The organism is Streptomyces sp. NPDC104096 (assembly GCF_055584385.1).
This window is the reverse complement of record NZ_JBVJMD010000016.1, coordinates 1-56,401: the sequence shown is the minus strand read 5'-3', so window position 1 is coordinate 56,401 and position 56,401 is coordinate 1. Positions and strand designations below refer to the sequence as shown.

At 71.7% G+C, this 56,401-nt stretch carries 48 protein-coding genes and 1 pseudogene (1 of these 49 cut by a window edge); 24 read left to right on the top strand and 25 right to left on the bottom strand.

What is annotated here, in order from left to right:
• The 3 genes in view from ACZ60B_RS18670 to ACZ60B_RS18660 are tightly spaced (at most 15 nt apart) and all read right to left on the bottom strand, a layout consistent with a single transcriptional unit that may run on beyond the window.
• Positions 1-92, bottom strand: partial view of a helix-turn-helix domain-containing protein gene (locus ACZ60B_RS18670; RefSeq protein WP_469388231.1) — the 5' portion only. The gene continues 703 nt to the left of window position 1, outside the view; only the first 92 of its 795 coding nucleotides appear in the window; it begins with the start codon at positions 90-92; its stop codon lies off the left edge, out of view.
• 15 nt (positions 93-107) lie between these two features.
• The gene (locus tag ACZ60B_RS18665) at positions 108-869 is read right to left on the bottom strand and encodes an ABC transporter permease (RefSeq protein ID WP_469388229.1); all 762 of its coding nucleotides are present in this window, start codon (positions 867-869) and stop codon (positions 108-110) included.
• Positions 866-1,675, bottom strand: a complete 810-nt coding sequence (locus ACZ60B_RS18660) for an ABC transporter ATP-binding protein (protein WP_469388228.1) — start codon at positions 1,673-1,675, stop codon at positions 866-868. The genes ACZ60B_RS18665 and ACZ60B_RS18660 overlap by 4 nt, the downstream gene beginning before the upstream one ends.
• Before the next feature lie 344 nt (positions 1,676-2,019).
• Between ACZ60B_RS18660 and ACZ60B_RS18655 the strand changes: the two genes are divergently transcribed.
• A complete protein-coding gene (locus ACZ60B_RS18655; protein WP_469388226.1) occupies positions 2,020-2,967 on the top strand; it encodes a 5'-nucleotidase in 948 nt (315 codons plus the stop codon).
• A gap of 140 nt (positions 2,968-3,107) precedes the next feature.
• Here ACZ60B_RS18655 and ACZ60B_RS18650 read toward each other — a convergent pair whose 3' ends face one another.
• The 3 genes from ACZ60B_RS18650 to ACZ60B_RS18640 form a co-directional block, all read right to left on the bottom strand.
• Entirely contained in the window at positions 3,108-4,388 is a 1,281-nt protein-coding gene (locus ACZ60B_RS18650; RefSeq protein ID WP_469388224.1) for a C-glycoside deglycosidase beta subunit domain-containing protein, read from the bottom strand.
• Between the two features lie 104 nt (positions 4,389-4,492).
• Complete coding sequence (locus tag ACZ60B_RS18645) at positions 4,493-5,854, bottom strand: MFS transporter (protein WP_469388222.1); 1,362 nt, start codon at positions 5,852-5,854, stop codon at positions 4,493-4,495.
• A 200-nt stretch (positions 5,855-6,054) separates the two neighbouring features.
• The gene (locus ACZ60B_RS18640) at positions 6,055-7,323 is read right to left on the bottom strand and encodes an ROK family protein (RefSeq protein ID WP_469388220.1); all 1,269 of its coding nucleotides are present in this window, start codon (positions 7,321-7,323) and stop codon (positions 6,055-6,057) included.
• A gap of 191 nt (positions 7,324-7,514) precedes the next feature.
• Here ACZ60B_RS18640 and ACZ60B_RS18635 point away from each other — a divergent pair, with 191 nt between their 5' ends.
• The 4 genes from ACZ60B_RS18635 (at position 7,515) to ACZ60B_RS18620 (ending at position 12,064) form a co-directional block, all read left to right on the top strand.
• The gene (locus ACZ60B_RS18635) at positions 7,515-8,582 is read left to right on the top strand and encodes a Gfo/Idh/MocA family protein (protein ID WP_469388218.1); all 1,068 of its coding nucleotides are present in this window, start codon (positions 7,515-7,517) and stop codon (positions 8,580-8,582) included.
• The gene (locus ACZ60B_RS18630; protein ID WP_469388216.1) at positions 8,579-9,517 is read left to right on the top strand and encodes a sugar phosphate isomerase/epimerase family protein; all 939 of its coding nucleotides are present in this window, start codon (positions 8,579-8,581) and stop codon (positions 9,515-9,517) included. Before ACZ60B_RS18635 ends, ACZ60B_RS18630 begins: the two co-directional genes overlap by 4 nt.
• Before the next feature lie 91 nt (positions 9,518-9,608).
• Positions 9,609-11,117, top strand: coding sequence for a GMC oxidoreductase (locus ACZ60B_RS18625; protein ID WP_469388214.1), 1,509 nt, complete (start codon positions 9,609-9,611; stop codon positions 11,115-11,117).
• 5 nt (positions 11,118-11,122) lie between these two features.
• Positions 11,123-12,064 (top strand): LysR family transcriptional regulator, encoded by a 942-nt coding sequence (locus ACZ60B_RS18620; protein WP_469388212.1) that lies wholly within the window; start codon positions 11,123-11,125, stop codon positions 12,062-12,064.
• Between the two features lie 54 nt (positions 12,065-12,118).
• On the opposite strand, the gene ACZ60B_RS18615 is transcribed toward ACZ60B_RS18620, so the two are convergent.
• Positions 12,119-13,354 (bottom strand): ROK family transcriptional regulator, encoded by a 1,236-nt coding sequence (locus ACZ60B_RS18615; RefSeq protein WP_469388211.1) that lies wholly within the window; start codon positions 13,352-13,354, stop codon positions 12,119-12,121.
• A gap of 365 nt (positions 13,355-13,719) precedes the next feature.
• On the opposite strand from ACZ60B_RS18615, the gene ACZ60B_RS18610 reads away from it, so the two are divergent.
• The 6 genes from ACZ60B_RS18610 (at position 13,720) to ACZ60B_RS18585 (ending at position 21,431) form a co-directional block, all read left to right on the top strand.
• Positions 13,720-14,913 carry an ABC transporter substrate-binding protein gene (locus tag ACZ60B_RS18610; protein WP_469388209.1) on the top strand — a complete coding sequence of 398 codons (1,194 nt, stop codon included), beginning with the start codon at positions 13,720-13,722 and terminating at the stop codon, positions 14,911-14,913.
• A 55-nt stretch (positions 14,914-14,968) separates the two neighbouring features.
• A complete protein-coding gene (locus tag ACZ60B_RS18605; RefSeq protein ID WP_469388207.1) occupies positions 14,969-17,746 on the top strand; it encodes an ABC transporter permease subunit in 2,778 nt (925 codons plus the stop codon).
• Positions 17,743-18,450 carry an ABC transporter ATP-binding protein gene (locus tag ACZ60B_RS18600; protein ID WP_469388205.1) on the top strand — a complete coding sequence of 236 codons (708 nt, stop codon included), beginning with the start codon at positions 17,743-17,745 and terminating at the stop codon, positions 18,448-18,450. Before ACZ60B_RS18605 ends, ACZ60B_RS18600 begins: the two co-directional genes overlap by 4 nt.
• An 85-nt stretch (positions 18,451-18,535) precedes the next feature.
• Positions 18,536-18,931: a C-glycoside deglycosidase beta subunit domain-containing protein gene (locus ACZ60B_RS18595; RefSeq protein WP_469388203.1), complete on the top strand. Its 396-nt coding sequence runs from the start codon at positions 18,536-18,538 to the stop codon at positions 18,929-18,931.
• Positions 18,928-19,929: a sugar phosphate isomerase/epimerase family protein gene (locus ACZ60B_RS18590; RefSeq protein WP_469388202.1), complete on the top strand. Its 1,002-nt coding sequence runs from the start codon at positions 18,928-18,930 to the stop codon at positions 19,927-19,929. The genes ACZ60B_RS18595 and ACZ60B_RS18590 overlap by 4 nt, the downstream gene beginning before the upstream one ends.
• The gene (locus ACZ60B_RS18585; protein ID WP_469388200.1) at positions 19,926-21,431 is read left to right on the top strand and encodes a GMC oxidoreductase; all 1,506 of its coding nucleotides are present in this window, start codon (positions 19,926-19,928) and stop codon (positions 21,429-21,431) included. The genes ACZ60B_RS18590 and ACZ60B_RS18585 overlap by 4 nt, the downstream gene beginning before the upstream one ends.
• 110 nt (positions 21,432-21,541) lie before the next feature.
• Here the strand turns inward: ACZ60B_RS18585 and ACZ60B_RS18580 are convergent, their stop codons facing one another.
• The 10 genes from ACZ60B_RS18580 to ACZ60B_RS18535 all read right to left on the bottom strand — a co-directional run bounded on the left by ACZ60B_RS18580 (position 21,542) and on the right by ACZ60B_RS18535 (position 30,619).
• Positions 21,542-22,189 (bottom strand): CoA transferase subunit B, encoded by a 648-nt coding sequence (locus ACZ60B_RS18580; protein ID WP_469388198.1) that lies wholly within the window; start codon positions 22,187-22,189, stop codon positions 21,542-21,544.
• Positions 22,189-22,944, bottom strand: a complete 756-nt coding sequence (locus ACZ60B_RS18575; RefSeq protein WP_469388196.1) for a CoA transferase subunit A — start codon at positions 22,942-22,944, stop codon at positions 22,189-22,191. The genes ACZ60B_RS18580 and ACZ60B_RS18575 overlap by 1 nt, the downstream gene beginning before the upstream one ends.
• 15 nt (positions 22,945-22,959) lie before the next feature.
• The gene (locus tag ACZ60B_RS18570; RefSeq protein WP_469388194.1) at positions 22,960-23,739 is read right to left on the bottom strand and encodes an SDR family NAD(P)-dependent oxidoreductase; all 780 of its coding nucleotides are present in this window, start codon (positions 23,737-23,739) and stop codon (positions 22,960-22,962) included.
• Positions 23,736-24,491 (bottom strand): SDR family NAD(P)-dependent oxidoreductase, encoded by a 756-nt coding sequence (locus ACZ60B_RS18565; protein WP_469388192.1) that lies wholly within the window; start codon positions 24,489-24,491, stop codon positions 23,736-23,738. The genes ACZ60B_RS18570 and ACZ60B_RS18565 overlap by 4 nt, the downstream gene beginning before the upstream one ends.
• A complete protein-coding gene (locus tag ACZ60B_RS18560; protein WP_469388191.1) occupies positions 24,488-25,459 on the bottom strand; it encodes a fumarylacetoacetate hydrolase family protein in 972 nt (323 codons plus the stop codon). Before ACZ60B_RS18560 ends, ACZ60B_RS18565 begins: the two co-directional genes overlap by 4 nt.
• Positions 25,460-25,550: 91 nt before the next feature.
• On the bottom strand, positions 25,551-26,489 hold the full coding sequence (locus ACZ60B_RS18555) for a VOC family protein (RefSeq protein ID WP_469388189.1): 939 nt from the start codon (positions 26,487-26,489) through the stop codon (positions 25,551-25,553).
• Between the two features lie 11 nt (positions 26,490-26,500).
• Positions 26,501-27,505, bottom strand: a complete 1,005-nt coding sequence (locus ACZ60B_RS18550) for an amidohydrolase family protein (protein ID WP_469388187.1) — start codon at positions 27,503-27,505, stop codon at positions 26,501-26,503.
• A complete protein-coding gene (locus ACZ60B_RS18545; RefSeq protein WP_469388186.1) occupies positions 27,502-28,632 on the bottom strand; it encodes an FAD-dependent oxidoreductase in 1,131 nt (376 codons plus the stop codon). The genes ACZ60B_RS18550 and ACZ60B_RS18545 overlap by 4 nt, the downstream gene beginning before the upstream one ends.
• Before the next feature lie 23 nt (positions 28,633-28,655).
• Positions 28,656-29,621, bottom strand: a complete 966-nt coding sequence (locus tag ACZ60B_RS18540; RefSeq protein WP_469388184.1) for a cyclase family protein — start codon at positions 29,619-29,621, stop codon at positions 28,656-28,658.
• Positions 29,618-30,619, bottom strand: a complete 1,002-nt coding sequence (locus ACZ60B_RS18535; RefSeq protein ID WP_469388182.1) for a fumarylacetoacetate hydrolase family protein — start codon at positions 30,617-30,619, stop codon at positions 29,618-29,620. The genes ACZ60B_RS18540 and ACZ60B_RS18535 overlap by 4 nt, the downstream gene beginning before the upstream one ends.
• 167 nt (positions 30,620-30,786) lie before the next feature.
• On the opposite strand from ACZ60B_RS18535, the gene ACZ60B_RS18530 reads away from it, so the two are divergent.
• Positions 30,787-31,698 (top strand): LysR family transcriptional regulator, encoded by a 912-nt coding sequence (locus tag ACZ60B_RS18530; protein ID WP_469388181.1) that lies wholly within the window; start codon positions 30,787-30,789, stop codon positions 31,696-31,698.
• A 292-nt stretch (positions 31,699-31,990) separates the two neighbouring features.
• On the top strand, positions 31,991-33,217 hold the full coding sequence (locus tag ACZ60B_RS18525; RefSeq protein WP_469388179.1) for an MFS transporter: 1,227 nt from the start codon (positions 31,991-31,993) through the stop codon (positions 33,215-33,217).
• Positions 33,218-33,300: 83 nt separating this feature from the next.
• On the opposite strand, the gene ACZ60B_RS18520 is transcribed toward ACZ60B_RS18525, so the two are convergent.
• Positions 33,301-34,263 carry a hypothetical protein gene (locus ACZ60B_RS18520; protein ID WP_469388177.1) on the bottom strand — a complete coding sequence of 321 codons (963 nt, stop codon included), beginning with the start codon at positions 34,261-34,263 and terminating at the stop codon, positions 33,301-33,303.
• 385 nt (positions 34,264-34,648) lie between these two features.
• Between ACZ60B_RS18520 and ACZ60B_RS18515 the strand changes: the two are divergent.
• The 3 genes and pseudogenes from ACZ60B_RS18515 to ACZ60B_RS18505 form a co-directional block, all read left to right on the top strand.
• Positions 34,649-35,002, top strand: a pseudogene (locus tag ACZ60B_RS18515) (dihydrofolate reductase family protein); the annotation flags it as partial.
• A 602-nt stretch (positions 35,003-35,604) separates the two neighbouring features.
• On the top strand, positions 35,605-36,849 hold the full coding sequence (locus tag ACZ60B_RS18510; RefSeq protein WP_469388176.1) for a DUF3500 domain-containing protein: 1,245 nt from the start codon (positions 35,605-35,607) through the stop codon (positions 36,847-36,849).
• Positions 36,846-38,303, top strand: a complete 1,458-nt coding sequence (locus tag ACZ60B_RS18505) for a HupE/UreJ family protein (RefSeq protein WP_469388174.1) — start codon at positions 36,846-36,848, stop codon at positions 38,301-38,303. Before ACZ60B_RS18510 ends, ACZ60B_RS18505 begins: the two co-directional genes overlap by 4 nt.
• A gap of 97 nt (positions 38,304-38,400) precedes the next feature.
• On the opposite strand, the gene ACZ60B_RS18500 is transcribed toward ACZ60B_RS18505, so the two are convergent.
• Entirely contained in the window at positions 38,401-39,558 is a 1,158-nt protein-coding gene (locus ACZ60B_RS18500; protein WP_469388172.1) for a nuclear transport factor 2 family protein, read from the bottom strand.
• A gap of 95 nt (positions 39,559-39,653) precedes the next feature.
• Between ACZ60B_RS18500 and ACZ60B_RS18495 the strand changes: the two genes are divergently transcribed.
• The 3 genes from ACZ60B_RS18495 to ACZ60B_RS18485 all read left to right on the top strand — a co-directional run bounded on the left by ACZ60B_RS18495 (position 39,654) and on the right by ACZ60B_RS18485 (position 43,312).
• The gene (locus ACZ60B_RS18495; protein WP_469388170.1) at positions 39,654-40,655 is read left to right on the top strand and encodes a LysR family transcriptional regulator; all 1,002 of its coding nucleotides are present in this window, start codon (positions 39,654-39,656) and stop codon (positions 40,653-40,655) included.
• Positions 40,656-40,962: 307 nt separating this feature from the next.
• On the top strand, positions 40,963-41,706 hold the full coding sequence (locus ACZ60B_RS18490) for an SOS response-associated peptidase (protein ID WP_469388168.1): 744 nt from the start codon (positions 40,963-40,965) through the stop codon (positions 41,704-41,706).
• Positions 41,707-42,466: 760 nt separating this feature from the next.
• Positions 42,467-43,312 (top strand): methyltransferase domain-containing protein, encoded by an 846-nt coding sequence (locus tag ACZ60B_RS18485; protein ID WP_469388166.1) that lies wholly within the window; start codon positions 42,467-42,469, stop codon positions 43,310-43,312.
• 54 nt (positions 43,313-43,366) lie between these two features.
• Here ACZ60B_RS18485 and ACZ60B_RS18480 read toward each other — a convergent pair whose 3' ends face one another.
• Together ACZ60B_RS18480 and ACZ60B_RS18475 are read right to left on the bottom strand one after the other, a co-directional pair.
• Complete coding sequence (locus ACZ60B_RS18480) at positions 43,367-44,566, bottom strand: sensor histidine kinase (protein ID WP_469388165.1); 1,200 nt, start codon at positions 44,564-44,566, stop codon at positions 43,367-43,369.
• Positions 44,563-45,225 carry a response regulator transcription factor gene (locus tag ACZ60B_RS18475; protein ID WP_469388164.1) on the bottom strand — a complete coding sequence of 221 codons (663 nt, stop codon included), beginning with the start codon at positions 45,223-45,225 and terminating at the stop codon, positions 44,563-44,565. Before ACZ60B_RS18475 ends, ACZ60B_RS18480 begins: the two co-directional genes overlap by 4 nt.
• 88 nt (positions 45,226-45,313) lie before the next feature.
• Here ACZ60B_RS18475 and ACZ60B_RS18470 point away from each other — a divergent pair, with 88 nt between their 5' ends.
• Together ACZ60B_RS18470 and ACZ60B_RS18465 are read left to right on the top strand one after the other, a co-directional pair.
• A complete protein-coding gene (locus ACZ60B_RS18470) occupies positions 45,314-46,204 on the top strand; it encodes an ABC transporter ATP-binding protein (protein ID WP_469388162.1) in 891 nt (296 codons plus the stop codon).
• On the top strand, positions 46,201-47,286 hold the full coding sequence (locus ACZ60B_RS18465; protein ID WP_469388160.1) for an ABC transporter permease: 1,086 nt from the start codon (positions 46,201-46,203) through the stop codon (positions 47,284-47,286). The genes ACZ60B_RS18470 and ACZ60B_RS18465 overlap by 4 nt, the downstream gene beginning before the upstream one ends.
• A 50-nt stretch (positions 47,287-47,336) precedes the next feature.
• Here the strand turns inward: ACZ60B_RS18465 and ACZ60B_RS18460 are convergent, their stop codons facing one another.
• The 4 genes from ACZ60B_RS18460 to ACZ60B_RS18445 are packed head-to-tail and all read right to left on the bottom strand — an operon-like array spanning position 47,337 to position 52,262.
• Complete coding sequence (locus ACZ60B_RS18460; RefSeq protein WP_469388158.1) at positions 47,337-48,356, bottom strand: DUF5914 domain-containing protein; 1,020 nt, start codon at positions 48,354-48,356, stop codon at positions 47,337-47,339.
• Positions 48,353-49,381 (bottom strand): phytoene/squalene synthase family protein, encoded by a 1,029-nt coding sequence (locus ACZ60B_RS18455; RefSeq protein WP_469388156.1) that lies wholly within the window; start codon positions 49,379-49,381, stop codon positions 48,353-48,355. The genes ACZ60B_RS18460 and ACZ60B_RS18455 overlap by 4 nt, the downstream gene beginning before the upstream one ends.
• Positions 49,378-50,916 carry a phytoene desaturase gene (locus ACZ60B_RS18450; RefSeq protein WP_469388154.1) on the bottom strand — a complete coding sequence of 513 codons (1,539 nt, stop codon included), beginning with the start codon at positions 50,914-50,916 and terminating at the stop codon, positions 49,378-49,380. Before ACZ60B_RS18450 ends, ACZ60B_RS18455 begins: the two co-directional genes overlap by 4 nt.
• A complete protein-coding gene (locus ACZ60B_RS18445; protein ID WP_469388152.1) occupies positions 50,913-52,262 on the bottom strand; it encodes a polyprenyl synthetase family protein in 1,350 nt (449 codons plus the stop codon). Before ACZ60B_RS18445 ends, ACZ60B_RS18450 begins: the two co-directional genes overlap by 4 nt.
• Positions 52,263-52,629: 367 nt before the next feature.
• On the opposite strand from ACZ60B_RS18445, the gene ACZ60B_RS18440 reads away from it, so the two are divergent.
• From ACZ60B_RS18440 to ACZ60B_RS18430, 3 genes are read left to right on the top strand one after another with little or no spacing between them, the layout of a single operon-like run.
• Positions 52,630-53,853, top strand: coding sequence for a lycopene cyclase family protein (locus ACZ60B_RS18440; RefSeq protein WP_469388150.1), 1,224 nt, complete (start codon positions 52,630-52,632; stop codon positions 53,851-53,853).
• Entirely contained in the window at positions 53,850-54,581 is a 732-nt protein-coding gene (locus ACZ60B_RS18435; RefSeq protein WP_469388149.1) for a methyltransferase domain-containing protein, read from the top strand. Before ACZ60B_RS18440 ends, ACZ60B_RS18435 begins: the two co-directional genes overlap by 4 nt.
• A gap of 53 nt (positions 54,582-54,634) precedes the next feature.
• Positions 54,635-56,137 (top strand): FAD-dependent oxidoreductase, encoded by a 1,503-nt coding sequence (locus ACZ60B_RS18430; protein ID WP_469388147.1) that lies wholly within the window; start codon positions 54,635-54,637, stop codon positions 56,135-56,137.
• Positions 56,138-56,401 lie beyond the last annotated feature (264 nt).

The following is a 56,401-nucleotide window of genomic DNA, read 5'->3' as shown; positions in this document are numbered from 1 at the left end:
CCGGGCTCCGGCAGCAGCCCGATCTTGTGGTAGTGGCGTACCGCCCGTACCGTCACCCCGGCGTACGCCGCCAGCCGGCTGATGGTGAGCATGGGGCCCAGCCTGCCTCAGGCGACCTTCCGGCGGTAGGCGGTCATCGCGAAGACGTACGCCACGACGAGGATGCCCACACACCACGCGAGCGCGGTCCAGATGTCGTCGCCGACCGGCTGCCCCATGAACAGCGCACGGATCGTATTGACGATCGACGTCACCGGCTGATGCTCGGCGAACCAGCGCACCGGGCCGGGCATCGTCTTCGTGGGCACGAACGCCGAACTGACGAACGGCAGGAAGATGAGCGGGTAGGCGAACGCGCCCGCTCCCTCGACCGACGACGCGGAGAGCCCGGGGATCACGGCGAGCCAGGTCAGCGCCAGGGTGAACAAGAGCAGGATGCCGGCGACCGCGAGCCACGCCGACACTCCCGCCCCCGAGCGGAAGCCCATGAGCACGGCGACGCCCACGACGAGCACGAGCGCGATCAGGTTGGCGACCAGGGAGGTCACGACATGGGCCCACAGCACACCCGACCGTGCGATCGGCATGGACTGGAACCGCTCGAAGATCCCGCTCTTCACATCGGTGAACAGCCGGTACGCGGTGTAGGAGATGCCTGATGCGATCGTCATGAGCAGGATGCCGGGCAGCATGTAGACCACGTAGGGAACCGGCCCGGTGTCAATGGCGCCGCCGAACACGTAGACGAACATCAGCATCATGGCGACCGGCGTGATGGCGGTCGTGATGATGGTGTCCATGCTGCGTGTGACATGGCGCAGGGTCCGCGCCGTGAGCGCGGCGGTGTCGCTGAAGAAGTACGCGGTCATCCCTGTCCCCCGGTCGTCGTGCCGATGACGTCGCTCTTGTCGCCGCCGTTGACGACCGCGAGGAAGATCTCCTCCAGAGTCGGCTGCTTCTCGACGTACTCGACCTTGGCGGGCGGGAAGAGTCGCTTGAGCTCGGCGAGGGTGCCGTTCACGATGATCCGACCCTGGTGGAGGATCGCGATCCGGTCGGCCAGTTGCTCGGCCTCGTCCAGATACTGCGTGGTGAGCAGCACCGTCGTACCGTGGCCGGCGAGCTCCTTGACCGCATCCCACACCTCGATGCGCGCCTCGGGGTCGAGTCCGGCAGTCGGCTCGTCCAGGAAGATCACCGGCGAGTTCCCCAAGAGACTCATCGCGATGTCCAGCCGGCGGCGCATCCCACCTGAATACGTCGACACTCGCCGCGCGCCCGCCTCGTTCAGCGAAAAACGCCTCAGCAGGTCGTCCGCGATCGCGCCCGGGTCCTTGAGGTGGCGCAGCCTGGCGACGAGGACGAGGTTCTCCCGACCGCTGAGGATCTCGTCGACGGCCGCGAACTGCCCGGTGAGACTGATGGACTCCCGTACGTCCGCCGCTTGCGTGGCGACGTCGAAGCCATTGACGGCCGCCGTCCCCGCGTCGGCCTTGAGGAGCGTGGCGAGGATCCTCACGGTCGTGGTCTTCCCCGCCCCGTTGGAGCCGAGCAGGGCGAAGATGCTGCCCGGCGCCACGTCGAAGTCCACGCCGCGCAGCACTTCGAGCTTGCCGTACGACTTCTCCAGACCCTGTACGCGGATCGCCGGGCCGGCGATCGATTGGGCTGTCATGGTCATCTGCCTCCTTCGCGGAGCCGTTCCAGGCGACTGCGAGGAAGCTCCCGCCGGAAGAATGGAGGGTTGACCCTGCGTCAAGGTCAAGCCCGCTCCGACCACGGCTTCCGGATCGCCTGCCAGTGCCGGCCGGTCGGCGGCGGCCCGCAGTCGGAGCAGTTGCCCCTCGACCGCCGCGGACGTCATGCCGTCCAGCCGGGCGTCCGACTCCGCGTCGGACAGCTCCGGTTCGTCGTACGTCAGCAGGACATATATCCACCCAAAGAGGAATCTGGCACCGACGACCTGGCCCGATGGGACAGGTCGGGGCGTGAGTGCGCGTTAGTGGCAGGAGGGACGCCATGGCCGTCTACGAGCTGAAGAACCGTCTGGTCGTCGGTATCGCTTCCAGCGCACTGTTCGACCTGGCGGAGGCGGACGCCATCTTTCGTGATCAGGGAGAGGACGCCTACCGCGCCTACCAGGAGGCGCACTTGGACGACACCCTGGACAAGGGGGTCGCCTTCCCCTTCATCCGCAGACTGCTGTCCCTGAACGACCTCTCACCCGACGACCCTCTGGTCGAGGGCATCATCCTGTCCCGCAATGATCCCGACACCGGGCTGCGGGTCATGCGGTCCATACAGTCCTACGGCCTGCCGATCAGCCGGGCCGTCTTCATGCAGGGCCGCTCGCCCTATCGCTTCATGCCCGCGCTGAACATGTCCCTGTTCCTGTCCGCGAACGAGGACGACGTCCGCGAGGCCGTCGCGCTCGGACTGCCCGCCGGTCGAGTGCTCGGCCCGGCAGTGGCCGACGAGGGTGACGATCAGGATCTGCGGATCGCTTTCGACTTCGACGGAGTCCTTGCCGACGACGCCTCGGAACAGGTCTACCAGTCCGGCGGCATCGAGGACTTTCGTTTCCATGAGACGACGAACGCCGCCACCCCGCACGACCCGGGCCCCCTGCGGGACTTCCTCGCAGGCGTCAACCGGCTCCAGCGGCGCGAAGAGGAACAAAGGGCGGCGGACGCCGACTACAGGATTCGCGTCCATGTCTCGCTCGTCACCGCCCGTGACGCACCCGCCCACGAACGCCCGGTGCGCAGCCTGAAGAACTGGGGTGTGACCGTCAACGACGCCTTCTTCCTCGGTGGCATAGACAAGAGCACGATCATGGAGGTCCTCAGGCCCCACATCTTCTTCGACGACCAGGTCGGCCACCTGACGGGAACCGCCCGCAGCACGCCCAGCGTGCACGTCCCCTTCGGGAAGATCAACGAACCGGACCGCCCGCTACGCGCCTGAGCGCGCGCAGCCATGAGGTTCGCCCCGGACCGGGTCCGGCCCGCGAAACACCGACGGCGGCAGGGCCGGAATGCTCGCAGCGGCCCGGGGAGAGAGGTGAGGACGCTCCCCGGGTCCGGCGGTGCGCGGGTGCCGGAGGTTCAGAGACCCAGGCCGCGCAGCAGGGCGTGCTGGCGTCGTACCTGGTCGCGGCCTCGGCAGGGTTCGCGGCGGCCCTCGTACTCGCTGGAGAGCCAGCCGGTCCAGCCCGCGCCGTGGAGGGTGGGGACGATCTCCTGCCAGGGCACGTGCAGGTCGTTCAGCCGGTCGTCGATCTCGAAGAACTTCGCCTGGATGAAGTGGACGTGCGGGAGCACCTCGAGGAGGTCGGACATCGGTACGGCCAGTGGCTCCAGGAAGGGCGGACGCTTCTTGCCCTCGAAGCCTTCGTGGCCGTCGTCGACGGGGGCGGTCTGGAAGATGCCCGTGTCGATGAGGAGCTTGAAGTGGTCGCTGCCGGTGCGCTCGATGAAGTCGACGTAGCTCTGCGTCACGGGGTGCTTGATGGGCGTGGGGCTGTGGATCTCCGGGCAGATGACGACGTCGAGTTCTGCCGCCAGGTCCAGGACCCGCTCGACGGCGGGCTGCCAGATCGGGTGCGGGTCCAGCTCCGGGGAGATCACCCCGAACTTCGGACGGATCGAGGTGAAGCCGAGGTCCTTGGCCAGACGCAGGTCCGTCTCCAGCTGTGCACGGCCCTCTTCCACGGTGAGGTCGCGGTCGTGCCACATCGCGCTGTCGACCCATGCGCCGTAGTTCGTCGGGGTGAGGCCGTACCGGTCGAGGAGCTTGTGCCAGGTGTCGATCCATGACGCGTCGGGGCGCGGGTAGCCGGGGATGTTGCCTTCGCCGAGGATCTCGATGCCGGTCGCGCCGAGGTCGGCGATGTCGGCCATGGCGTCCTCGAGGGACATCGAGGTGTAGATGTCGCCCGAGTAGCTGTAGAGGGAGACGCCGTACTTGATTCCGGGGGTGGCCGTTCCGGGGACGATCGTGCCGGTCGCCGTGGCGCGGAAGACGGAGGGTCCGGCGATCACGGGTATGTAGGGGCGGCGCAGGTGGACGGCGACTTCGATGTGGTGGATGCCGGGGGTCAGGCCCCCGGGCCTGGGGACGGTGACGACGGCGACCTCGTCGAGCTGCCAGCGCACGTCGGTGGAGGCGCGCAGCTCGTCGAGGGTGAAGGTGCGGCCCTGGAGCGTCCACCGCGTGTGCTCGGCCGAGTGCTTCTCGCCGTCGATCACGACCTCGGCGCCCTCGATCAGGCTGCCGGCGACACCGCGGTAGTTGGGGTTGCGCAGGTGCAGCCGGAAGCCGGTGGCGGCGCCGTTCTCGACGACGTTGCGGAAGCCCCGCTGCTGGATGATGTTGCGTTCGAGCACCGTCGGCCCGTCCTTTCTGAGGGGGAGGTAGGTGTCGGCGGTCCGAGGGCGGATCGGCGGATCGACGAGTGCCGTCCGTCGGCCGCGGCTGCGGGGCGAAGGGCTCAGACGGCCGGCGTCACGGCCGGGCGGTCGAGCCGGTAGAGGGACATGCAGGCCGCCTGGGCCAGGCACAGGATCATGGGGAGGCCGACGAAGGCCCACTCGATGGCGTCGGACGCGTGCGCGGTGGCGTGGTCGGCGTGGTAGCCGCCCCAGGCCAGGGCCCAGGCGAAGAGCGCGCCGCCCAGGGCGGTGCCCACCTTCGTCGCGAAGCTGTAGCCCGCGTACAGCAGGCCTTCGTCGCGGCGTCCGACGGTGGCTTCGTGGTGGTCGATGGTCTGCGAGATCAGGGCGGGCGCGGCGACGAGCCCGAAGCCGCCGAGGATGTTGGCCACGAAGAACAGGGTGAGGAACCCGGCGGCGTCGTGGTGGAGCGGGAACAGCACGGCGTACAGCAGGGCGGTGGCGACGAGTCCCGCGACGATGCCCCTGCGGTTGCCGGTACGGCGCAGGACCCAGGGCGTCAGCAGGGAGCCCAGCAGCGCGGAGACGGAGAAGGCGAGGAGGATGTAGCTGGCGGCCCAGGCGTCGTGCAGGACCTCGCGGGCGTAGTAGACCGCGCCGGCGGTGATCACGCCCAGGCGGACGAACGCGGCCAGCGAGGACAGGCAGACGCCGATCCAGTGCCGGTTGCGGAAGAGGGCCTTGAGCGACTGCGCGGTGGCCGTCTTCGGCCGGTTCTCCTGCTGGAAGGCGGTCTGCTCCCGGCACAGGTAGGCGACCAGCCAGTAGAGCAGGGTGCCGGCGATGCCGAGGACGACGGCCATGCCGGTGAAGCCGTGGGCGAGGTCGTGGCCTCCCAGCGCGGTGACCAGCGGCATGACGGCGACCGACACCGCGATGAGGCCCAGTGAGGCCCCGACGAAGCGGTAGCCGCTCATCCTCATGCGGGTGTCCTCGTCGGCGGTCAGCATGGGCAGCATCGCGCCGTAGGGCACGTTGACCAGGGAGTGGCTGATGCCGACGGCGACGAAGGTGGCGCCCGCCCAGATCGCGGCCGTGGTGCCGTGGCCCACGGGGGTGAAGGCGAGGGCGAAGGCCGCGGCCAGCACCGGGGAGGCGAAGATCAGGTAGGGGCGGGCGCGGCCGAAGCGGGTGCGGGTGCGGTCGACGGCGAGGCCGACGACCGGATCGATCACGGCATCGGCCACCCGGCCCAGCAGCAGGATCGTTCCCGCGGTCGCGGCGGCCAGGCCGGCGAAGTCGGTGTAGAAGAACAGCAGGAAGGCCGTGAGCGTGGTCCACGTCAGGTTCGACGCCAGATCTCCGAGCCCGTAGCCGAGCTGCGCGGCTCTGCCCAGGGGGCGCACCGCGGTCATAGGCGCGTCGGTGGGTGCGCTGGTGTGCGTCGTTGCGGCACTCATCGTCGAGTCCCTTCGGTGCGGGGAGTGGGCGCCGCCCAGGCGTCAGCGAGGGGCGGAGGCGGCTGCCGGGTGAAGCGGGGAGGTCCGTGTGCCGTCACCCGCTACTCAGGGAACTTATGTTTGCCGCAAGCGTAAGTCAATGGGTTGTATCGACCGGGCTCGCAGGACGGGTGATTTCCGCAGCGTGCCTCACCCGCCGATCACCCGCCGATCAGCAGACGGTCCGGTTCGACCGACGCCGGGCTCCCCGCCGGCGTCCACGCGGCCATCGCGTCGGCGGACAGCAGGGCCTCCACGGCCAGGTGGGCACCGCCGACGACACCGCCCAGGTCGCCGAGCTCGGTGCCGCGGATCACCAGATCGCTCGCGGCCAGCGGCAGCGACCTGCTGCGCACGGTGTGGTCGACCACGCGCAGGAAGACGTCGCCGACGGTCAGGACACCGCCGCCGAACACCAGGCTGGCGGGGTTGTAGAAGTTGACCAGGGTCGCCATGAGGCTGCCGACCCGTTCCGCGGCCCGCGCCACGGCCGTCAGGCACCACGAATCGCCCTCCGCGACCCCGCGGCCGATGTCGGCCGGCGTGATCTCCCCGTGGGCGCGGTGGACGTCCGTCAGGTACCTGCTGCGCCCCTCGTGCACCGCGGTCACCGCGTCCCGGGCCAGCGCCCAGCCGCCCGCGAGTGCTTCGAGGCAGCCGTGGCGCCCGCAGCGGCACATCACCGAGTTGTCCTCCAGCACGCGGGCGTGCCCGATGTCGCCCGCCGCCCCCTTGCTGCCGCGGTGGACGTGGCCGTCGCTGACGATGCCGGCGCCGATGCCCGTACCGATCTTGACGAAGATCATGTCCTCGTCGCGCGCGCCGACGCTGCGGGCCTCGCCGAGCGCCAGCAGGTTGGCGTCGTTGTCGACCCACACCGGCACCCGGTGCCGGGCCTGGAGCCGTCCGCGCAGGTCGAAGCCGTCCCACCCGGGCATGATCGGTGGCTGGGACGGCCGCCCCGTGGAGAACTCCACCGGGCCCGGAAGGCCCACCGTCACGGCCCACAGGGGCGCCTGCGGCTGCGCGGCGAGGAGCTCGGTGAACTGCGCGTCCAGCAGGGCCAGGGTCTCCACCGGGCCGCGGGAGACGGGCCACTCCAGATGCCGGTGCTCCAGGACCTTCGCGTCCAGATCGGTCACCGCCACGTCCAGGGCGGCGGCTCCCAGGACGGCCGTCAGCACCAGGCCGCGCCCGGCGTTGAAACGCAGCTGCCGCGGCGCGCGGCCGCCGCTGGACGGCCCGGTCTCGGCGTCCTCCAGCAGTCCCAGGTCGATGGCCTGCTCGACCCTCTGCGAGATCACGGTGCGGCCCAGCAGGGAGACGGATCCCAGGTCGGGGCGGGTGCGCGCCCGGCCGGAGCGGACCATCCGGACGACGGCGGAAAGGGCGTCGAAGTGATCGACGGCGGTGGGAGGACGGCGTGTCATAGCCGCATCATCCCCTACTTCTGCTGATGTACAAGGAACTCTTGACGACTTTTGCATGTCACGTGCAATAGTGGCGGCGAGCATCCACAGACATGCACCGAGGCGACATGCGTCGAGGCGCCACGCCCCGAATCGACCTGCCTCGAATCGAAGCGACACGCATCGAACAGAAGACGTAAGGACGCATCCACATGCCACAGCCGATCAGAGCGGCGATCGTGGGCACCGGGTTCATGGGAGCCGAGCACGCGCGCGCCGCCGTAGCCGCCGGGGGAGCGGTGCAGCTCGTGGTGGGCACCTCGGCCGACCGGGCCGGCCCCTTGGCCGCCGGGCTCCCCGGCGCACGACCGGCGACCTTCGAGCAGGTCCTCGCCTCCGAGACCGACGTCGTCCACATCTGCACGCCCAACCACCTCCACCACGAGCTGACGCTGCGGGCGCTGCGGGCCGGCAAGCACGTCGTGTGCGAGAAGCCGCTGGCGGTCTCCGCGGCGCAGGCCCAGGAACTGGCCGACCTGGCCGCCGAGACCGGCGCGACCGCCACCGTCCCGTTCGTCTACCGCTTCTACTCGGCCGTACGGCAGGCCCGGGCCCGTATCGCGGCAGCCGCGCGGGGACCCTGGCTGCTGCACGGCTCCTACGCGCAGGACTGGCTCGCCGAACCGGGCGCGGACAACTGGCGCACCGATCCCGCCCTCGGAGGCAGCAGCCGGGCCTTCGGCGACATCGGCGTCCACTGGTGCGACCTGATGGAGTTCGTCACCGGCCAGCGGATCACCGCCCTCCAGGCCGTCCTCGGCACCGCCCACCCCCTGCGCGGCGGCCGCCCCACGGCCACGGAGGACGGCGGAGTCGTCCAGTTCCGCACCGACCGCGGCGCCATCGGCTCCCTGGTCATCAGCCAGGCCAGCGCCGGCCGCAAGAACAGGCTCGCGTTCTCCTTCGACGGCACGGACGCCACGTACGCCTTCGACCAGGAGAACCCCGAACAGCTGTGGATCGGCGGACGGGACGACAACCGCGTCCTGCTCCGCGATCCCGCCCGCGCGGGTGAACGCCCGGATGCCCTGCCGGCCGGACATCCGCAGGGCTACCGCGACTGCTTCGCCGACTTCGTCGCCGACACCTACGCCGCCGTCCGCGGCACCGCCCCCGACGGCCTGCCCACCTTCGCCGACGGCCTGCGCGCCGCCCGCCTCACCGAAGCCGTCGTGCGCTCCGCGGCCGCCGGCTCCACCTGGACGGAGATTTCCGCATGAACCTCGGCATGCTCACCGCCTGCCTGCCCGGCTGGTCACTCGACCGCGTCGCCGACTGGGCCGCGGCCGCCGGCTACGAACGTCTGGAGGTGGCCTGCTGGCCCGGCACCGGCGGCCGTGACTTCGAGGCCTCGCACATCGACGTCGCCGACTTCGACGGCGCCCGCTTCGGCGCCTCGCGCGAGGCCGAACGGGTCCGCTCCCTGCTCGCACGCACCGGACTGCAGATCTCCGCCCTCGCCTACTACGAGAACAACCTGCATCCGGACCCCGCCCGCCGCGACGAGATCCGCACCCACCTCAAGCGGGTCGTCGATGCCGCGCAGGCCCTCGACGTCCCCTACGTCGGTACGTTCATCGGCCGCGATCCCGCCCTGAGTGTCCCGGCGAACCAGCGGGAGGCCGAGCGCGTCCTGCCCGAGCTCGTCGACTATGCGGGCGAACGCGGAGTGCGGCTGATCATCGAGAACTGCGTCATGGAGGGCTGGCACCCGGACGGCCACCCGGGCAACATCGCCTACTCGCCCGAACTGTGGGAGTGGATGTTCTCCCTCGGCCTCCACCTCAACTGGGACCCCTCCCACCTGATGTGGATCGGCATCGACCCGGTGACGACCATCGCCCCCTACATCGACCGGATCGTCCACGCCCAGGCCAAGGACATCGAGATCGACCCCGTGGCGCGCAACCGCTACGGGTTCTTCGGCACCACCGACAAGAAGGGCGACCCCTGGGCCACCGGGTGGTGGCGCTACCGCGTGCCCGGACGCGGCCAGGTCGACTGGCTGCGGGTCGTCGACCGCCTCTACGAAGCCGGGTTCACCGGCACCCTCTCGGTCGAGCACGAGGACCCCTTGTGGGGAGGCACCCCCGAGAAGGTCTGCCAGGGCCTCACCATCGCGCACCGGACGCTGCGGCCGCTCATCACCGGCTGAACCCCCGTTTCCCCGCACGCCGCCCGTCACCGGCCGAACCCCCGCTTCCCCGCACGCAGCCCGCCGTGGGCCGCACACCAGGAGCCCCGCCATGTCCCTCCCCCTGTCAACCGCCTACGACCTCGTCGTCGTCGGCAGCGGACCCACCGGAAGCACCTATGTCCGCGAGATCTTCGAACAGCATCCCGGTGCGCGCATCCTGGTGGTCGAGGCCGGCCCGCGGATCAGCACGCCGCCCGGCGGCCATGTGAAGAACATCGCCGACGAGGCGCAGCGCACGCGTGCCCAGCGGGCTTCCGAAGGTCCCGCGCCCGCCATGCCCGGCCGGCCGGGGACCCGGCTGCTGGGCACCCCCGAACTGCCCGCGGCGGCCGTCTCGACCAACGTCGGCGGGATGGGCGCCCACTGGACCGCGGCCTGCCCGCGCCCCGGGGACAGCGAGCGCATCGCCCTCATCGCACCCGAAGCGATGGACCGTCATCTGGCCCGCGCCGAAGAACTCCTCCACGTCAGTGCCCACGCGTTCGACGACGCCCCCTTCGCGGACGAGGTCCGCCGGCGCCTGTCCGCCCGCTTCGACGAGGACCGCCCGGCGGACCGTCGCGTCTCCCCGATGCCGCTGGCCGTCACCGCCCGCCCCGACGGCACCCATGCCTGGAGCGGTACGGACGCCATCCTCGGCCCGGCGGCCGACGACCCCCGGGTCGAGATCGCCGACCGGTGCCTGTGCGTGCGCGTCCTGCACCGGGACGGCACCGTGGCCGGCGTCGCCGTACGCGACCTGGAGAGCGGGCGGGAGGCGACGGTCGCCTCGACCGCCGTGGTGGTCGCCGCCGACGCCCTGCGCACCCCTCAGCTGCTGCACGCCTCCGGTATCCGCCCGGCGGCGCTGGGCCGCTACCTCAACGACCAGCCCCAGGTCGTCCACGCCGTACGGCTGCCGGAGGCCGTCGTCGCCGCGCACCGTGCCGTCACCGGCCGCACCCGGGACACGGACGGCGGCATCGTCCCGCAGAGCGGTGTGAGCTGGGTGCCCTTCACCGATGAACGGCCCTTCCACGGCCAGGTCATGCAGCTCGACGCCTCTCCGCTGCCGCTCGCGGGCGACGCGCCGGTCGAGCCCGGCAGCATCGTCGGTCTGGGCTGGTTCTGCGCCAAGGACATCAGCGCCGACGACCGTGTCCTGTTCAGCGACAGCGAGACGGACGCCTTCGGGATGCCCGCCGCAGCCGTCCACTACCGCTACTCCGATCGCGACCTGGCCACCATCGACGCCGCGAAGCGGGCCGTCGCGGAGGCGGGCGCCGCACTCGGCGACCCGCTGGAGGACGAGCCGCTCCTGCTGCCCGCGGGAAGCTCGCTGCACTACCAGGGCACCACCCGCATGGGCGCCGCGAACGACGGCACCAGCGTCTGCGACAGCCACAGCCGGGTCTGGGACACCGTGGGCCTGTGGGTGGCCGGCAACAACGTCATCCCGACGGCGACCGCCTGCAACCCGACCCTCACCTCCGTGGCCCTGGCCTCCCGCGGGGCCCAGGCAGTGCTGGACCATCTCGGCCGCCGCCTGGACCGGGCCGCGACCGCCGCGTCCGTATAACCTCCATGGCGGTCGATCGGCTCCTGGTCAACCTGGACCTCAATCTCCTGGTCACGCTGGACGTTCTGCTGCGCGAACGCAACGTCACCCGGGCGGCCGAGCAACTCGGGTGCAGCCAGCCCACGGTGAGCGCCTCGCTCGCCCGGCTGCGTCGCCACTTCGACGACGAGCTGCTGCACCGGGCCGGAGGGCGGTACGAACTCACGCCGATCGCCGCCCGGTTGGCCGCCCGCACCGGACCGGCCGTGGAGAGCGTGCGCCGGGTCTTCGACGTACGCGCAGCCTTCGATCCCACCACGGCCGCCCGGGAGTTCACGATCCTCATGTCCGACTACGCCGTGGCCGTGCTGGGTCCGGTCCTCACCGAGCGGGTGGCCCGCGCGGGTCCGGGGCTACGGCTGCGGCTGCACCAGACCACGCCGCACGCGGTCGACCACGCGCCGGAGACGCTTCGCGCGGTCGACGGGATCCTGCTGCCGCACGGCTTCCTCGCCGACCTGCCCCGCACCGACCTCTACGAGGACCGCTGGGTCTGTGTGGTCGCGCGGGACAACGCGGCGGTGGGGGAGCGGCTCGGCCTCGCGCAGCTGCGGGAGTTGCCGTGGGTGGTGCTCCACAACCGTCCCACCGCCTTCGCACCCCCCGTCCAGCAGTTGCGGATGCTGGGGGTCGAGCCGCAGGTGGAGGTCGTCGTCGACGGGTTCCTGCAGATGCCGTTCCTGGTGGCGGGCACCGATCGGGTGGCCCTGCTCCCGGCCCGGCTGGCGCACCGGATCGCGCCGGTCGCCGGACTGCGCGTCCTGGAGTGCCCGTTCGACGCCTTCCCCATCACCGAGGCGTTCTGGTGGCATCCGATGTACCGCAGCGACGCCGGCCACGCCTGGCTGCGCGAACTCCTGGCGGAGGCCGGAGGTGCCTTGGGCGCCGCACAACCGGACGGTGGGTGAGGCCGGCCGGGACGGCGTGCGGGCAGGCTCTTCCGTGGACCGCGAGGCCACGGATCAGGCCGGTGCCGTCCGCGGTGACCCCGCCGCCAGCCAGGTCTCCAGCTGGGAGGCGGAGAAGACCTCGTCGAGAGCCAGATGGACGGCGCCGGTGACACCGGAGATCTCTTCGGGGAGCGTCGCCGCGTCGATGCGCAGCGTCTGGATCGCCAGCGGCAGCGCCCTGCGGCGGATTCCCTCCCCGATGGTGGTGAGGACGTGCTCCCGGGCCCGTACGATGCCGCCGCCCAGTACGAGCCGAGCGGGGTTGTAGAAGCTCACGAGCGTGGCGAGAGTGCCGCCGAGCAGGGCCGAGGTGCGCTGGAGCAGGGCCTGGGCGGCCAGGTCCCCGTGGTTGGCCGCCTCGGTGACGTCGAGGGGGCGGATCTCGCGCCGGTCGGCCAGAACGGCGGCCAGGGGCGGGCTCTGCCTGGTCTCGGCGAGCATTCTGCCGTCGCGGGCGAGCGCGGCCCCGCCGGCCACGGCTTCCAGGCAACCGAGGTTGCCGCAGCGGCAGATGACGTTCGCGCCCTCGGGGACGGCGACATGGCCGATGTCGCCGGCGGAGCCGTTGGCGCCACGATAGAGCCGTCCCTCCACGACGAGAGCGGCGCCGATCCCGACGCCGACCCGGACGTACAGCATGTGGCCCGTCTCGTCGGTCGCGGGAGCGGAACGCAGTTCACCCAGCGCCATCACATTGACGTCGTTGTCGACCCACACCGGGGCTCCGAAGCGGCTCGCGAAGCGGTCCCGGATCGGGTAGCGGTCCCAGCCCGGCATGAGGGGTGGCACCACCGGCAGTCCGCTGCGGAACTCCACCGGCCCCGGTACGCCGACGCCCACCGCCCAGAGCGATGCCCGGCCGTCTTCGAGCAGTTCGTCGGCGAGCGTCTCCGCGACGCCGAGCACGGCGTCGGGGCCGTCGGCGACGTCGATGGCCTGCTGCCGGGTCGCGAGCAACTCGCCGTCGAGGTCGGCGAGTCCGACGACCAGCTCGGTGGCCGACACGTCCACGCCGAGGATCCGGCCGCGATCCGCCCGCAGCCGCAACTGCCGCGGTGCCCGCCCGCCGGAGGACGGGCCGAGGCCGGCGCTCTCGATCAGGCCCGCCGCCTCGAGTTCGGCGACGCGCTGGGCGACGACGCTGCGGCCGAGCCCCACCCGCTCCACGAGGAGCGGCTGGGTCGTCCGCGGACGCGTGCGTACGGAGTCCAGGACGGCGGCCAGTCCATTGATTCGATCACTTGGCACGGCGTCAGGCTAACAAGGTTCATCCGGGAAACGGGAGAAGTCCAGCCCGACTTCTCGGCTGCCGATGCGCTATTGCGCACGCCTATAGCGACTATCGCCGTTTCACGCAGGTAACGCCGTTGACTTCTTCCGTTGGCAGGAAGAAGTATCTGCGCATCGAGCCGCCCAGCCGCCCGGAAGCACACATCCGTGACCCGGCCGGGGCCGCTCAGGAAGCACCCGGGACCCTCCCGGCCGGCACCCACGAAACAGCAAGTCGGCCACCGTGCGCCGCTCATCGAACCCCGCGCCGCGACCTGTCCCCGCCGGCCGCCCCCCAGGGGGGTCGACATCACCAGCAAGACATGAAGGAGAAAGGTCCGACGATGGCTTCCAGATTCCGGATCGGCGCGGTGGTGACCGCGGCGGCCCTGCCGCTCACCGCCTGCTCCGGCACCACCGCCGCCCAGAGCGACACGATCACGGTGGGCATGTTCGCCACCACCAGCGCCGCGACGTCCGCGGCCTTCGTGAACACCTGGTCGGTGGACGGCGTCAAGGCCGGCCTCAAGGCGATCAACGACGCCGGCGGGATCGACGGCAAGAAGGTCACCCTGAAGGTCTGCGACAACGCGGGAGACCCCAACCGGGACGCCGCCTGCGCCCGCCAGGCCGTACAGGAGAAGTGGGTCGCCGTCGTCGGCGGCTTCGACCCCTACGCCCCGAGCCAGACCCTGCCGATCCTGGAGGCCGGCAGCGTCCCCTACCTCGGATTCCTCCAGGGCACCCCGACCGAGTACCAGAGCAAGGTCTCCTTCCCGGTCTCCATCGGCACGGTCGGCGGATACGTCGGCACCTTCAGCCAGATGGTCGACGACGGCTGCAAGAAGCCCGTCTTCATCGGCGCCAACGACGCCGGAAGCGATGTCACCTACGCCCAGGCCAAGGACGTCTTCGGCAGCGCCCCCGGGGTGACCTTCGAGGGCGCGATCCAGTTCACCTCCGGCACCACCGACGTCACCCCCACGGTGGCCGACGCGCTCGCCCAGAACCCTGACTGCGTGTCCTTCGGAGGCGGCGGCAACGACGCGGCCAAGGTCTTCTCCGCCGTCCGCAAGGCCGGCAGCAAGGCCACCCTCTACGCCTCGCCCGGCGTCCTGCAGCCCCAGGTCATCGCGGCCCTCGGCAAGACCGCCGAAGGCATCAAGGGCGCCTCGGACGCCCCGCTGCCCAACAGCTCCGACGCCTCCGTCAAGAAGTTCACCGCCGACCTCGAGAACTACAGCGACAAGGCGGTCCCCAACGACTTCTCGCTCATCGGCTACTCCGCGGCCCAGCTCCTCGGCAAGGCGCTGACCGGCCTGCACGACCCCAGCGCGAAGGGCCTGCTGGACAAGCTCGACACCATGTCCGGCGTGCAGGTCATGAACTTCCCCGCCCTGGACTTCACCAAGACCCGCAGCAGCAAGCGCTACCCGCGGATGTTCAACAGCAGCGTCTGGTACGGCGTCGTCGAGGACGGCCAGTGGACCAGCAGCGGCTCCGAGTCGGCGACCGACATCGGCCAGTACATCAAGTGATCCGGTCCGGGGCCGGCCGTCCGCCGGCCCCGGTCCACCGGAGTGAGGCCAAGTCATGAATCTCTTCCTGCAGTTGCTCGTTCTCGGTTGCGCCACCGGAGGCATCTACGCGATCAGCGCCATGGGCGTCGTCGCCGTCTTCCGGAGCTCGGGGGTCATCAACTTCGCCCACGGCTCCGTGGCGATGGCCGGCGGCTACCTCATGTACTCCGTCGCCGACAGCCTCGGTCTCAGCCACCTGATCGCCATACCCGCAGGCGTCCTCGCCTCGGCCGCGCTCGGCTGGCTGGTCCACGTCCTGGTGATCCGCCCGCTCGCCGAAAGCTCCACGCTCACCCGGGTGATCGCCACCCTGGGCGTGTTCGTCGTCCTCCAGCAGGCGATCGTGCTCACCTACGGCAGCGCGCTGAGGATCCCCCAGCCCTACCTGCCCACCACGTCGATCCACGCCGGACCCGTCGCCGTCGGCGCCGACCAGCTCATCCTCTTCGTCTTCTCGTGCGCGCTGACCACCGCCCTGTGGGCCGTGTTCAAGTACACCCGGTTCGGCCTGGCGACCTCCGCCGTCGCCGAGAGCCCCCGCTCGCTCGCCGCGCTCGGCTGGCGCGTCGGCCGGCTGCGCGCCGTGAACTGGGCCCTGGGCGGCGCACTCGCCGGCGTGGCCGGCATCGCCCTCGCGCCGAGCCTGCAACTCCAGCCCAACAGCTTCGCCCTGCTGATCATCCCCACCCTGGCCGGCGCCGTCCTGGGCGGCCTGCGCTCCTTCCCGCTCACCCTCCTCGGCGGCATCACCCTCGGTGTCCTCCAAGCCCTGTGCGCGCACTACCTCGACGTCACCGGCATCGGCGACGCCGTACCGTTCCTCGTGATCATCGGCGTGCTCGTGCTCATGGGCCGCTCGCTGCCCCTGCGCAGCCACGTCAACGAGCGGCTGCCCCGCGTCGGCAGCGGCAAGGTCCGCCCGGTCCGGCTCCTGGTCGTGACCGTCCTCGCCGTGGTCGCCGTACAGACCCTGCTCGGCGTCGACCTGCTCGACGGTCTGACCGTCACCCTCGTCACCTCGGTCATCCTGCTGTCCCAGGTCGTCGTCACCGGATACGCGGGTCAGCTCTCCCTCGCCCAGGTGCCCATCGCCGGCGTCGGCGCCATCATCGCCGGACGGCTCCTGGCCTCCACCGGGATGCCGTTCCTGCTGGCCGTCGTCGTCGGCGGCGCCGCCGCGATCCCCGTCGCGCTCGCCGTGGGACTGCCCGCCCTGCGCGCCCGGGGCGTCAGCCTCGCGGTGGCCACCCTCGGCTTCGGAGTGGCCATCAACGCCGTCATCCTGCGCAACAACAAGCTCAACGGCGGCGCCGGCGGCCTGGAGGTCGGCTTCCAGAACGTCTTCGGCATGGACATCAACTCGATCGTCTACCCGGCCCGTTACGCCATCGTGTGCGGCCTGGCCTTCGTCCTGCTCGCGCTCGTGGTCGCCAACGTGCGCCGCGGCCGCGTGGGCCGGCGCATGCTCGCCGTACGCACCAACGAACGCGCCGCCGCGGCGCTCGGCGTGGACGTCGCCTCCACCAAGCTGTACGCCTTCGTCCTGGCCGGAGTGATCGCCGGTATCGGCGGGGTCCTCGGCGCCTTCCGCAACCCGACCCTCACCTTCGCCTCCTACGACCCGCTCACCTCGGTCAACAGCCTGATCCAGTCGGTCATCGGCGGTATCGGCTACATCCCCGGAGCCCTGCTCGGCGGCATCGGCCAGAACGGCGGCCTGGCAACGGCCGTGGCCAACACCTGGCTGTTCGACATCGCCCAGTACCTCGTACTGATCCTCGGCATCGGACTCATCGTCCAGGTCATCGTGCAGCCCAACGGCATCGCCGACGTGATCGCCCACCCACAGCGGAAGAAGAAGCCGTCACGAGGGGTCGCGCTCCTCGGCCGAGTGCGCCCCCGCAAGCCGGGCCTGCGACTGCCGGCCCCCCTCGTCCGCCGTCAGGCCGCGGCGGTCGACGCCCAGATCGCGGCCGCGCGCGCCACCGTGCCCCGCTCCACAGGAGGCCGCCTGGCGGTCGAGGACGTGACCGTCCGCTTCGGCAGCGTCACGGCCGTCGACGGCGTCACCTTCACCCTCGACCCCGGTGAGGTCGTCGCCGTCATCGGACCCAACGGCGCCGGCAAGACGACGCTGATGGACGCCGTCTCCGGATTCGTCCCCAGCGGCGGCACCGTGGCCCTGGACGAGCGGCCCCTGTCCGGGCTGCCCGCCTTCCGCCGCACCCGGAGCGGCCTGACCCGCTCCTTCCAGTCCCTGGAACTGCTCGAGGACATGACCGTCCTCGACAACCTGCGCTGCGCGAGCGACCCGACGGACGCGCTGTCCTACCTGGCCGACCTCGTCCACCCCGACCGCGGCCACATCACCCCCGCCACCGTCGCCGCCATCGACACCTTCGGACTCGCCGAGCACCTGCACCAGCGGCCCGACGAACTGGCGTACGGCATCCGCCATCTGGTCGCCATCGCGCGGGCGGTCGCCGCAGCACCCAAGGTCCTCATGCTCGACGAACCCGCCGCGGGACTGTCCGAAGTCGAACGCACCCAAGTGGGCGACCTGATCCGCCACTTGGCCGACGACTGGGGCATCGCCGTCCTCCTGGTCGAGCACGACGTCGAACTCGTACGACGCGTCTCCGACCGTGCCATCGCCCTCGACTTCGGGAAGCAGATCGCCGCCGGCACACCGGACGAGGTGCTGGCCGACCCCCGCGTCGTCGACGCCTACCTCGGTGGCGCGCAGCCCGCGCCGGCCGGCGCGAACACCACGCCGAAGGAGCAGCCATGACCCCGGCCCTGCGCACCCGCGGCCTCACCGCCGGATACGGCGAGGTCGCCGTCGTGCACGACCTCGACCTGGAGGTGCACCCTGGAGAGATCGTGGCGCTCATGGGCGCCAACGGCGCCGGCAAGACCACCGCCCTGCTCACCGCCGCCGGAGCCCTCGAACCCCTCGGCGGAGAACTCGAAGTGCTCGGCTCCGCCGACCCGCGTGAGGACCTGCGCGACCGCGCCGCACGCGGCCTCGCCCTGCTCACCGACGACAAGTCCGTCTTCCGCACCCTCACCACCCGGGAGAACCTGCGCCTGGGACGCGGCTCCATCGACCTCGCCCTGGCCGCCTTCCCCGAACTGGAGCGCCTGCTCGACCGCCCCGCCGGCCTCCTGTCCGGAGGCGAACAGCAGATGCTCGGCCTGGGGCGGGTCCTGGCAGCCCGCCCCAAGCTGCTCCTCGCCGACGAACTCTCCCTCGGCCTGGCACCGATCGTCGTGCACCGACTGCTCGGCGCCGTAAGGGAGTTGGCCGCCTCCGGCTGCGCGGTGCTGCTCGTCGAACAGCAGGTCCGCCTCGTCCTCGACGTCGCCGACCGCGGCTACGTCCTGCAACGCGGCCGGGTCGCCCTGTCCGGCACCGGCGAGGAGCTCCGACGTGACCGCGCCGCCATCGAACACTCCTACCTCTCCGTCACCACCGAGAGCCAGAAGGGCTGAACGTGCTCGACCCCGACACCACCCACCGGCACGGCCCGCGCCGCACCCGCCGCGGCAGCGCCCGCAGCCGCAAGGGAGAACAGTGATGGGCCCCCTCGACGACCAGGTGCTGCGCGACGACGCCCTCACCGCCACCCCCGACGGCCTCGACATCTCCGTCCACACCCACTGGTACCGGGCCCTGCCGCTGACCTGCATCTCCCGCATCGACCTCATCCTGGACGGCGTTCCCACCGTTCCGCAGGTCACGGTCAACGGAGTCCGCCGCACGCGCGCCGAACTCGCCGAACTGGACCAGGAGTACTGGTTCACCACCGACCCGCTCGTCCTGCACATCCCCGGGGGCCCGGGGGACGCCGCCGAGCACCGCGTCCAGCTCGAACTCGGCCTGTCCATCCCGTACATCCTCACCGGCCCCGACCGGCAACCCCTGCCGGCCACCAGCCGAACCGACCGCACCCTGACCGCGAGGCGACCGTGACCGAGACCGACGCCGGGCTGCCGCGCCTCGGCACCACCCTGTTCAGCCTCACCCTCGAACAACGCCGCCCCGGCAACGACGTGTTCACCATGATCCGGGAGATCGGCAGGCAAGGCCTGGGACCAGGGCTGGAGATGGTCGCCTTCCAGAGCCTGCGCGGCTGGCCGCGCCCCGACGACACACTGCTGCGCGCCGTGCGCGACACCATCGACGAAGCCGGCCTGACCCCCTCCTGCCTCGCCGTCAACCTCGACCTCGCGCTGCGCCCCGGCCGGCTCCTCACCGGCGCCGAAGCGTACGACTACCTCGCCGTACAGCTCCGTGGCGCCGCCGCCATGGGATTCCCGGTGGTCCGTGTCGGCGCGGAGTGCACACCGGCCGTACTCATCCGACTGCTGCCGCTCGCCGAGGAGTTGGGCGTACGCATCGGTGTCGAGATCCACAGCCCGCTCACCCTGGACGCGCCGCCCGTCGCCGCGCTCAAGGAACTGTTCACCCGCCTCGACACCGAATGGCTCGGATTCATCCCGGACTTCAGCGCCAGCATGAGAGCCGTCCCGGAGGCCGTCGCCGACGCCCACCGCGCTGCCGGCGTCCCGGCCGAGCTCACCGCACTCGCCACCCGGGTCTGGGCCGAACCGGGCCCGACCTTCGCCAAGTTCGGCGAACTGGAGCAACGAGCCACCGCACTCGGCGCCCGCCCCGACCACATCGGCCACCTGAAGATGCTGCTCACCATGCACGGGCGGATGGAGCCCCGCCAGTGGGCCGACTTCTTCCCGCACGTCGTCCACATCCACGGCAAGTTCTACGGCGTCGTGGACGGACAGGACCCCTCGATCGACTACCCGGCCGTCCTCGACGTCCTGCGCGCGCAGCACTACACCGGCTTCATCTCCAGCGAGTACGAAGCCCACGCGTACACCGCCCGCCACGACGCCTTCGACCAGGTGGCCGCGCACCAGCGGATGTGCAAGAGGCTTCTGGAGCACGCATGAACGACACCGCCCCCGCCCGGAACCGCGTCCTCGTCGTGGGCAGCGGACCCACCGGCGCGACCTACGCCCGCCTCCTGTCCGAGGCGCTGCCGCACGCCGAGGTGACCGTGGTGGACGCCGGACCCCGGCTCACCGAGCCGCCCGGCATGAACGTCAAGAACATCCCCGATCCCGCCGCACAGGCCGCCGCGCGCGACGCGTCGCAGGGACGGGCGGGCACCGCGGGCGTCGCCGGCATCCCCCAGGGCAGCGCCGTCGAGGGCACCGTCACCGCGCGGCACGGCACACACCTCATCGGCAGTCCCGCACCCGGCTCCGCGGGAATGCCGGCGGCAGCGGTCTCCACCTGCGTGGGCGGCCAGGGCGCCCACTGGACCTGCGCCACCCCGCGGCCGACCGGCAGCGAGCGGATCGACTTCATCGACCCCGTCGAATGGGACGAGCACCTCGCCGCCGCCGAACGACTGCTGCACACCAACCACACCGCGTTCTCGAGCATCCCCCGGACCGAGACCCTGCTCGAACTGCTCGCCGAGGAGTTCCCGACCTTCCCGGTGCGCCGACTGCCGGTCGCGGCGGACAGCCGGGCCGACGGCACACTGCGCTGGGGCGGCACCGACGTGATCCTCGGCCGGGCGAGCCGCGTCCGCCTGCGCCCCCGCACCCTGTGCACCCGGCTGCTGCTGTCCGGGAACCGGGTGACAGGAGCCGTACTCCACGACCTGGACTCCGGGGAGGCGGAGCAGTTCACCGCGGACGCCGTGGTGGTCGCCGCCGACGCGGTCCGCACCCCCCGGTTGCTGTGGGCCTCCGGCATCCGGCCACCCGCGCTGGGGCGTCACCTCACCGAACACCCGCTCCTGTTCGGCGTGGTGGCGGTACGGCCCGGGGTCCTTCCCAGGACCTCGCCGGAGCACGTCGACCCGATCACCACGGCCGTCAACCTCGGCTTCAGCGACACGGAGCACCCCTTCCACGCCCAGCTGATGTTCAGCCCGACCTGCCCCGTCCCCCTGCCGCCGGCCCATCCCCAGGCGAACAACCCGGACGGCTACATCGGCATGGGCTGGGGCGTACGCAAGTGGCCCCGGGACACCGACCGGCTGATCTTCGACGACGACGCGCCGGACGAGTTCGGCCTGCCGGGCATCCGGATCGCCTACGACCTCACCGAACGCGAGGAGGCGGAACTGGCCACCGCGCGATCGGTGGCCACCCGCACCGCGGCACTCTTCGGCGACTTCCTGCCGGGCATGCCGCGCGTGATGCCGGCGGGCAGCTCGCTGCACTACATGGGCACCTTCCGGATGGGAGCCGCCGACGACGGACACAGCGTGTGCGACACGTACTCGCGTCCCTGGGGCGTGGAGGGCCTGGTCCTCGCCGGCAACGGCCTGATCCCGACGGCGAACGCCTGCAATCCGACCCTGACCGGCGTCGCACTCGCCGTGAGGGGGGCGGGCAGGCTCGCGTCACTGCTTTCACGGGCAGAGCAGGACTGAGCCGGAGCCCGTCGCGGGGGCGCGAGCGCAAGTCGGCCCGTGGCCAGGGGGACGTCCCCCTGGCCACGGGCCTTGCCACTCGCACCGGCCGGTGAACTGCCGTGGCACGTTCACACGGCAGTGGTGCTGTCCACGCGGAGCGGCGCGTTCGTGCAGGCGGTGACGTCCTCGATCGTGACGCCGGGGGCGGTTTCGACGAGGGTGAGGCCCTCCGGGGTGATGTCGAGGACGCCGAGGCCGGTGATGACGCGGTGCACGCACTGCTCTCCGGTGAGCGGGAGGGTGCATTCCTCGAGGATCTTGGGGCTGCCGTCCTTGGCGGTGTGTTCCATGAGGACGATGACCCGCCGGGCGCCGTGGACGAGGTCCATGGCGCCGCCCATGCCCTTGACCATCTTGCCGGGGATCATCCAGTTGGCCAGGTCGCCCCGTTCCGAGACCTGCATGGCACCCAGTACGGCCGTGTCGATGTGGCCGCCGCGGATCATGCCGAAGGAGAGGGCGGAGTCGAAGAAGCTCGCGCCGGGCAGGACGGTGACGGTCTCCTTGCCCGCGTTGACGAGGTCGGCGTCGACCTCTGTCTCGGTGGGGTAGGGGCCCGTGCCGAGGATGCCGTTCTCGGAGTGCAGGACCACGTGCACGCCGGCCGGCAGGTGGCCGGGGATCAGCGTCGGCAGGCCGATGCCCAGGTTGACGTAGGAGCCGTCGGTGAGTTCGGCGGCGGCGCGGGCGGCCATCTGGTCGCGGGTCCAGGCCATCAGGAACGTACCGTCCTCTTCTCGATCTTCTTGTCGGCGGCTTCCTCGGCGGTGAGCGCCACGATCCGCTGGACGTAGATGCCGGGCAGGTGGATCTCGTCGGGGCGCAGTTCTCCGGGTTCGGCGAGTTCCTCGACCTCTGCGACCGTGACGCGGCCGGCCATGGCGGCCGGCGGGTTGAAGTTGGCGGCGGCCTTCCGGAAGACGAGGTTGCCGTGGCGGTCGCCGCGCCAGGCCCGTACGAGGGCGAAGTCGGTGACGATGCCGTGCTCCAGGACGTGCGTGCGGCCCCCGAAGTCGCGGGTCTCCTTGGGCGGGGAGGCCACGGCGACCGAGCCGTCGGGCGAGTGCCGCCAGGGCAGTCCGCCCGCGGCGACCTGCGTACCGACGCCTGCCGGGGTGAAGAAGGCCGCAATACCCGCACCGCCGGCCCGCAGGCGCTCGGCCAGCGTGCCCTGGGGCACCAGTTCGACCTCGAGCTCTCCGGACAGGTACTGCCGGGCGAACTCCTTGTTCTCGCCGACGTAGGAGCCGGTGACCCTGCTGATGCGGTGCGCGGCGAGGAGTACGCCGAGGCCGCGGCCGTCGACGCCGCAGTTGTTCGAGACGACCTTCAGATCCCCGGCGCCGTGCGCGTACAGGGCGCGGATGAGGGTTTCGGGTACGCCGCTGAGACCGAAACCGCCGACGGCCAGCGAGGCGCCGTCGGGAATGTCGGCGACCGCTTCCGCGGCGCTCGCTCGGACCTTGTTCATGCGGAGGAAGTCCTTTCAGGGGCTCGCGCCGGGCAGGACGGCGGACCAGCCGCCGTCGACGACGAGGTTGGCCCCCGTGATGTAGGCGGCTTCGTCGGAGGCGAGGAAGACGGCGGCGTTGACGACGTCGTCGGGGTCTCCGACGCGGCCGAGCGGGATGTGGCGGGCGATGGCGCGCATCGGGTGGTCGTCGGAGAGGAGATTGGTGCGGGAGCCCGCGGTGTCGATCAGGCCGGGGCTGACGCAGTTGGCGCGGATGCCGTGCGGGGCGCCTTCGGCGGCGAGTTGGCGGGTCAGCGCGATGACGGCGCCCTTGGAGGCGGAGTGCGCGGTCCGCTGGTTGGTGAGCGAGCCGGTGAGCCCTGCGGTGGAGCCGACGGTGAGGACGCAGCCGCGGCTGCGCCGCAGATGCGGCCAGGCGGACCGTACGGTCAGCCACACCGAGTCCAGTTCGGCCCGCATGGTGAAGGCGAAGTCCTGGTAGGGCTGGCTGTCGACCGGTCCGAAGCGGACGGCGCCCGCGTTGGCGTAGACGATGTCGATGCCGCCGAAGGCGTCCACGGCTTCCTCGACCCAGGAGGAGACGGACCGCTCGTCGGTGACGTCCAGGGGGCCGGGGGTCAGCGCGGTCCCGCCTTCGCGGGCGATGAGGCGCTGCGTGTCGAGTGCCTCCTCGTGCAGCAGGTCACCGCCCACGACGAGCGCGCCCTCGGCCGCGAAACGCAACGCCGCGGCCCGCCCCTGGCCGCGGGCGGTCCCGGAGATCAAGGCCACCTTGCCGTCGAGCCGCTTCATGCGCCGGCCTCCCCGAGGAGCGCGTCCGACACGGACTTCACGCCGCCGTGCGCGGTCAGGCCGCCGTCCACGGCGATCTCCGCACCGGTGATGAAGGAGGACTCGCTCGACAGGAGGAAGACGACCAGCGGGGTCACCTCGGCCGCGGTGCCCGTGCGCCCGAGCGGGGTCTCGCGAATGTTGGCGTCGCGGAAGACGGGTGCGGCGGAGGCGGTCATCTCGGTCTCGATGTAGCCGGGGTGGATCGTGTTGACGCGGATGCCGCGCGGGCCGAGTTCCGTGGCCGCGGTCTTCGACAGGCCGCGCAGGGCCCATTTGCTGGTCGTGTAGGCGACCGGGTAGTGAGCGGTGAGGGCCGCCGAGGATCCCACGTTCACGATGGACGCGCCGGGCGGCATGAGCGGCGCGAGGTGCTGGATGCCGAGCAACGGGCCCGTCACGTTGACCGCGTGGACCCGGGCCAGATCCTTCGGGCGCACGTCGCCGACGCGGGCGCGCCAGGTGATGCCGGCGTTGTTCACCAGGCCGTGCACCTGCCCGTACGTCTCCTGGAGCTCGGCGGCCAGCTCGGCCCAGTCCTGCTCGCTGGTGACGTCGAGGCGACGACAGCCCTCGGCGGACGTGACGTCGGTGGCGACGACGCGGGCTCCCTCCCGCACCAGCGCCTCGGCCTCGGCGGCGCCCTGGCCGCGGGCGGCTCCGGTGACCACGACGACCTTGCCGAGCAGCCGCTTGGGGTGCAGGTCGCTCACGGCCTCTCCCGGGAGCGGCGCCGGCCGGCGGGGAGGGGCACGGGGTCGGCGCCGGGGACGACGGTGTTGGTCACGGAGCCGATGCCTTCGACCGTGAGCGTGACGGTGTCGCCGGGCTCGAGCGGCGGCGGGGTCCGTTCCCCGCGTACGCCCCACAGCTCGGCGAGGCAGCCGCCGTTGCCGCAGGTACCGGAGCCGAGCACGTCGCCCGGGACGACCCGGGTGCCGCGGGAGGCGTAGGCGACCATCTCCTCGAACGTCCAGCTCATGTTGGACAGCAGATCCCTGCCGACGACCTCGCCGTTGACCTCGGCAGTGAGCTCCAGCCTCAGGAAGCCCTCCTCGTCCCGGTACGGCTCGAGCTCGTCGGCGGTGACCAGGCAGGGGCCGAGGGTGGTGGCGGTGTCCTTGCCCTTGCACGGGCCGAGTCCGACCTTCATCTCGGCGGACTGCAGGTCCCGTGCGGACCAGTCGTTGAAGACCGTGTAGCCGATGATGTGGTCGCGTGCCTGGTCGGGCGTGAGGTCGCGGCCCTCGCGGCCGATGACCGCGGCGACCTCCAGCTCGAAGTCCAGGACGGCGGAGCCCGGCGGCATCGGGATGTCGTCACCCGAGGCGTAGATCGCGTGCGGGTTGGTGAAGTAGAAGGTGGGCGCGGCGTACCACTGCTCGGGCACCCCTCCGGTGCCCTCCACGGAGCGGCGTACGCCTTCGACGTGCTCCTCGAACGTGACGAAGTCCCGCACGGACGCGGGCCGCAGCGGTGGCAGCAGGCGTACCTGGGAGACGTGCGGGCCCGGGGCGACGTCGAGGGTGGCGGCACCGAGGTCGAGGAGCGAGGACAGACCGTCCCCGGCGGCGATGACCTCGGTCAACGAGCGGACGCCGGGCACGGGATACAGCACGCCGTCGTCGTCGACCACGGCGACGCGGGGCTGGTGCTGGTGTTCGTAGGCGACGAAGCGCATGAGCAGCTCCTGGCTGGGGCTCGGCCCGGGGCGCGGCGCTGTGTGTCAGGTCAGGCGACAGGCCGTCGCGCCCCGGGAGTTCGGGGAGGGATCAGACCGGCGGGGCGACGAAGCAGCCGCGGTCGGGGTCGTTGAAGGACTCCTTGGCGACCAGTTCGTTCATCGGGTTGGCGGTGCCCCACTGGTCGGTGACCTCGGGCTGGGAGAAGTCGTAGACGTGCGGGTGCCAGGTGTCCTCGTCCAGGCACTCCAGCTCGGTGGTGTACTCGACGGTGTTGCCGTGCGGGTCGAGGAAGTACGTGAAGGTGTTGTCGCCGGCCATGTGGCGGCCGGGGCCCCAGATCTTCTGGAAGCCGGCGCGGATGACCCGGCCGGAGCCGCGCATGTACTCGTCGATGCCGCGCATCTCGAACGACACGTGGTGCAGGGAGGTGTGCGGGCCCTTCGCCAGGGCCATCGAGTGGTGCTGGTCGGAGATCCGCATGAAGTGCATGACCTCGCCCATGTGCGGCGAGCTCAGGGTGTCGGAGAGCCGGAAGCCGAGGTGGGTCTCGTACCAGGCGCGGGTGCGGTCCAGGTCGGGGGAGTTGAGGACCACGTGGGACAGCTTGACCGGGATCGACTCCTTCTCCTCGATCTTGCGGTGCTGCCGTACCGCCACGTCGGCCGAGACCTCGACGGTCCGGCCGTCCACGTCGAAGAAGCGGAAGCCGTACCCGCCGCCGGGCGTGTCCACGGTGCCCGGCCGCGTGATCAACCGCACGCCGCCGGACAGGAGTCGCTCGGCGAGGGTGTCGACGTCGGCGGGCGTGGCGGCTCCGTAGGAGACGAGGTCGAGGCGCTTCTCCTCGGCCTTGCGCAGCCGGACGACGTACTGCTCGGGGGAGCCCTCCGCGGCGAGGAAGGAGATCCCGGAGTCCTCGGCGACCTTGGTCAGACCCCAGACGCCCGCGTAGAAGTCGAGTTGTCTGTCGTAGTCGGGCACGGCCAGGTCGACGTGCCGCAGATGGGTGAGCAGTCGTGCGCTCATGGGGTTCCTCCTCAGGACAGGGTCAGGTCGAGCAGGGCGGAGGCGGTGCCGCCGCGGATGGCCTCGAAGTCGGCCTCGGGGACCTGCGCGGCGCGCAGCGCGCCGAGGGGGTCCTCCGTGCCCATGTCGAAGGGGAAGTCGGAGCCGAGCAGCACCCGGTCGGGTCCGGCGACCCGGATCAACTCCCGCAGGACGGACGGGTCGTGCACCAGCGAGTCGAAGTACAGGCGCTTCAGATAGCTGCTGGGCGGTCGGGCGCAGCCGGCGGACGCGTCGGTGCGGGCGGCCCAGGCGTGGTCGGAGCGGCCGATGTGCGTGGGCAGATAGCCACCGCCGTGGGCGGCGATCACCTTCAGCGCCGGGTGGCGGTCGAGGACTCCCGAGAAGATCAGGTGCGACAGCGCGACGGCGTTCTCGGTGGGCTGTCCCACGGTGTTGGACAGGTACCACTGGTCCAGACGCTCGTCCAGCGTGCAGCCGAAGGGGTGCAGGAAGACGACGGCGCCCGTCTCCTCCGCCCGGGACCAGAACGGCTCGTAGGCCGGGTCGGACAGTTCCCGGCCAGGGGCGTGGCTGGAGATCTCCACCCCGGCCAGACCCTGTTCCAGTGCGTGATCGAGCGCGCGCACCGTGTGCCCGGGGTGTTGGAGCGGTGCGAGGCCGAGGCCGCGCAGCCGGTGCGGGGCGGCCGAACAGTGCGTGGCCGTCGCCTCGTTGGCCAGCCGGTACAGCTTCTCGGCGGTCTCCTCGTCCGTCCAGTAGTGGTAGTGCGAGGGGGAGGGGCTGACGAGCTGGACGTCGACGCCCTGCGCGTCCATCGCGGCCAGCCGTGCGGCCGGGTCGGTGAGCCGCGGGACGCGTTCGCGCACCATGGGGCCGCTGACCGCGAGGGCCGCGGGGCCGTTGCGCCGCGCGTCCAGCGCTCTCGCCGTCGCCTGCCCGGGCAGGCCCTCCACGAGTGATTCGACTTCCGGCAGCAGCACGTGCGCGTGGACGTCGACGGTGGGCGCGGTCACGGCAGCTCCCTGAGCATCGTCATCGTGCGGCCCATGAGACCGGGCACGTCCGCGTCGCGTACGCCGTCGAGCTGCCACTGCCCGATCTGCACGGACGCCTCGACCACCGGACGGACGCGGGCGATCCGCCGGTCGTAGTACGACTGGAGGAGCGCGTCGTCCCAGACCTCGGCGCCGGTCAGCAACTGCACGAGCACCCAGGCGTCCTCCAGGGACAGGGCGGCGCCCTGGGCGAGGGTGGGCGGACAGCAGTGGGCGGCGTCGCCGACGAGGACCACGCGGCCCCGGTGCCAGGAACCCTCGACCAGCATCCGGTCGAACCAGCTGTAGTTGACCTTCGCCGGATCGGTGATGTGCTCGGTGATCTCCGGCCAGGATCCTCCGTAGGCCGCGGTGAGGCCGCGCATCTCGTCGGCGTAGGACTCCGGCGGGATCGACGCCCGGTCGCGGTTGGCCTCGACCACGTAGGCGTAGATCGTGGTGTCGCTCGTCGGACAGTACCCGGCGATGTAGGCCGGACCGCCGTAGGCGAGATCCGTGCGGGTCACGCCGTCCGGCCGTGGCACCGCGACGCGCCAGATGGCCATGCCGGTGGGTTCCGGCTTGGCGGTGATCCCGATGGCCGCGCGGGTGGTGGAGCCCATCCCGTCGGCGGCGACCACCAGGTCGTAGCGGTCCTCGGTGCCGTCGGTGAAGCGCACGCTCACACCGGAGTCGTCCTGCTCCAGGTGCTCGACGCGGGTGCCGAGGCGCACCGAGGCGCCGCTGCTGCGTACGGCGTCGATCAGGATGCGCTGGAGCCGGGGGCGCTGCATGCCGACGGTGGCGGGCAGGTCGTCGCCGCCGGTGCGGATGTCCTCGGCGACGTGCAGGACCGTACCGTCGGGAGCGGTGATGCCGACGGACCCGAAACCGAAACCGGAGGCGCTGACCTCCTGCCACACGCCCAGCTCGCGCAGGACCCGCAGGGCGTTGCCCTGCAGGGTGATGCCCGAGCCGGCGGTGGCGTTCCAGTCGTCCTTCGCCTCGATCAGGTCGACGCTCAGACCGGCCCGGCGCAGCAGAATGGTCATGGCGTTACCGGCGGCGCCACCGCCGATCACCAGGACCGTGCGGGCTGTGTTCATGGGGAACTCCGTTGTCGAGCGAGTCACTTGACCGCGATCGGGTTGACGGGGGAACCGACGGCGCCGGTGATGCGCAGCGGAGCGGCGGTGAGCCAGAACTCGTACACGCCGTCTTCCGCGCAGTCCTCGGCCAGGGCTTCCAGGTCCCACATCTCGCCGATGAGGAGTCCGATGTTGGGTATCGCGACCTGGTGCAGGGGCTGGAAGGCGTTCTCGAACTCGTTGGGGCGGACCTCGAAGCCCCAGGTGTCGGTGGCGATCGCGGCGATCTCGGTGCCGTGGAGCCAGCCGGCCGTGGTGAAGGACAGGCCCGGCGCGGGGCCGCCGGCGTAGTCGCCCCACCCGTCCCGGCGGACGCGCGCGAGCTGACCGGTGCGCACCAGCACGATGTCGCCGCGTCCCACGCTCACCCCGTGCGCCTCGGCGGTGGCGGTCAGGTGCTCCTGGGTGACGGCGAATCCGTCGGGCAGCTCGCCCGCGGTGCCCACGACCCGTCCCACGTCCAGGAGCACGCCGCGCCCGGCCACATGAGGGGCCATGTGCTCGATGCCGGTGACCAGGTCGCCGTCGGAGGTGACGACCTCCTCGGCCGCGCGACCGTTCCACGCCTTGCCGTGGTCGAAGATGTGCCCCAGCCCGTCCCACTGCGTGGAGCACTGCAGCGGCATGGCGATCACGTCGTCTGCGCCGCCGATGCCGTGCGGGAACCCCTGCCGGCCGAGGGCTGCGTCGGTGCCGGTGTCCAGCATGGTGTGCACCGGGTTGGTGCGCCGCCGCCAGCCCTTCTGCGGGCCGTCCATGTCGAAGGACTGCGACAGCGAGAAGCTGACCCCGCGCCGGACGAGCCCGGCGCCCTGGCGGCGCTTGTCCTCGTCCAGGAAGTTCAGGGTGCCGAGCCGGTCGTCCTCGCCCCAACGGCCCCAGTTGGAGTACGCCTTGGCCGCCAGCGCGATCGAGCGCCCCGGGTCACGGGGATCGACGGCGGTCATGCCTTCGTCTCCGCCACACATCGGGTGCGCTGGGCGCCGAGCCCGGTGACCGAGCCGTCCATGACGTCGCCGTCGCGCAGCAGCCGGCCCCAGTGCATGCCGTTGCCGGCCGGGCTGCCCGTGAGCACCAGGTCGCCCGGGAGGAGATGAGCCGTCTGCGAGGCGTACGACACCATCCGCGCGACCTTGAAGATCATGTCCTTGGTCGACTCGTCCTGCATGGTCTCGCCGTTGAGCTTCAGCGTCACGCGCAGGTCGTCGGGGTTGGCGATGGACTCCGCGGGCACGATCCACGGGCCGAGCGGCGTGAAACCGGGCGCGTTCTTGCTGCGCAGCCAGTCGGTGCCGATCTGCGGCATGTCCCGGCGGAAGACGGTCGACCGGTCGGTCAGATCGTTGGCGATCGTGTAGCCGGCGATGTGTGCGGCCGCCTCTTCGACGGACACCCGGTACGCGGGCCGGCCGATCACGACCGCCAGTTCCAGCTCCCAGTCCGGCTTCTCGGCCCAGGCGGGCAGCACGACGTCGTCGTAGGGACCCGTGATCGCGCTGGGCAGGCCGATGAACACATAGGGCAGGTCCTCGGCCGCCCGCCGGTCCATGATCTCGGCCGCCTCCGCCCGCCGTTCGGCCTCGGGCCGGTCGTCGCCGGGGGCGCGGTGGGCGACGTGCAGGTCGATCACGTGCTGCCGGTAGTTCGCACCCGACTGGAAGATCTGACGCGGCTCGACCGGGGCGTGCACCTGAAGGTCCGTGATCGGTGTGCGGCCGGCACCGGTGTCGGCGGCCAGGGCGCGCAGCTGCGGCAGGATCTCGTCCCAGCGCTCCAGCAGGTCCAGCACGGTCAGCCGTTCGTCACCCAGCGCGGCCCGAAGGTCGAGAGCGTTGCCGTCAGGCGTGACGAGAGCGGGAAAGCGAGGCCCGTCGGGGGCCGAGAGAGTCGCGAGGGCGAACGGTCCGGCGAAGAGTGCGGACGCGGATTCAGGTTTCACGGACATGTCCTCCTGATTGCGGTGCGACTAATCTGAACCCCGGACCACCGATCAGGGAAATCGATTCTGTGGATGACCTCAATCCATTCCGTGGATCCCATTTCACGGATCCCATTCCATGGCCCCAGTCCATGGATCTCTCCGGGTCGGTATCGCTCTGCAGAGGAACCCTCATGAACCTGGCCCGCCTGGACCTCAACCTCGTCGTCGCTCTGCGCGCCCTGCTGGAGGAGCGCAACGTCACCCGTGCCGGGCAGCGCGTCGGGCTCAGCCAGCCCGCGATGAGCGCCGCCCTGTCCCGGCTGCGCCGGCACTTCGACGACGACCTGCTCGCCCGCGTCGGCGGCCACTACGAGCTGACCGCGCTGGGACAGGTGCTCCTGGACCGGACCGCCACCGCGTACGACGTGCTGGAACGCCTCTTCGCCAGCCAGGCGGACTTCGACCCGGCCAACGAGGACCGGGAGTTCAGACTGGTGGCGTCCGACTACGCCGTCGCGGTCTTCGGCGCCGAACTGGCCCGCGTGATCCACGAGGAGGCGCCCGGGATCAAGCTGCGCTTCTCGCAGACCCCGACGACCGTGGTGGACGACACCGCCACGCTGCTGAGCGCCTGCGACGGGCTGTTCATGCCGCACGGCGTCATCAGCGACTTCCCCGCCACCGACCTCTACGACGACCGGTGGGTCTTCCTCGTTGCGCAGGACCACCCGAGCGTCGACGACCGGCTCACCCGCAAGGACCTGGCCCGCCTGCCCTGGGTGACGTACCAGCGCACGTACGACGCACCGGCGGTGCGCCAGCTCGGCATGCTCGGCATCGAACCGCGCGTCGAAGTCTCCGTCGACAGCTTCCAGTCGCTGCCGCTCCTCGTCGCCGGCACCCGGCGCATCGCGCTGGTCCAGCAGCGCATGGCCCGGATGATGGAACCCATCGCCGCCGTCCGGGTGGTGGAGCCGCCCTACGAAGCCGTACCGCTGCGGGAGGCACTGTGGTGGCATCCGGTGCACACCCACGACGCGGCACACATCTGGCTGCGCGAGACCGCCGCCCGCGTCGGGGCCCGTCTGGGCCCTCAAGACTGAGCGGGGCTCATGGGACTCCTCGTATGCCGGTCCGTCGGGCGGGAGACCGCCGGGCCCGGCGCAGCCCGCGACACCGCTATCCACGCACTGGATCAGGAGCATCGGCAACTTGGATGACGTGAGGGCTGGGCAGGCAGGGACCCGGAACGCATAGTCGTGGGACACCACCGCGCCGGTCGGCCGCCCGCGGGACTGCCTCCACGGCAGATCCGGTCCGGCCCGGTCCGGCCCGGTCCGGTCCGGCCCGTCGCACGGGGCCCTTTCCCTCCCTCACGTCCCACGGAGTGTCGCCATGCCCGCTTCCGCCGCCCCGCCCGCTCACGAACAGGCGGGGGACCCGGCCGTCAGCGGCAGGCTGCCCGCCGTGCTGCTGATGGCGGGCAGCTGCCTGCCGATCCTGGGAGCCGTCCTCATCGCTCCGGTCCTCCCGCGTATGCAGGACCACTTCGCACACGTCTCGGGCGCCGAGGCTCTCGTCCCCCTCGTGCTCACCGTCCCCGCCCTCTCCCTGGCCGTGCTCGCCCCGTTCGCCGGAGTTCTCGTCGACCGGCTCGGCCGCAAGCGCCTGCTGGTCGTGGCCACCGTGCTGTACGCCCTGTTCGGCACCGTCCCGCTCTGGCTGGGATCGCTCCACGGCATCGTGCTCAGCCGCGTCCTGGTGGGCGTCGCCGAAGCGGCCATCATGACCTGCTGCACCACGCTGATCGGCGACTACTACAGCGGCCGGACCCGCGACCGGTACCTCGCGCTGCAGACCATGTGCGCATCGGCGTCCGCCACACTCTTCTTCGTCCTGGGCGGGGCCCTGGGCTCGATCGGCTGGCGAGCGCCCTTCTGGCTGTACGCCGTCGGACTGCTGCTCGCTCCGGCGATGGCCCGGGTGCTGCCGACCCCACGTCCGACGACCGAGCCGGCGGCATCCGGCCGGCACCCGTTCCCGCTGCGGCGCATGGCGGGGATCTGCGCGCTGACCGTCTTCGGCGCCGTGGTCTTCTACACCGTGCCCGTGGAGATGTCGTACCTCATGGACGACCTGGGCGTGCGGTCCACCGGCGCGGTGGGCGCGGCCACGGCACTGGCCAGCGCGGCCACCGTCGTGGGCTCGGTGCTCTTCACCAGGCTCACCGATCGGCCCCGCCGCCGTATGCCGCTCCTCTTCCTCCTGTGCGCCGTGGGCTTTCTGCTGATGGGAGCGACGGACCACATCACCCTTCTCATCGCCGGAGCCGTCGTCAACTGCGTCGGTACGGGGCTGCTCCTGCCCTCCCTGCTGACGACGGCGCTGTCCCGGCTCGACTTCGCCGACCGCGGACGTGGCACCGGCCTGTGGACGGCGGCCTTCTTCCTCGGCGAGTTCGCCTGCCCGCTCGCCCTGCTGGCAGCCAAGGGCATGCTCGGCACCCTGGCCTCGGCCGTCGTCCTCCTCGGCCTGCTCACGACGCTGGCCGCGGCCGCACTGCTCCCCCTGACCCGCCGATCACCGAAGACAGTGCCCCAGCACGTTCCCGAAAGCAGCTGACTCCGACGGGCCACCGCGTCGGCGTCCCCGTGGCACGGACAGCAGCTCGGCCGACCCACGGTGCGCCGACGTCACGGGGGCCGTCAGCGTGAAGTGGCCGCGCGCAGCGCCCACTCGTGCACCGCCGCGGTGTGGAGGGCGGTCTCCAGGTTGTGGGCCTCGTCCGCCGACGGATCGTCCCTGCCGAAGACGCGGTCGGCGAGATCGGCGAGCGTGTCACTGTCCTCGGGTGTCGGTGCGAACAGCACGCTGTACAGCGTGTCGAAGCTCTCGGGCTGGGCTTCGGCCGCCTCCACACCGGTCCAGACACCCGCGCACCGAAGCTGCAGCAGGGTGATGAAGGAACGGAGAGCGTCCCGCTGGACGTCCGGGTCGGCGTCGGCGTGCAACCGTGCCCGCAGGTCGGCATACAGCTGCGGCAGACCGAGACCCAGTACGCGTGTACCCGCGTAGGTCCACAGCGCCGAACCGGTGCCGCTGCCGCAGGCTTCCCAGCGGTCGTTCCACAGCAGGCGGGTGAAGGCGGAGCGCGCGTGGTCGCCGTGCAGGGAGATACCCAGGACCAGGCCGCCGTTGCAGTCGACCGAGGCGTGGTTCTCACCCCATGCCACGAGCCGGTCCAGCCACGACGGGTCTTCGGTCTTCGGGGCGAGGACGGGCAGGAACTCGGGGAACAGGCCGGCCCCTTCGTGCTTCTCCAGCGTCTCCGCGATGGTGTCCCGCAGGTCCTCGCACGGCAGGTGCAGCAGTCCCAGGCACGCGTCCCTCGACACGTAGTGCGAGTCGTCGACGTGGTCCCAGAGCAGGGGCGTGGCCTCGGCGTATCCCAGGCGGCCCACGGCGTGGAGCACGCCGGAAGGCACGCCGTCGCGCAGTCGGCCCCCCTCGACCGTCGCCTCCCAAAGGCGCGCGGCCAGCCGCCGGTCACCATGGCGGGCAAGGACCGGCACCAGCGCCTCGTGCGCGGCGGGCGCCGAGAGGAACAGCGGAAGAAGCGCCTGCGCATCGGCCGGCCCGCCGTGTCGGAGCACGGCCTCGGCGGCCATGGACTCCCATCGCCGCGCCACCCCCGGGGCGTCATCGCCGGCGCATCGGTCGAGTACGGCCTGCGTGGCCGGGGACAGCGTCAACTTGGCAACCGCCTCTGTGTGGACAACAGCGCACATCATGTCCGAGGCCGTGCACGCGATGCCACGCAGTTTGCGCGACTCGTCGACCTGCCCCGGAACGCCATGCCTCGAGGACCGTCGGGAGGGTCCGCCGACCGCTCCGCCGGGCTGGACGCACGGCAGGTCCTTCCTGCCGGCCGCATCACCGAGTCGCTCCGTCCACTTCAAGTGAGAACGTTTGCAGACTGGTTCGAGCAGCAGCCGAGCCCTGGCACGCGGGCGAACGTTCACGAGATCCGACGACACGGCACTCGCCTCGTCGGCCGGAATCACCGACGCCTACCCGCACCTGCGTCACCTGGTGTTTTCCCGGACCTTGACCGAGAGCCCGGGCCCGGCCGTCGAACTGGTCGCCGACGACCCGGTGGCGACCGTGCGCGAGCTCAAACAGCAGGACGGCAAGGACATCTGGCTACTCGGCGGCGCCGAGCTCGCGGGCTCCCCGTACGCCGAGATCGACACGCTGATCCTCAAGGTCGGCCCGCTGACCATCGGTGACGGAATCCCTCTGTTCTCCCGCAAGGCCGGCTTCGACCCTCAAACCTGGAATCTCGCGGACCACACGGTCCTCAAGAGCGGCGCGGTGATCCTCACCTGCACGCGCGTCAGCAGCTGAGCGTTCCAAGTCGGCGCTCGCCGGCTGCGTGGCCGGACGCGGGTGCGTACAGAGGGTCCCTCAGGCACCGCCGTGGCCGCATGCCACGGCGGTGCCTGCAACGGCCCGTACTCGATGGCGCGGTGCGGTCATTCGACGGCCTCCCGGATGAGAGCTGTTCCTGCGAACGCGCCGTTGGTGAACTTCCCGGCGGTGAGGAAGGCGATGCGTCCGTTCGCGCTCGATCGGGCGCTCCCGCGGCTTGGGGCAAGTCGAGGCGGGTGCCGAGACGGGAGGGGCTCGGTCGTCGACTCCCTGTCGATGCCCGTGTCTCACGGCTGTGCCGGTTGCTGGAAGCCGGATAAGAGCAACCTGTCAACGAGCCCAGCACTTTTCCTGAATACGCGGAGCAACCCCACCGAAGGGGACACGTTCCGAGGGGTCGCGCCTTGAGGTGTCAACAATATTGCTGATAGTTCTCTCGTCGATCGCGCGCGTGTCCTGGACGGTGCCGCCGGAAGAACCTGCGGCACCGTCTCCCACCCTCGTCCTCAGGGAGTGTCGTGAGCAAAGAGAGAACAAGTCGGGTGCGCAGCCGCAGGGTTCGGCGGGGTATCGCGGGCATGGCCGTCGGAGTGACCCTCGCCGTCGGCGGATTCGCCGTGGCGAACGCTTCGACCACCACCGGTGGGGCGAGCGCGGCGCCGGCCGCCGAGCGTCCCGTCGACAAGAACGCCAAGGGCGTCGCAGCCGTGGTCAGCGCCGCCAACGCGTTCCTGAACACGCTGGACTCCGACCAACAGGCCTCCACGGTCCTGGACTTCTCGCAGGCGAACGCGACCGCCTGGTCCAATCTGCCGTGTGGTTCCTCCTGTCGGCCAGGCATCGGCCTCGGCACCCTGACCGATGACCAACTGGCCTCGGCGGAAAACGTGTTGAAGGTCGCCCTCGGCTCCGGCAAGGACACCGGCTACGAGCACGTGCTGCAGACCCTCAAGGCCGACGACGTGCTCGCCTCGGCGGAGGCCACCAGCTCCGCCTCCGGCGCGCCCACCTCGGAGCCGACCGGCTCGGCCACCACGGAGCCGACCGACTCCGCGTCCGCGGAACCGACCGCCTCGGACTCGGCCGCACCCACCTCGACCGCCACCGATCTCCCCACCGGCGCGCCGCCCTCCGGTGGCCCCGGCGGCGGAGGCCCCGGCGGCTTCTCTTACGGCAGCGGCTCCTACTACCTGGCCTTCCTCGGCACCCCGTCGGCGGACGGCACCTGGCAGCTGCACTTCGGCGGCCACCACCTCGCCGTCAACATCACCTACAAGGACGGCAAGGCCGCCGGTGCCAGCCCCTTCTTCACGGGTGTCGAGCCGACCAGCTGGACCGCCGACGACGGCACCACGTACGCGCCGCTCGCGAAGTTCCGCGACGGCCTGCTGAAGCTGACCGGCAGTCTGAGCACCGGCCAACTGGCCCAGGCCAAGCTGTCCCAGTCCTTCGGCGACGTGCTGCTCGGCCCCAGCCAGGACGGCAAGTTCCCGGAGACCAAGGAAGGCATCAAGGTCAGCGAGCTGTCGCCCAAGCAGCAGAAGCTGGTCCTGGCCGCCATCCACCCGTGGGTCGCCGACGTCGACGACGCCACGGCGGACCGGCTCATGAAGACGTACGCCAAGGAGCTGTCCGAGACCTACGTCGCCTACTCCGGCGGCACGGGTCTGGACACCCAGGGCGACTACGTCCGCATCGACGGTCCCAGCGTCTGGGTCGAGTTCGTCTGCCAGAACGGCGTGGTCTTCCGCGACAAGATCCACTACCACACCGTGTACCGGGACCACACCCGCGACTACGGCAGCGAGTTCTCGTTCTCATGACCCGACCGCGAACCTGGCTGACCGCAGCACTCGTACGCCTGGTGGCCGGGATCGCGATCGCGGTGCCGGCGGCGCTCCTGACCGGGGCGTCGCCGGCCGCCGCGCATCCGATGCCGCACTCGGTCGTGGAACTCGACGTCCACCAGGCCGCGGTGGAAGCGCGGCTGGAACTCCCGGTCGGCGAGTTCGCCGTGGCCAGCGGCATCGACCTGAGCGACGCCACCCGGGCCACGCTGTCCCGGAGGGCCGCAGCCGTCCGCGCGTATCTCGGACGGCACATCCGCCCGGCCACAGCCTCGGGCACGCGGTGGCAGGTCACCGTCGGCGCGCTCAGCATCGGCCGCGCCCGACAGACCTCGACCGGCCAGTATCGCGAGCTGGTCGCCGAGGCCGTGCTGACCCCGCCCGCCGGTGCCGACGTACGGCACTTCACCTTCGGCTACGACGTCATCGTCCACCAAGTCGTCACGCACGTAGCCATGGTGTCGGTCCGTCAGGACTGGGCGGCCGGCCGGGTCGACGGCAAGGGCACCACCCAGGTCGGCACCATCCGGATCGACGCCCGGACCATGACGGTCCCGGCCCTGAAGGTCGACCTCGGCGACGGCAGCGTCTGGCGCGGATTCCGCGCGATGGTCGAACTGGGCGGCGACCACATCCTCACCGGCACCGACCATCTGCTCTTCCTGCTGATCCTGCTCCTGCCCGCGCCCCTGGCGGCCCGTGGGCACCGCTGGGACGGCCTGGTGGCCTCGCGTGCCGCACTCGTACGCATCGGCCGCATCACCCTGGCCTTCACCACCGGGCACTCCGTCGCGCTGGCCGCCAGCGCGCTCGGCCGAGTGGACATTCCCGCCTGGCCGGTCGAGGCGTTCATCGCCGCGAGCATCCTCGTCGGCGCCGTCCACGCCGTCCGCCCGCTGTTCCCGGGCCGGGAGGCGGTCGTGGCCGCGGTCTTCGGACTCGGTCACGGCCTCGCGTTCTCCTTCGTCCTGGCCGAGATGCACCTGTCCACCGGACAACTCGTGACCAGCCTCCTCGGCTTCAACCTCGGCATCGAGCTGGTCCAGCTCCTGCTGGTCTGCCTCGCCCTGCCCTCACTGCTGCTGCTGGCACGCCTGCCCGCACAGCCGGTGCTGCGGCTGACCGGCGCCGTGCTCACCGGCACGGCGGCCCTGGGGTGGCTGCTGGACCGGTTGGGACAGCCCAACCCGGTCGCACGCGCCGCCGACAGCGCCGGATCACACACCACGGCACTGCTGGCCGGGCTGGCAGGGACGGCGGTGACGGCCGTGGCGTGGACACTGACCGCACGGCGACGTCCAGCGGCCGACGGCGCCTCGGAACCCCAGCGCGTCCAGGCGGACCGGGACGACCGGGCCGCGTCGGCGTCCGCCGACCGCCCCTCCGGGCCGCGACCCGACCATGACGGCCGAGACGCGGTACGGAAGTGAGCCAGGCCGGTCTGCTCGCCCCGATCAGGTCGGCCGTCGTGGTGAGCGCCCTGTCGCGTGGTGATCGTCGCCTGAGGAGGGGGACCGATCCCCGCTGTCATGTGTGGCGGTGGTACGCCTTGTCGGCGATGCGCCAGCCGTCGTCGACGCGGGCCAGCAGGAAGATGTCGGTGAACGTGTCCGCGCCGTGCGAGAGCGTCATGGTGGCGGTCGCGACGGTCCCGTGGACGTCTACGGCTTCGATACGTCGGTTGCGGGCCGGTTCGTCCGGCGCCGGCCGACCGTGGAAGAGGGCGCAGTACTCCTCCAGGCGCCAGGAGACGAACGCGCCGTCCCGGATCCCCTCGATGCGGGCGGTGGGCAGGAAGGCGTCGCGGAAGTGGGCGGGGTCGCCGGCGGCGTGGCCGCGGATGTAGGCGCGCAGCGGTTCGAGCACGGCGTCCTCCACGCAGGGCACCGTGGCGGCAAGTGCGATGTCGGCCTCGAGGGAAGCAGGGGTGTCGGCCAGGCCCGTCGCGCTGCGCAAGGGGGTGTCCGACGCGGCGGCCAGCAGAGCCATGTCCTTGGCCAGCGCAGCGATCGTGAAGTGGGCCGTGGCCGTGGTCGGCTCACCGAGCAGGAAGGGGCGCTTGCGGGCCACGAGCCCGCCGAGCTGGCCGAGTTCGAGGACGTCCAGCGTCTGGGTGCGGGGCAGGCCGAGGGCGTCGGCCTGCCGCAGTGCGTCGCGCAGCGCGAGGACGGCTCCCGCGAGGCTGTTGTTGGCGATCAGCTTGAGCGCGGCGGCGGTGGCGGCGTCGTCCACGCGATGGACGGTGCCCAGTGTTTCCAGAACCGGCCGGACTCGTTCGAGTGCGTCCTGGCCGGCGGCGGCGAGGATCTGCAGGGTGCCCGCGGCGGCGGCAGGCACCGAGCCGAGCAGGGGCGCGTGGACGTAGGACGGCCCGAGTCGCCGGGCCAGAGTCGACGCCTCGGCGGGGGCGATGGTGCTGGTGTTGAGGACGATCGTGTCCGCTCTCAGCGAGCCACGGACGTCGTCGAGCACCTGTTGACAGGCCGGCCCGTCGAACAGTGCCAGGACGACGAGGTCTGCCCGCGCCACGGCCTCGTTCGCATCGCCGGTCGTCCTGACGGTGTCCGAGGTGTGCCCTGAGCGGGTCCAGCCGACGACGTCCCGGCCCTGGGCGGCCAGGCGGGTCGCGATCGCGCCGCCCATGCGCCCCAGACCGAGGACGGCGATCGTGTGCGGTGTGGTCATGCCCGCCACAGTGGTGCACGCCAGTGCATGCGACAAGCGCAGATATCGCAGGTCCGCCCTGCGGGTCTCGCATACCTGCCGGGCATACTGCCGCCATGGACCTGACGGTGTGGCGGACTTACGTGACCGTGTGCCGGACCGGCTCGCTGTCGGCGGCGGCAGCCGAGCTCCATCACACGCAGTCGGCCGTCTCCCGACAGATCGCCGGGCTGGAGCGGCAGCTCGGCGTGCCTCTGGTGGAGCGACATCCACGTGGGGTGCGCCCGACGCCGGCCGGTGAGGTGTTCTGGCGCCACGCCCTGGCCACGCTCAACGAGGCAGACCGCGCCGTCCGCGCGGTACGGGACGCGCGCGACGGTGTGGGGGAGCGACCCCTGGCCATCGGAGCGACACCGTCTCTCGCCGCGGGGATCGTCCCGGAGGCCGTCCGGAGCCTGCTGGAGCAGGCAGGATCCCTCCGGTGGAGCCTGCTGCCGGCTCTGAGCGATCAGCTGCACGGCCGCGTGCTCGCCGGCGATCTGGACATCGCCGTCGTCACCGACGCTCCACCCGGGCTGACCGCCGACCCGCGGGTCGAGCGCAGGTTCCTCGGACTGGACGAGATGGTCGTCGTACTGCCCCTGGCCCATCCGCGGGCCGGACGCGGTCCGGTGCGCATCCAGACGCTGGCCGACCAGACCTGGGCCGAGGACAACGACGGCTCGGCGGCGCTCCTGCGCCAGCACGCCGCGCGCGCCGGAGTCGGCGCCCGCATCGACCTCACCGCGGCCGATCTGCCCGGCAAGCTGGCCCTGGTCGCCACCGGTCACGCCATCGCGTTGATCCCCGGAGTGCTGACGGGCGCGCTGCGGGCCGATGTCACCACGGTCGCCCTCATGGATCCCCCGACCCGCGGCATCTACACGATCACACCACGCCACGACGCCCACCCCCGCGCGGCATCTCTCCACGACCAGCTCGCCGCCGTGTTCGCCTCGTCCCGTCCGGCCCGGGCCGCCCACCGGCCGACCGGTACGGACACCCACCACCCCCACGCGCCCGGCGACCTCGATCCGGGGCGACTTGGCGGCGGGCTTCCGCGAGGAACGTGCGACTGACCAGTTGCCAACTGCGAGAGGGTATGTCGTGCGATGGCTTCAGACGGATTTCGCCAACTACCCCAGTTCCACCACTCGTTTGACGATCCCCCTTCTGCGAGTCGGCTGACGGCCCGTCTCCCAGAGGGCCGGGCAGGGAGCAATCGAGGCCCCGGCGTGCCGATGAGGTGTTCGGCGCGGCACGGCGGCCGCGCTCGGCGGACGGGGAACGATCCGGCGCAAGGCCGGACGCCCGACGGGCCGCCGTGTTGGGCGACACGGTCCCGGCACGGGGCGCGCGGCCTTCCGGCAGTGAAAGAGTGGAGGCATGTGCGGTCGATACGCCTCCACTCGCAGCCCGCAGGAGCTGGCTCCGCTCTTCCACGTGCCCGACGTACCCGCCCGGGAGGCGCTCGCGCCGAACTGGAACGTCGCCCCTACCAACGACGTGTGGGCTGTCCTTGAACGCGGACCCCGCGGCGAGGACGACACCGGTGCCGTGGAGCGGGAGCTGCGGGCGCTGCGCTGGGGTCTGGTCCCGTCCTGGGCGAAGGACGCGAAGGTCGGTGCCCGGATGATCAATGCGCGAGTCGAGACAGTGCACGAAAAGCCCGCGTTCCGCCGCGCGTTCACCCGCCGCCGCTGCCTGTTGCCCGCCGACGGCTTCTACGAATGGGAGCAGGTCGAAGACCCGGGCACCGGCAAGGTGCGCAAGCAGCCGTACTTCATCCATCCCGAGGACGGGCAGGTGATGGCGCTCGCGGGGCTGTACGAATACTGGCGCGACCGGACGGTACAGCAGGACGACGATCCAGCCGCCTGGCTGATGACCTGCACCATCATCACCACCGAAGCCATCGACGCCGCCGGCCGCGTCCACCCCCGTATGCCGCTCGCCCTCACTCCCGAGCACTACGACGCCTGGCTGGACCCCGGCCACCAGGATCCCGATGAGCTGCGGGCCCTGCTCGACCGGCCGGCCGACGGCCACCTGAACGCCCGCCCCGTCTCCACCGCCGTCAACAACGTCCGTAACAACGGCCCGCAACTCCTGGACGAACTCGTCTCCTAGAACAGGACACGTCCGCTCGCCGTGCCGTCGGATCCCCCGCGCAACCCCTCGCTCTACGCGGTCTTCGACCACAGGAGCCTGCCCGCGGCCGACGTGCTGCGCCGTTCTGGGCATGCGCTATAATTGATCTTGAGCTGGTCGGCGGAAGTCGTACCGGTGGGTGATGCGTTGGTGGTCCAAGGAAAGACGCCCCGCTTCCTGCGGGGAAATGCAGGTGCAAGGCCTGCCCGGCGCTCTGTGAAGACCCTGTCCCGTTCCGCGGGACAGGGTCTTTTTCGTCGCCCTGCCCGTCTTCCCGCCGATCGGCCCAGCTCTGGCCGCCCTTTCCAGTCCCCGGACCTCCATCCGCGACCTCGCCCTGAACAGCTTTCACTGCTCCCCGGCGACATAGGGCCAGGCCTTGCTCCGCAACGGAGACGTCTTGTCCCACACGTGCCGGCGTGCCCCACAGACCGGGTCGGTTCCGTACGTCGCCTCTCCGGGAAAGCCCGGAACGGCCACCCGCTCGGGTCGCGGACGCTCACTCAAGTCGCGCCCGCACTGCGGGCACTTCTCCGGATGCGCCATCGGATACCTGCCCACCGTCGTCTCCCCTTCCCGCCGGACCGACCGGGACTGTCACTCTGTCAGGAATTCTCGCGGTTCATCGGCTGTGTGAGGCATCACTCTCCCGTCGTCGTGGCGCTGGTGGCCCGGGAAGGCAGACCATGTGGTCATGACCTCCTCGCCCCGCCCGTCGCACGGTGGCCGACCGGATCCGATGGACAGGACTACCGCGCCCGGTGGGGAGTCCGCTCCCGCCCGCGGGTACCTGCTGGACAACGCGCGCGCCGAGGCGGGCGAGCGATTCGTCTGGCTGGCCGAGCTGTTCGACGGTGTGACGCGCGGGCACTTCGAGCGACTGGGGGTCGGGGCCGGCTCGCGCTGCTGGGAAGTGGGGGCCGGTGGTCCCGGTATCCCGGAGGCGCTCGCGGCGGCCGTCGGTCCGACCGGGCACGTGCTGGCCACGGACATCGACCCGTCGTGGCTGAAGGAAGGCGACGGGTACGAGGTGCGCCGGCACGACGTCGCCGCTGATCCGCCCCCGGAGCCGGGGACGTTCGATCTGGTGCACGCCCGGCTCGTGCTGGTCCATGTACCCGACCGGGCTCGCGCGTTGGCCACGATGGCGGCAGCGCTGCGGCCCGGCGGCCGGCTGCTGGTCGAGGACGCCGATACCGCTCTGCAGCCACTGGCATGCCTGGACGGCAGCGGCCCTGGGCAGCAGCGGGCCAACCGGCTGCGCGACGCGGTCCGGGAGCTGCTGACGCGCCGCGGCGCGGACCTGCGCTACGGCCGGACGCTGCCGCGGGCATTGCGTGAGGCCGGCTTGGTGGATGTCGCCGCGGCGGGCTCTTTCCCGGTCGGCGGGCCGGCCTGCGACCGGCTGGAGGCGGCGACCATCCGGCACGTGCGCGGCGAGCTGCTGGCGGCCGGCCTGGCCGACGACGCAGAGATCGACGCGCACCTGGCCGCCATCCACGCGGGCGAACTCGACCTGACACTCGCGCCGCTGATCTCGGCCTGGGGCCGCCGTCCGGCCGAGGGCCCTCCGGCACTCGGGTAGGTGTGGATCCAGGCGTCGTCCGACCTGCCCACATCGCCGTTCGGCAAGGCACTTCTACACGATGTCGGAGTGGGTCGCCCGCTTCCGGAAGGACGGCTTCGCCTGACCCGCGCCCCGTCCGGTCCGGCCCGGCGTGGACGGTCCAGGGCGGGCCGGACCGCGGACGGGGAGGTCCACCCGCAGGTGCAGCCCACCCGATTCCGGGGCGTGCGGGGTCAGTACCCCGTCGTGCGCGGTCACGATCGCCCGGACGATGGCCAGGCCGAGGCCGTGCCCTTCCCGGAGCCTGGTGCGTTCGGCGTGCAGCCGTTGGAACGGTACGAACAGCCGGTCCAGCTCCTCGGGCGGAACGACCGGGCCGGTGTTGCGGACGGTGAGGTGCGCGCCGTCCGCCGACCGTGAGGTCGTGACCTCGACACGGCCGCCCGGGACGTTGTGCCGGATGGCGTTGTCGACCAGGTTGGCGACCAGGCTCTCGATCAGCTGGGGGTCGCCCGCCGTCGGTGCCCCGGTGAGCGTGACGTCCACGCCCACGTCCCGCCGTTCGGCCTCGGGCCTGCGCAGCAGCACCGCCTCGGCGGTGATCGCGCCGAGGTCCAGCGGCTCGAAGTGTTCGACGCCCTGCTCGCTGGTCGCCAGGGTGAGCAGCGACTCCACGAGGCGTTCCTGGGCGGCTCCGAGGACCAGGACCTCCTGGCACGCCGAGCGCAGCGTCGCGGTGTCGGCGTCGGGGTCGGCGAGTGTCACCTGGAGCAGTGCGCGTTCGGCGGTCAGCGGTGTGCGCAGTTCGTGCGAGGCGTTGGCGACGAAGTGCCGCTGCGCCTGGAAGGCGGCGTCGAGGCGGCTGAACAGGTCGTCCAGGGTGACCCCGAGTTCCATGATCTCCAGGTAGGGGCTCTGCAGCCCGATCCTCGAGTGCAGGGTGCTGGCCGAGATCGCCTGGGCGGTGCTGACCATGGTGCGCAGCGGTCGCAGGGCCCGGCCGGCGATGATCCAGCCGAGGACGAGCGCGACGACGACCGTCACGGCCAGGCCGATCGCGCAGGAGATCAGCAGAAGGTGCAGATCGGCTCCCTGCTGCACATCGGCCGCGGATCCGCCCTTCGGTACCTGTTCGCCGGGTGCGGGTGCCGCTTCGCGGGTCGACCTGCCGGTGAACAACGCGACGACGAGGCCGAGCAGGATGGCGCCCGAGGCCAGGAAGACCGCCGTGCAGAGGACGGCCAGGCGCAGTCGCAGCGTGCGGCGCATCATGGCGCCGCCACGCGGTAGCCGCCTTCGCGGACGGTCTCGATCAGCGGCGGTTCGCCGAGCTTCGTCCGGAGCCGGCCGATGGTGGTCTTGACCGTGTGGGTGAACGGGTTGGCGGCCTCGTCCCAGACCTGCTCCAGCAGCTCCTCCGCGGACACGGCCGCACCGGCGTGGCTGAGCAGACACTCCAGCACGGCGAGTTCCTTCGGGCTGAGCGCGAGCCGTCGGCCGTTGCGGAACGCCGAACGGCTGGCGGAGTCCAGAGTGAGGTCCCCGCACTGCAGCACGGGCGGTACGGGAACCGTGGCCCGGCGGCCCAGTGCCCGCACCCGGGCCACCAGTTCCGCGAAGTCGAACGGTTTCGGCAGGTAGTCGTCGGCGCCGAGGCCCAGTCCGGTGACCCGCTCCCGTACCGTGCCGGCGGCTGTCAGCATCAGCGTGCGGGTGCGTGATCGCTGTGCGACGAGGTGGCGGCACACGTCGTCCCCGTGCACGCCGGGAAGGTCGCGGTCCAGCACGACCACGTCGTACCGGGTGAGCGCGAGATGGCCCAGGGCGTCGTCGCCGTCGAGCGCGATGTCGACCGCCATTCCCTCGCGGCGCAGCCCGGTGGCCACCGTCCGGGCCAGCAGTTCATGATCTTCGACAACCAGCACCCTCATGGCGGGCAACGATGCCACAGGCCCGGTCACCGCCAGGTCACAGCTTCCGTGCCCGGCCTGTGACCGCCCGGACGATACAACGCCGGGCATGACTGATGACATGGTGCTGGTGGCCCGGAATCTGGGCAAACGATATCGGCGGCGGTGGGCGCTGTCCGACTGCACGCTCGCCGTCCCGGCCGGGCGCGTGGTGGGTCTCGTCGGCCCGAACGGCGCGGGCAAGTCGACGCTGTTGCGGCTCGCGGTCGGGCTGATCCCCCCGACCGCGGGCGAGGTCGAGGTGCTCGGCGGTCGGCCCGCGACCGATCCCGCCCAGCTCGCCCGGGTCGGGTTCGTCGCGCAGGACACCCCGACGTACGCCCATCTGACGGTCGCCGACCACCTGCGCCTGGGCGGGCGGCTCAACCCGCGATGGGACCGGGGTCTCGCCGAACGCCGCATCGCCGACAGGGGTCTCGATCCGCGTCAGCGCGCGGGCCGGCTCTCCGGCGGTCAGCGTGCCCAGCTCGCCCTCGCCCTCGCCGTGGCCAAGCGCCCCGAACTGCTGGTCCTCGACGAGCCGGTGGCCAGCCTCGATCCGCTGGCCCGCCGCGACTTCCTGCACGGCGTCAGCGAGATCGCGTCCGATCAGGGCGTGAGCGTCGTCCTGTCCTCCCATCTGGTGGCCGATCTGGAACGGATCTGCGACTACGTGATCGTCCTGGTCGCCTCGCGGGTGCGGGTGGCCGGCACGGTGGGGGAGTTGCAGGCCACCCATCACCGCCTCACCGGGCCCCGGCACCTGGATGTGACCGCCGTCCGGGGCGTCACCGCCGCGCGGGTCGTCGAGGCCCGGGACACCGGCGACCACAGCACCGTCCTGGTGCGGTCCGAAGCGCCGGTCGACCACCCGGACTGGGAGTCCGTACCGGCCGGCCTGGAAGACATCGTCCTCGCCTACATGGGCACCGCCGACACGGGTTCGGAGACACGTTCATGATCCAGCTCGCCTGGCGGCAGTTCCGGGCCTCCGCCTTCGTCGCGTTCGGGGCGATCATCCTGGTCACCGTGTTCGCCCTGTCGACCGGTCCCGACCTCGCACACGCCTACGCGGCCACGATGAGGGCGTGTCGCTCGGCCGGCGACTGCACGTCCGCGGCAGCCTCGTTCGCGCGCACCGACAGCGTCCTGTCCGGCGCGCTCGGCACGCTCGTCTCGGTGGTGCCCGCGCTCATCGGGGCTTTCTGGGGAGCTCCGTTGATCGCCCGGGAGATCGAGTCCGGGACGCTCCCGCTGGTGTGGACGCAGAGCGTCACCCGCACCCGATGGCTGGTGACCAAGCTCGTGGCCGTGGGACTGGCCGGTATGGTGACCGCCGGTCTGCTCAGCCTCGTCGTCACCTGGTGGGCCCACCCGCTGGACCGGGCCGCCGCGGCCGCCTACGACACCTTCGGCGAGCGCGACCTCGTGCCCGTGGGGTACGCGGCGCTGGCGTTCATGATCGGAGCGACGGCGGGTACGCTGATCCGCCGCACCGTGCCGGCCATGGCCGCCACCGTGTTCGTCTTCGTCGCGGTACGCGTCACCCTGGCCTACGGGATCCGGCCGCGGATCATCGGCCCGGTCCACCTGGCCAAGGCGCTCGATCCCGCGTCGACCGGGTTCGGTTCCGAGGTGTCGCCGTCCATCGTGCTCGACTCCCTGTTCAACGGCGGCCCGTCGAGCGCGCTGCAGCCGGCGGCTCCGGACCTCCCCGACGCCTGGGTCTACTCCACCCGCGTCGTCGACGCATCCGGACACGACCTGACGAACAAAGCGCTGGAGGCGGACTGTCCCGGGCAGCTCTCCGGCGGAGGAGGCCCGTCCCTGCCCGGCGGGCACGGTCCCGTGCCCGCGGAGGCACAGCAGCGGGCGCAGGCGTGCGTGTCGAAAATCGGCTCCATGTACCACGAGTTGGTGACTTATCAGCCTGCGGATCGCTACTGGGCCTTCCAATGGGCGGAGTCGGCGATCTGCGGTGCCGCGGCGCTTGTGCTGGGCGGGTTCTGCGTCTGGTGGGTGCGCCGCCGTCGGATCGCCTGACAGGGCAGGACCGTTCACGTCGTGGGAAGGAGACCGGCGCCGCGTACCGCTCACTTCGGCAGGAGCTTCGAGGTGCGAAGGTGCCAACGGCGCTCGGCGTAGGCCAGGTCGTCGCGCCACAGCCGTCCGGCCGCCGCCCGCACGAGAGGCCGTAGCAGCGGGGTCATCGTGCGTACCGCGGCGAATCCGCGTCGGTCGGACGTCGCCACGATCGCCTCTACGACGGCTGTCCGCGGCTCGCCCCGGGCGTCGGGGCCGAGCGGGGTGGCGTGTGTCTCGACGACCGAGCCCCGGCCCTCGCCTTCAGTGATGTGCATGACGACCGTACGGGGCTCAGGGGCGGTGAACACGGCCCGGACGGGCACGACGAGCCGCCCGGCGAGCTTGAAGGAGACGTCCACGGTGAAACCGTCCTCGGCCGCCCCGGGCCGACCTTTCCCGGGCTCGTCCACGACGGTGAGGTCGAGGAAGGAGTACGGATGCAGCCAGGCGCCGTGCCACGGATCCAGGCGGTTCGCCATGACGTCCTCCGGCTCGCATGTCCCGATGCCCGTGTAGACGGCCGACAGCGCGCCCGACGGCGCGGGCCTGACCGGCACCACCGGTGCGTCCAGGGGCGGCTCGCCGCCCACCGTGTCCATGCGCACCCACACCAGCACCCCGTCGTCGTGCACGGGCAGCGGTTCCCAGCCGGCGAACGGCGTGCCCTTGAGAGCGAGCCCGTGCCAGTGACATACGAGGGTGCCGCAGCGCACGGGGCTGTCCCGCAGCGGCGCGCCGAGGTGCGGACAGACGCCGGGGCCGCCGACGAGGCGGCCGTCGCCGTCGCGCCACAGCACGACCTCCTGCCCGTCGACGGTCCGTGCGAGGGACCGGTCGGCAGAGACGTCACGGGCGGCGCCGACGACGTACCAGTTGCCGGAGGGGCGGGACTGCGCCCGTTCGAGAGCTTGCGCGATCACGCCGGGACGGGCCTCGCGCCAGGTGGGACGCTGACGGTCCCACGGCACCGGATGCCTGCGCAGCGACAACGGAATACGTCTGCGCGGGGCGGAACGGTCGAAGCTCACGCGACCTCCTCGTGGTCCTGCGCCGACGGAAGCCGGGACGCTCCGCCGCGCGACCGGGTCGTGCTCGGGAGCGTGCCCTGCCGGGGGCCGCCGCCTGTGCCCGCGCGGGCCGCCAGCAGGCGTACCAGGCCGTCCAGGGCCACCGCGGTACGGCGCCGGCGGGGCACCACGGCACGCCGGTGCACCACCGCGTAGCCGTCGTCGGCGATGGCGTCGAGGATCGCCCCGTACAGCACGAAGGCCGTCCGGATGCACGGTCGGCACACCGGGTCGAGCATCGCGATCCCCGGCGCCGCCTCACGGTAGACACCACGGGTGAGGTCTTCGACGGCTCTCAGTGCCGCGGTGATGCGCCGGTCGCGGCGGCCGGTGCTCCTGCTCCATCGCAACAGGTCCCGGTCCACGTCGTGGGCTGCCAGCAGGTCCGCGGGCAGGTAGACGCGGCCGCGGTCCAGATCCTCGCCCACGTCCCGCAGGAAGTTGGTCAGCTGAAAGGCGACGCCCAGCGCGGCCGCGTGCGGCGCGGCCTCCTCGCGGGGCACCACCGTGCCCAGGACCGGCAGCATCTGCAGTCCGATGACCGCCGCGGAGCCGTGCATGTAGATCCGCAGGTCGTCGTAGGTCGGGTAGTCGCTGACGACGAGGTCGCTGCGCATGGAAGCCATGAAGTCGCTGAAGTGCCGATGGTCGATGCCGTACCGGCGGGCCGTGTCGGCGAGCGCCAGGACCACCGGCTCGCCGCTGTCCGCGTCCCTCAGTCCCTGTTCCATGCCTTTGTGGAGGCGGGCGAGGTCGGCCGAGCGCCTTTCGGCCGTGACGGTGGTGTCCAGGGAGTCGACGATGTCGTCCGCCCAACGGGCGAACCCGTACAGCGCGTGGACGGCGGGACGCCGTTCGATCGGCAGCAGCCGGGTGGCGAGGAAGTACGTCTTTCCGTGCCGGGCGTTGAGCATCCGACAGCGCGTGTAGGCACCGCGCAGGGCAGGGTCGGTGATGCCCGCCGCGTCGAGTTCACGGCCGGTCATGAGGGCGTTCCCTCGAAAGCGGCCCGCGCTCTGCGTGAGCGCGGCCCGGGGGCCGTGCCTCCGGTGATCCGGGCCGCGGCGAGCTTGCCGGACAGCAGTACGGTCGGTACGCCCACCCCCGGCGTGGTGCCGCAGCCGGCGAGTACGGCGTTCTCGGTGCCCCGGACGAGGTTGCGCGGGCGGAACGGGCCGGTCTGCGCGAAGGTGTGCGCCGCCGAGAACGGCGTGCCCGCCGCGTGGCCCTGGGCCTGCCAGTCGGCAGGCGTGACGAGGCACTGCTCCTTGATGCTGGAACCGATGCCGTCGAGGCCACGCCGCTCGAGTTCCCTCAGGATGCTGTCGCGGTAGCGCGGCGCCAGGTCGCCCCACTCGGTGGCGGCCGGACCGATGTCCGTGTTCGGGCACGGAGCGAGGATGTAGTGCAGGTGGTGGCCGGGCGGGGCGAGACCGGGGTCGGTGGCCGTGGGGCGGGTGACGAGCAGGGACGGGTCGCTCATCAGATCGCCGGTGCGGGTCAGTTCGTCGAAGGTGCGGCTCCACGCGGCGCCGAAGGACAGCGTGTGGTGGGCGAGCCTGGTCCAGGTCCGGTCGGTTCCCACGTGCAGCACGACGGCCGAGGGCGAGTTCCTGATCCGTACCGGCCGACGGGGCGCGTGGCCCAGGAGGCGGTAGGCGACGGGCAGATCGGGGGTGAGGACGACCGCGTCGCACGGGACGCGGTCCTTGCCGGTCACGACGGCGGTGATGCGATCGGCCGAGCGCTCCAGCCGGGTGACGTCCTGTCCGAAGCGCAGATCCGCTCCCGCGCGGACGGCGGCGTCGGCCATGGCCTGCGGCACGGCGTGCATGCCGCCGCGGGGGAAGTAGACGCCGGCGACCGTGTCCATGTAGGCGATGACGGCGTACGCCGCCAGGGCCCGGGCCGGCGGGACGCCCGCGTACAGGGACTGGAAGGAGAAGACGCGGCGCAGGCGCTCGTCGCGCAGGTATCGGCCGATGCGCGTGTCGAGCCTGCCGAAACCGCCGAGTGCCGCGAGCCGGCCCAGGTCGGCGGTCAGCAACTGGAAGGGGGAGTCGAAGTTGGCGTCGATGAAGTGGCGCATCTGGGCCCGGTACAGCTGTTCGAGCCACCGGCGCAGCCGCCGGTAGCCCACTGCCTCACCGGCGCCGGCGAAGCGCTCGATCTCCGCCTCCATGGCTTCGGGGTCGGTGTGTACGTCGATGTCGCTGCCGTCGGCGAAGCAGGCCCGGTAGGCAGGGTGGAGGGGGATGAGGTCGACGCGCTCGCGCAGGCTGTCGCCGACGGCGGCGAACGCCTCGTCGGCGAGGTCGGGCATGGTCAGCACGGTGGGGCCGGTGTCGATGAGGAAACCGCCGCGCACCAGGCGTCCGGCGCGCCCACCGGGCAGCGGGTCGCGTTCGAGGACGGTGACCCGGCGCCCGGCGCCGAGCAGGTGCAGCGCGGCCGACAGGCCGGAGAGCCCGGCGCCGACGACGACCACGTGGTCCGTACGCCCGGGAATCGTCCGGCTCATGAGCGGGCTCCCTCTGCCGCGGACGTGAGCAGCGGTGGAGCGGCCGTGCCGGCCGCGGCGCCGGCCGGTTCCGAGGAGGGTCCTTGGGCCGGGAGCGCCGCGACGGCAAGCCGCAGCAGTTCACACAGACGACCGCGGCCGTCGGGTTCGAGCACCGTGCCTTCCAGCCGGCGCAGGCCCTGTGCGAGCAGCCGGCCGGTCCTCGCCTCGACCGCCGCCCGCGCGCCGGTGTCGACGAGGATGTTCCGCACCCGCTCCAGGCCGTCCTCGGACAGGTCGGCGCGCCCGAGCGAGTCCCGCAGCGCCGCAAGAGCGCCCAGGTCACCGTTCCCTTCGGCCCGAGCCAGCGCCACGGCGACGAGGTACGTGGGCTTGCCCGAGCGGATGTCACCGCCCGAAGGCTTGCCGGTGCGACGCGCACTGCCGAAGACGTCGTCGAGGTCGTCCCGCAGTTGGAACGCGATGCCGACGCATCGGCCCGCCGAACACAGGGCCGCGGTCGTGGCGTCGTCGGCGCCCGCCAGGGCGGCGCCGAGAGCCAGCGGCCGCTCCACCGAGTAGAGGGCGCTCTTGAGGCGGGCGGCGCGGATCGCGCGAGGCGGCGAATGCGACGAGGTGGTCTGGCCCAGGACGTCCAGGTACTGCCCGGCCACCATCTCCATCCGCATGGCGCTCCACAGGCCGCGTACCCGACGCGCGGTGTCCGGGGCGAGCTCGGTGTCCGCGACCACGTCGTCCGCCCACGCCAGCGCCAGGTCCCCGGCGAGGATCGCCGCGGCCTCGCCGAAACGCGCCAGACGTGGGGGCGGGGCAGCCTCGCGGTACTGGGCTTCGACATCCGCGTGCAGGGCCGGCCGGCCGCGACGCAGCCGGGAGGCGTCCATCACGTCGTCCTGCACGAGAGCGCAGCTCTGGATCAGTTCGAGGGCGGCGCCGACGCGCAGGGCCGCCTCCGCGTCACCGATCCGCCCACCACAGGCGCGCAGCGCCCACCAGACGAACTGGGCCCGGATGCGCTTGCCGCCGTCCAGGGTGAAGCGGGCGACGCGCGCGGCGAGATCGTGAGCGAACACCGGGTCGAGTGCGGTGGCCGACCCGCAGCGCTCGGCCAGCAGACGGTCGAGGAGGCGTTCCACCGCAGCGGGGACATCGGCGTCGATCGCCCGGAGTCCGTCCCCCTCCCCGGATCGAGCAGCCGGCGGGTCACCTCCGTACCGCCCGTCCGGGCATGGTGGCAACGGCGCGCGATGCGGATGCCCCACGGGGAGGGCGGCCCACGGCGACGCAGGGGTCGGGCCGGGCGGCGCGTCGCCCGCCCCGGGATCCTTCGCCTTGCTGGGACACATCCCGGTTCCTCTCATCGTGATCGCAGCCGGTCCGTCCTTATGCCTTCCGCCTCGAGGGCGCTCTCGGATGCACCGAACGGTGGAAACCGCGGCGGCCCGTCTCGGCTGCCGGTCCTGAAGGCTCGGCTGCCGGTCCTGGAAAGGGACGCGATCGCTCCACGCGCCCGGCACCGCGGACCACCACGGTCCCCGCTCGCCACACGAGGGCGGCGCCGCATCGGGAGGGCGCGTCGGACGGTGACGGGTACGAGGGCGTCGTAGTGCGCCGCTCGGCCGACCGCTCAGCGTGGCCTGCATCCGGCGGGGCACGGGAGCGGGAATGCTTCCCGGCAACGCGTACACACACGCGCAAGAGGGAGGAACGCTCGTGCTCGAGGCGGACGTCGCCATCGTGGGTGCGGGTGCCGCGGGGTTGTCCCTGGCCCACCTGCTGTCCCGCTGCCCGCCCGGGGCACGTCGGCTGTCGGTGCTCCTGATGGACGCCCCGCCGGGGCCCCTGCGGCCCCCTCGCCGTACCTGGTGCTTCTGGGAGAACGGTCGCGGACGCTACGACGAGGCCGTCAGCGCGTCATGGCAGCGCCTGCGGGTGCACGCCCCGGACGGCCGGGCGATCGAGGACGACATCGGGCCCCTGCGGTACAAGATGATCCACTCGGACGACTTCGAAACCCTGATCGCACGCGACCTGGCACAGAGCGAGAACGTCCAGCGCCTCGAAGCAACCGTCGAAACGGTGGAGGCTCTCCCAGAGGGAGCCGAGGGAGCCCTGGTCCACGTCCGGAACGCCGACGGACACCACTCGACCGTCCATGCCCGCTGGGTCTTCGACTCACGCCCCCTGGGCAGCCTCCCGGCGGCCCGCACCACGCTGCTGCAGCACTTCCACGGCTGGTACGTCCGCTGCGAACGGCCGGTCTTCGACCCCGGCACGGTCGAGCTCATGGACTTCCGCACCCCACAACCCCCGCGAGGCCTCTCGTTCGGCTACGTACTGCCCGCCGGCCGACGGCACGCCCTCGTGGAGTACACCGAATTCTCTCCCGCGGTCCTGGACCGGCAGGGCTACGAAACCGCGCTGGGCCACTACGCCGAGGACATCCTCGGCCTGCCCCACCTCGAGGTCGTCTCGACCGAGACGGGCATCATCCCCATGACCGACGCGCCCTTCACCCGGCAGACCGCGCCGTCGGTCTTCCGTATCGGTGCCGCGGCGGGCGCGACCCGACCGTCGACGGGCTACACCTTCGCCGCTCTCCAGCGCCAGGTCCACGCCGTGGCGGAAGCGCTGCTGTCGGGGCGGCACCCGCTGCCGCCGCCCGCGCACTCCCCGCGCTCCCGCCTCATGGACGCTGTCATGCTGCGCGCGCTGGACACCGGCCGAGTCGACGGCCCCTCCTTCTTCGCGGACCTCTTCACGCGAGTGCCGGCGGAGCGACTGCTGCGCTTCCTCGACGGACGCACCCGCCTGCGCGAGGACCTCTCCGTGGGCATCCGCACCCCCGTGCTGCCGATGCTCCGATCCGCCGCGGAACTCATGTACCTGCCCCGCCGGCCTTTCCGGGCCGCCCGACAACCGACGGAGACCGCATGACCCTGCTGCGCGACGCGGACCTGGCCGCCGCGTTCGACCACGCCGCTCGCAGCTACGACACGCTGGTGGCCGCCAACCCCGGCTACCACGCCCATCTGCGCCGCTCCGCACGCCGCCTCGGACTCCCGGACGGCGGCCGCGACATGCGAGTGCTGGACCTCGGCTGCGGGACCGGCGCCTCGACCGCCGCACTCGCCGAGGCGCTCCCCGGCGCCGCGATCACCGCGGTGGACGCCTCCGCCGGCATGCTGGAGCGAGCGGCCGCGAAGTCCTGGCCGGACAACGTCACCTTCCTGCACTCCCCGGCGGAACGCCTGAGGGAGGCGGGCGTCGGGGAAGCGTTCGACGCGGTGTTCGCCGCCTACCTGTTCCGCAACGCGGCCGACCCCGACAGCGTGCTCGCGACCGTGCACGACCTGCTGTCACCACACGGGCGGCTCGCGGTGCACGAGTACACCCTGAGCGGCCGGGCCGGCCACCGGGCGGTGTGGACGGCCGTGTGCGGCGGCATCGTACTGCCCGTCGCCACCGCACTCGGGGACGGACGGCTGTACCGGCATCTGTGGCGCAGCGTCCTCGAGTTCGACACGGCGGACGAGTTCGCCGACCGCGTCCGGACAGCCGGATTCGACCGCGTACGGGTACTGCCCCTGCCGGGATGGCAGACCGGCATCGCCCACACCTTCGTCGCCCGGCGCGCGGCCGTCCACGCGAGCGGTGAACGGTGAGGGCGCCACGGCCGCACGAGGTGGCCCGCCGCGGCAGAGACAGACGGGCCCGGATGCTGGTTCCCCGCCCCGGAAAGCCACGGGCCGACGGTGCACGGCCCCCGACGACCGCCGTCGTGGGCGGCGGCATCGCCGGACTGGCGGCAGCGACCGCCCTGGCCGAACGGGGCGTACGCGTCACCCTCCACGAACGCGAGCCGTCCCTCGGCGGCCGCCTGGCCGGCTGGCCGGTCGGCCTCCGGGACGGCACCACGGCCACGATGAGCCGCGGGTTCCACGCCTTCTTCCGCCAGTACTACAACCTGCGCGGGCTTCTGCGGCGCACCGACCCGGGCCTGCAGAGACTGACGGGACTCGCCGACTATCCGCTCCGCCACAGCCGGGGACTGCAGGACAGCTTCCGCAGGGTCCCCCGCACCCCGCCCTGGAGCGCCCTGGCCTTCGTCGCCCTGAGCCCGACCTTCGCCCTGCGCGACATGGTCCGCATGAACCCGGCCGCCGCCCTGCCCCTTCTCGACGTCCGTGTCCCCGACGTGTACGAACGCCTCGACACCGTCAGCGCGCACGACTTCCTCCGGTCGATCCGCTTCCCCGAGGCCGCACACCATCTCGCCTTCGAGGTGTTCTCCCGCAGCTTCTTCGCGGACCCGAGGGAACTCTCCGCGGCGGAAATGGTGCTGATGTTCCACATCTACTTCCTCGGTTCCGCCGAGGGACTGCTCTTCGACGTACCTGACGAGCCCTTCCCCGAAGCCCTCTGGGAACCCCTCGCCGGCTATCTGCGGGGGCACCACGTGGACGTCCGCGTCGCCACCCCCGTCGAGTCGGTCACCCCCACCACGGACGGCGGCTTCCTCGTCCGCACCGCGGCCGAGGAGCAGCGCCACGACACGATCGTGCTCGCCCTGGACACCGCCGGCCTGCGATCCGTCGTCGCCCGCTCACCGCAACTGGCCGACGCCTCCTGGCGCCGACGCGTGGCCCGGCTGCGCAACGCCCCACCCTTCCTGGTCTCGCGACTGTGGCTCGACCGGCCCGTGGCACACGACCGGCCCGGCTTCCTGGGCACCAGCGGCTACGGGACCCTCGACAACGTCAGCGTCCTCGACCGCTGGGAGGGCGAGGCATCCCGCTGGGCCGCCCGCACGGGCGGATCAGTCGTGGAACTGCACGCCTACGCCCTGCCGGCGGGCGCGGTCCGAAAGGTGGAACAAGAACGCCTGGTCGCACAGCTGCACACCGTGTATCCGGAGACGCGCGCGGCAACAGTCGTGGAAGAGCACCATGAGTGGCGCTCCGACTGTCCCCTGTTCCCGGTCGGCGGCTACGGCGACCGTCCCACCGTCCGCACCTGCGACCCGGGCCTGGTGATCGCCGGCGACCTGGTCCGCACAGAACTGCCGGTGGCGCTGATGGAACGCGCGGCGACCAGCGGATTCATGGCCGCGAACGCCCTGCTGGAACGGTGGAACATCCGCGGTCAGACCTTGTGGACCGTTCCCGACCGAGGACGCAGCGCGCCCTTGAGGAGCCTGGCGCGATGGGGCAGCAGCTGACACGAGCCGCGCCCGGGCGTCTGCCGGGGCTCGGAGTCCGACGAAGGCCGCAGCCGGCCGGGATCCCGCGACCGCAACGAAAGAGTCAAACCATTTATATGGTTATGTCGCCTTTATGGGTACTGGGTAGGGAGCCATCTTCTTTCGAGGGAGAACACCATGGCGCTTCCCCATCGCGCCGCACCCATCGAGGAACACCCCGACCTGGTGGAACTGCGCGCCCGGCACGACCGCGTCGCCGCCACCCCGCGAGCCCAGACGATC

Bases quoted from the DNA above. Each gene is read 5' to 3' on its own strand.
- ACZ60B_RS18665 (WP_469388229.1), bottom strand. From the start codon at position 869: ATGACCGCGTACTTCTTCAGCGACACCGCCGCGCTCACGGCGCGGACC.
- ACZ60B_RS18660 (WP_469388228.1), bottom strand. From the start codon at position 1,675: ATGACAGCCCAATCGATCGCCGGCCCGGCGATCCGCGTACAGGGTCTG.
- ACZ60B_RS18655 (WP_469388226.1), top strand. From the start codon at position 2,020: ATGGCCGTCTACGAGCTGAAGAACCGTCTGGTCGTCGGTATCGCTTCC.
- ACZ60B_RS18645 (WP_469388222.1), bottom strand. From the start codon at position 5,854: ATGAGTGCCGCAACGACGCACACCAGCGCACCCACCGACGCGCCTATG.
- ACZ60B_RS18640 (WP_469388220.1), bottom strand. From the start codon at position 7,323: ATGACACGCCGTCCTCCCACCGCCGTCGATCACTTCGACGCCCTTTCC.
- ACZ60B_RS18635 (WP_469388218.1), top strand. From the start codon at position 7,515: ATGCCACAGCCGATCAGAGCGGCGATCGTGGGCACCGGGTTCATGGGA.
- ACZ60B_RS18630 (WP_469388216.1), top strand. From the start codon at position 8,579: ATGAACCTCGGCATGCTCACCGCCTGCCTGCCCGGCTGGTCACTCGAC.
- ACZ60B_RS18625 (WP_469388214.1), top strand. From the start codon at position 9,609: ATGTCCCTCCCCCTGTCAACCGCCTACGACCTCGTCGTCGTCGGCAGC.
- ACZ60B_RS18620 (WP_469388212.1), top strand. From the start codon at position 11,123: ATGGCGGTCGATCGGCTCCTGGTCAACCTGGACCTCAATCTCCTGGTC.
- ACZ60B_RS18610 (WP_469388209.1), top strand. From the start codon at position 13,720: ATGGCTTCCAGATTCCGGATCGGCGCGGTGGTGACCGCGGCGGCCCTG.
- ACZ60B_RS18605 (WP_469388207.1), top strand. From the start codon at position 14,969: ATGAATCTCTTCCTGCAGTTGCTCGTTCTCGGTTGCGCCACCGGAGGC.
- ACZ60B_RS18600 (WP_469388205.1), top strand. From the start codon at position 17,743: ATGACCCCGGCCCTGCGCACCCGCGGCCTCACCGCCGGATACGGCGAG.
- ACZ60B_RS18595 (WP_469388203.1), top strand. From the start codon at position 18,536: ATGGGCCCCCTCGACGACCAGGTGCTGCGCGACGACGCCCTCACCGCC.
- ACZ60B_RS18585 (WP_469388200.1), top strand. From the start codon at position 19,926: ATGAACGACACCGCCCCCGCCCGGAACCGCGTCCTCGTCGTGGGCAGC.
- ACZ60B_RS18580 (WP_469388198.1), bottom strand. From the start codon at position 22,189: ATGGCCTGGACCCGCGACCAGATGGCCGCCCGCGCCGCCGCCGAACTC.
- ACZ60B_RS18575 (WP_469388196.1), bottom strand. From the start codon at position 22,944: ATGAACAAGGTCCGAGCGAGCGCCGCGGAAGCGGTCGCCGACATTCCC.
- ACZ60B_RS18570 (WP_469388194.1), bottom strand. From the start codon at position 23,739: ATGAAGCGGCTCGACGGCAAGGTGGCCTTGATCTCCGGGACCGCCCGC.
- ACZ60B_RS18560 (WP_469388191.1), bottom strand. From the start codon at position 25,459: ATGCGCTTCGTCGCCTACGAACACCAGCACCAGCCCCGCGTCGCCGTG.
- ACZ60B_RS18555 (WP_469388189.1), bottom strand. From the start codon at position 26,489: ATGAGCGCACGACTGCTCACCCATCTGCGGCACGTCGACCTGGCCGTG.
- ACZ60B_RS18545 (WP_469388186.1), bottom strand. From the start codon at position 28,632: ATGAACACAGCCCGCACGGTCCTGGTGATCGGCGGTGGCGCCGCCGGT.
- ACZ60B_RS18540 (WP_469388184.1), bottom strand. From the start codon at position 29,621: ATGACCGCCGTCGATCCCCGTGACCCGGGGCGCTCGATCGCGCTGGCG.
- ACZ60B_RS18535 (WP_469388182.1), bottom strand. From the start codon at position 30,619: ATGTCCGTGAAACCTGAATCCGCGTCCGCACTCTTCGCCGGACCGTTC.
- ACZ60B_RS18530 (WP_469388181.1), top strand. From the start codon at position 30,787: ATGAACCTGGCCCGCCTGGACCTCAACCTCGTCGTCGCTCTGCGCGCC.
- ACZ60B_RS18525 (WP_469388179.1), top strand. From the start codon at position 31,991: ATGCCCGCTTCCGCCGCCCCGCCCGCTCACGAACAGGCGGGGGACCCG.
- ACZ60B_RS18520 (WP_469388177.1), bottom strand. From the start codon at position 34,263: ATGGCCGCCGAGGCCGTGCTCCGACACGGCGGGCCGGCCGATGCGCAG.
- ACZ60B_RS18510 (WP_469388176.1), top strand. From the start codon at position 35,605: ATGGCCGTCGGAGTGACCCTCGCCGTCGGCGGATTCGCCGTGGCGAAC.
- ACZ60B_RS18505 (WP_469388174.1), top strand. From the start codon at position 36,846: ATGACCCGACCGCGAACCTGGCTGACCGCAGCACTCGTACGCCTGGTG.
- ACZ60B_RS18500 (WP_469388172.1), bottom strand. From the start codon at position 39,558: ATGACCACACCGCACACGATCGCCGTCCTCGGTCTGGGGCGCATGGGC.
- ACZ60B_RS18495 (WP_469388170.1), top strand. From the start codon at position 39,654: ATGGACCTGACGGTGTGGCGGACTTACGTGACCGTGTGCCGGACCGGC.
- ACZ60B_RS18490 (WP_469388168.1), top strand. From the start codon at position 40,963: ATGTGCGGTCGATACGCCTCCACTCGCAGCCCGCAGGAGCTGGCTCCG.
- ACZ60B_RS18485 (WP_469388166.1), top strand. From the start codon at position 42,467: ATGGACAGGACTACCGCGCCCGGTGGGGAGTCCGCTCCCGCCCGCGGG.
- ACZ60B_RS18480 (WP_469388165.1), bottom strand. From the start codon at position 44,566: ATGATGCGCCGCACGCTGCGACTGCGCCTGGCCGTCCTCTGCACGGCG.
- ACZ60B_RS18475 (WP_469388164.1), bottom strand. From the start codon at position 45,225: ATGAGGGTGCTGGTTGTCGAAGATCATGAACTGCTGGCCCGGACGGTG.
- ACZ60B_RS18470 (WP_469388162.1), top strand. From the start codon at position 45,314: ATGACTGATGACATGGTGCTGGTGGCCCGGAATCTGGGCAAACGATAT.
- ACZ60B_RS18465 (WP_469388160.1), top strand. From the start codon at position 46,201: ATGATCCAGCTCGCCTGGCGGCAGTTCCGGGCCTCCGCCTTCGTCGCG.
- ACZ60B_RS18455 (WP_469388156.1), bottom strand. From the start codon at position 49,381: ATGACCGGCCGTGAACTCGACGCGGCGGGCATCACCGACCCTGCCCTG.
- ACZ60B_RS18450 (WP_469388154.1), bottom strand. From the start codon at position 50,916: ATGAGCCGGACGATTCCCGGGCGTACGGACCACGTGGTCGTCGTCGGC.
- ACZ60B_RS18445 (WP_469388152.1), bottom strand. From the start codon at position 52,262: ATGTGTCCCAGCAAGGCGAAGGATCCCGGGGCGGGCGACGCGCCGCCC.
- ACZ60B_RS18435 (WP_469388149.1), top strand. From the start codon at position 53,850: ATGACCCTGCTGCGCGACGCGGACCTGGCCGCCGCGTTCGACCACGCC.
- ACZ60B_RS18430 (WP_469388147.1), top strand. From the start codon at position 54,635: ATGCTGGTTCCCCGCCCCGGAAAGCCACGGGCCGACGGTGCACGGCCC.